This is a genomic window from Comamonas sp. Z1 (assembly GCF_008121555.1).
GTDB classification, from domain to species: domain Bacteria; phylum Pseudomonadota; class Gammaproteobacteria; order Burkholderiales; family Burkholderiaceae_C; genus Comamonas; species Comamonas thiooxydans.
In genome coordinates this window covers 112,690-169,721 of the sequence record NZ_VOQT01000008.1, presented here as the reverse complement: position 1 = coordinate 169,721, position 57,032 = coordinate 112,690, and the positions used below count along the sequence as shown (strand labels likewise).

Below are 57,032 nucleotides of genomic sequence, written 5' to 3'. Positions count from 1 at the left end.
CAGTCTGCCCATGCCTCGGGCCAGCCGGTGTTTGTGGACTTCACGGCCGCCTGGTGCGTGACCTGCCAGGTCAACAAGCGCACCACGCTCAGCAATGCCGAGGTGCTTGCTGCCTTTGCGCAGCACCAGGTGCAACTGCTGCGCGCCGACTGGACACGCCAGGACCCAGCCATCACCCAGGCACTGCAATCGCTGGGGCGCAGCGGCGTCCCCGTCTACGTGCTGTACCTGCCCGGCAAGCAGCCTGTGGTGCTGAGCGAGCTGCTCTCCAAAAGCGAGGTGCTTGACGCACTCAAACAGATCTAGGCCATTACCGCGCGCAAAGCATGACGCAATTCAGGCTGTCGCCACTTCCTCATGCAGGCAGAGGTAGTTACCCTCGGTGTCCTTGAACCAGGCGGCTTTCTCGGACCCCAGCACGCAGACATGGTTGACGGTCTTGAAGTCGGGGAAGTCGTAGTCCTCAAACACCACACCCCGGCTTTTCAGTTCCCGAATGCTGGCAGCGATATCGGGCACCCGAAAGCTGATGGCCGTGTGCTCGGCCTTGGTACCGCCAGGCTTTGGAAACAGGGCCAGCGCACTGCCGCCAACCAGGTAGACAAACTTTCCATCGGGCCGCAGCTCTCCTGGCTGCAGACCCAGGCTTTCTTCGTAGAAAGCACGAGCACGCGCCATATCCATTACCGGCAGCATCGTCGTCACAGCAGAATGGCTCAGCATAAGAACTCCTTTGCCCGGCGCTGCGGGTTCATGGCCCTGAGTCGAGCGGATCAAGCTTAGCCCCAGGGGTTGGCAGATGCCAGCCCCGGCAAGCTCAATGAACCTGGCGCAATCAACTTTACGACTGGGCACATCGACCTCGCCTTGGAGTGGAGCGCGACTTCAAACAGGCGCATAGTGCCTATGGCACAAACCAGGCAAAAGCTCTAGACTGGAACTGCCCACAAGCCAGGCGCAACCGCAGTTTCCAGCCTTTGCCAGCCTTGCACGCGTTGACCACTGCGGACTGCCTGAACTGCACAGGAGGTAAGCCATGCATGCCAACCTTATCCACCAGCCGTCTCACAAACGTCTTTGCTTGTTGCGTGCACTGGCGCTGGCCAGTCTGGCAATCGCCGGTCTGGCCCTGCCTTTTGCCTGGGACGTCCTGGCCAGCATCAACAGCATGCCCAAGATGCACTGGTTGCAACAGGCACTGGCGCAGGCTCCTGCCTTCAGTTGGCTGATGATGTTTGTCTGGGGCGGAGCCATACCGCTGGTCTTGCTCAAGAACATGGACCAGACGCCGTCACACAAGCTTCGCACCACGGTGGTGATGCTGGTCCTGATGTGGATCGCCGTCACCTGGTATGTGCACATGCCGGCCAGCAATCAGTGCAGCGCGCTTTATGGGTCTTGGGATTGGGCCTGCTCAGTCCTGCAATGGGGCTACAGCATGAGTCTGGTGCTGTCCATTGCAGCCTATGCCTTCCTCATGCTGGGCCTGATGGTTACGGCGCTGGGCCTGTTTGCCGAAGGCCTGGAAGATGAGCCCAGCCACGCGGCATGACCCGTCCAGCCATCAAAAAAACCTGTGGCATGACCACAGGTTTTTTGCTTTCTGCCCTCGCCTCAGGCCTTCATGCGCCCGAACAGTCGGCGGTAGCGTGAGGGTAGATCCTGCATGCGCATCATGATGGGCAGATCGGCCGTATTGAAGTCGCTGTCCCAGGCCGGCGCCCCCAGCACCTTGGCACCGGCACGCAGATAGCCCTGGATCAGCGCTGGCGGCTCGACCTTCAACGCATCTGCCGAGACATTGCTGATATGCGCCAACTCCTCGGGCAGGGCTACTCGGGGGCGCACCTGCAACTCGGGCTCGGCCAGATGGCTCTGGCGCAGTTGCTGCCAGATGCGTGCCGGACCTTCGCCATGGGCCAGGCCCGGGTACTGCATGGGAATGCTGGCGCAGCCCACCATGGCCTCGAGCCGGTTGCGCTGCATGAATTCGGCCAACGCCCCCCAGAGCGCCAGAATCACGCCGCCCTGGCGATGCTCCGCATGCACGCAGCTGCGCCCCAGTTCGACCATCTGCGCCCGCCAGGCGTTGATGGGCGAGAGATCGAACTCCTGATCGCTGTACAAACCGCCGGCACGCTGGGCCTGGGCGGGGGTCAGCAGACGGTAGGTGCCGATCACCTTGTTCTGCTCTTCATCGCAGACCATCAGATGCTCGCAGAAATCGTCAAAGACATCGATGTCATGACCTGCCACGGGCGTCTGCAGCACAGCGCCCATTTCTTCGGCAAAGATCTGATAGCGCAGACGCTGGGCCTGGCGAACCTCGTCCAGATGCCGGGCCCAGCGCACCTGCAGGCGCAAAGCGGGCGCGGCAGGATGCACGGGACTGGCGGGGCGATGGGAAAGCGAGGGAGCCGATGATGATGTCGTCGCGATGCTCTGGCCATTCAGCGCATCAAGAATCTCGGGATGCCTCATGTCTGCTTTCCTCCGGTGTTGGACGCAGTTGGCGGCCTGCCTGTGCCACACGGTGTGTCTGCGTGGCGTCATTGTGGAAAACGCAGATGAAGCCCGCGCGACATTTGGATGACGGTTGCATGACAAACCATGGCGGCCGCCATCCCTGCACAGAGAGCTGAATTGCCGCTCGGGATTGTGGTGAATGGGAAAGCCGGAGTGGGCGACAATCGGCATATGAGTTTCGCCCCCCTGACCAATGACACCTTCCTGCGCGCATGCCGTCGCCAGGCTACTGACTACACGCCCCTGTGGCTGATGCGCCAGGCGGGACGCTACCTGCCCGAGTACAAGGCCACCCGCGCCAAGGCCGGCAGCTTCATGGGCCTGGCCACCAATGTGGACTACGCCACCGAGGTGACCCTGCAGCCGCTGGATCGCTTCCCGCTGGACGCTGCCATTCTGTTCAGCGACATCCTGACCGTGCCCGACGCCATGGGCCTGGGCCTGTCGTTCGCCGAAGGCGAAGGTCCGCGCTTTGCCAAGGTGGTGCGCGACGAGGCCGCCGTGGCCGAGCTGGCCGTGCCCGACATGGACAAGCTGCGCTATGTGTTTGACGCCGTCACCAATATCCGCAAGGTGCTCAATGGCCGTGTACCGCTGATCGGCTTCTCGGGCAGCCCCTGGACTCTGGCCTGCTACATGACCGAGGGCAAGGGCAGCGATGACTACCGTACCGTCAAGTCGCTGATGTACTCGCGCCCCGACCTGATGCACCGCATCCTGGAAGTCAACGCCGACAGCGTGGCGGCCTACCTGAACGCCCAGATCGATGCTGGCGCACAGGCCGTGATGATTTTTGACAGCTGGGGCGGCGTGCTGGCCGACGGTGCTTTCCAGGAATTCAGCCTCGCCTATACCAAGCGCGTGCTGGCTCAGCTCAAGCGCACCGGCGTGGACGGCAGCGACGTGCCCCGCATCGTCTTCACCAAGGGCGGTGGCATCTGGCTGCCCGACATGCAGGACATCGACTGCGAAGTGCTGGGTCTGGACTGGACGGCCAATCTGGGCAAGGCGCGCGCCATCGTGGGCGGCGAGATCGGCGGCCCCGGCAAGGCGCTGCAGGGCAATATCGACCCGAATGTGCTGTTTGCCGCACCCGAGCAGGTCGCCGCCCAGGCGCGTGCCGTGCTGGACAGCTTTGGCAAGCCCCATACCGACAAGAGCACCACCGGCCCCACCCACATCTTCAATCTGGGTCACGGCATCAGCCAGTTCACCCCGCCCGAACATGTGGCCGCGCTGGTCGAAGCTGTGCACAGCCACTCGCGCCTGCTGCGCACAAAGGGCTGATTCCCCCTGCAACAACTGCCTTCCCAGGCATTTGTTGCAGAACAACGGGCCCCAATCACCCGATAAGATCAAATGGTTATTGAACGACAATTGCCACCCTGAGATGCAGCAGAGCGGCAGCAAATCATTGATTTCAAATCACTAAATCTCAGACCCTGAAAAATTCGGCGCCAGCAGTGCTTGGCGCTTTTTTATTTTTTCATCCACCTTGGCATCGATTGACGGAAGTTATCCACATATGAATGCTTCAAGATAACTGCATGCCTCATGGCTGCTGGCTCTAGTGCTATTTTTTGAGAAGTTAAGGACTTTGCACAGCGGTTTGGAAGCATTTAGGTTTAGGGAGCTTCTCGGTTGACAGTGACTCGCCGCCTGATTTATGCACAGATATGGCGAGGCAGACTCCCTGCCAACACTCCTCCGAAGCAAGCTCCTCATCGCCTCATGAATACATATAAGTCTTTGTTTTAAATAAATTAATTATTCAACCACTCAGCCATCCTGCCGGCTTACAAACACGAACAGGACTTGCTCAGGCCTTTCGCGCATATTGTTTCTCACAAAGTTATCCACAGAACGCAAAGCCTTTGCAGGCCTCAAAATCTGCTATAGCTCTGAGGAACCGCGGCCTCTGCAGCGCCTTCCCCCGATCCAACTCCATGTCCCATATCGTTTACGTTGCCGTCCAGACCCCTGCCCACAGCGCCGTAGGTGATCTGTTGAGCTACGTTAGCGATGCATGGCTGGAGCCCGGCAGCTTGGCGCGCGTTCCTCTGGGAAAAAGAGAGTTGCTGGGTGTGGTCTGGGATACGCCCGCCGCCCCCGAAGCCATTCCAGACGGGGTGGAACTGCGCAGCATTGCCGGCCTGCTGCAGGGCATAGAACCGCTGAACCAGGCCTGGCGACGCCTGGTGGCTTTTGCCGCGCACTATTACCAGCGCAGCTTGGGCGAGATCGCCGTCACCGCCTTGCCGCCTCAATTGCGCGATATGTCGCCCGAACAACTGGCGCGGCGGCTGACTCCGCCCAAGACAGCCAAGACGCCAGCCGGCAAGCGCAAGAAGACACAAGTCGCTGAAGCAGCACAAGCGAGCACCGAGACAATGGCTCACACGCAGGACGCCAGCAGCGCAACGCCTTTGCTCGCCCTCAGTGCCGAACAATCGGCGGTTTTCGAGCAAATTGAGCAAAACCCCGGCCCGTTCCTGCTCTACGGCAGCACTGGCAGCGGCAAGACCGAGGTTTATCTGCGTGCAGTGCAAGCCGTGCTGGATGCCAACCCGGAGGCTCAAGCCCTGGTGATGGTGCCCGAGATCAACCTCACGCCTCAGCTGGAAGAGCGATTTGTCGCCCGCTTCGTGCCTCAGTACGGCAAGGACGCCGTAGTCAGTATGCACAGCGGCATGACCAACCCGCAGCGTCTCAAAAGCTGGCTGGCCGCTCACACGGGCCGCGCCCGCATCGTGCTGGGTACGCGCATGGCTATTTTTGCCAGCGTGCCGCAACTGGCGCTGATCGTGGTCGACGAGGAGCATGACGCCAGCTACAAGCAGCAGGAAGGGGCACGCTATTCGGCACGCGATCTGGCCATCTGGCGCGGGCGCGATACCGGCGCCAAGGTCATTCTGGGCAGCGCCACACCGTCGCTGGAGAGCTGGCATGCCTCGGAACCCGATGTCGGCCGCTACCTGCGCCTGCATATGCCCAGCCGTATCGGCGCGGCCAGCATTGGCGCGGCCGGCTCAGGCGCGGCCAGCCTTCCCAGGGTGAGAATGGTGGACATGGGCCAGCAACCCAAACGCGCCGTGTTCTCGCCGCCGCTGATCGAGGCCATCACCGAGCGCGTCAAACGCGGCGAGCAAAGCCTGATTCTGCTCAACCGCCGCGGCTTTGCCCCCGTGCTGTTCTGCGCCGACTGCAACTGGAAGAGCGACTGCCCCCATTGCAGCGCTCACCAGGTCTTTCACAAGGGCGACCGCACGCTGCGCTGCCACCACTGCGGCTTTACCCAGCGTGTGCCGTTTGCCTGCCCCAGCTGCGGCAACCCCGACATCCTGCCGCTGGGCAAGGGCACGGAGCAGTTGCAGGAAGAGCTGGAGCGGCTGCTGCGCAATGTGCAGCGTCCCGACGGCAATCCGGCCCGCGTGGCGCGCATCGACGCCGACACCACCAAGGCCAAGGGCAGCCTGGAGCAACAGCTGGCCCAGGTGCATGCCGGCGATGTGGATGTGCTGGTAGGCACCCAGATGGTGGCCAAGGGCCATGACTTTCGGCGCATCACGCTGGTGGCGGCCGTGCAACCCGACAGCGCGCTGTACTCCAGCGACTATCGCGCCCCGGAGCGGCTGTTCTGCCTGCTGATGCAGGCCGCCGGGCGTGCCGGGCGCGATGCGCAATATGTGAAGGCCCAGGGCAGCCATCCGGAAATGTGGATTCAAAGCCACGACCCGCAAAACGCCGTCTACACCGCACTGCGCAAGCATGACTACCCGGCGTTTGCCAGGCAGCAGCTCAAGGAACGGTTTGATGCCGGCATGCCGCCCTATGCCTTTCAGGCCATAGTCCGGGCCGATGCACGCACTCAGGAAGCCGCCCAGGCCTTTCTGAATGCCGCCACCCAGGTCGCCAGAGAGGCCAAGCTGCCTTATCTGGACGAGGTGTTCATCTACCCGCCCATCCCCATGGCGGTGCAGCGCGTTGCCAATGTGGAGCGTGCCCAGATGCTGCTGGAAGCCGGCAACCGCAGCGCCCTGCTGCGCTTTCTGAATGCCTGGCAGCAGTATCTGCACTGGCTGCGCACTCTGCCCGAGCACAGGCCGCTGGTGCGCTGGCTGGTGGATGTGGATCCGCTCAGCATTTAAAGTCGTCTGAAGTTTAAGGTTTTTAGCTCTTTAGCCCTTTACCCATAAGCGCTGACAGCTATCAATTTATATAAACCGCAGGCGCTTGGCAAATCCATCGGGATTTGCGCGAATGGGCAAGCCGGCATGGCTATTGCATGGTGTGAAGCTCGGCTCCACAAGAGGCCGTTTCATTCAATCACGGAGCACTACTTCATGCAAAAACAAGTCTTCCGCCAGTCCTTGCTGGCCGCCACCATTGCCGTTCTGGGCGTTCTGTCCGCCCCCGGCGCAGCCCTGGCGCAGGATGCATCGCCTGCGGCCGCGCAGGCGGCCAAGGCGCAGGCAGCCAAGCCCAATGTGGTGGTGCTGGCCACGGGCGGCACGATTGCGGGTGCCGGTGCCTCGACCGTCAACAGCGCTACCTACACGGCCGCCAAGGTACCTGTGGACAAGCTGCTGGCCGGCCTGCCCGAGCTGGCCCAGATCGCCAATGTGCGCGGCGAGCAGGTGTTCCAGATCGCTTCCGAGAGCTTCACCAACGACAATCTGCTGACCCTGGCCAAGCGCGTCTCGCAACTGGCCAAGCAGTCCGATGTGGACGGCATCGTCATCACCCACGGCACGGACACGCTGGCCGAGACGGCCTACTTCCTGAGCCTGACCGTGCACACCGACAAGCCCATTGCCGTGGTCGGCAGCATGCGTCCGGGCACGGCCCTGTCCGCCGATGGCGCACTGAACCTGGTCAATGCCGTCAGCGTGGCTGGCTCCAAGGACGCCAGGGGCAAGGGCGTCTTCGTCACCATGAATGACGAGATCAACACCGCCCGCGATGTGAACAAGGACATCAATATCCAGACCGGTGCCTTCAAGAGCCAGTGGGGCCCGCTGGGCATGGTGGTCGAGGGCAAGAACTACTGGTTCCGCGCGCCCGTCAAGCGCCACACCATGAACTCCGAGTTCAATATCGACAACATCGACAAGCTGCCTCAGGTGGACATCGTCTATGCCTACGGCAGCGTCCAGCCCACGGCCGTGAATGCCCTGGTCGATGCTGGCGCCAAGGCCATCGTCCATGCCGGCACCGGCAATGGCTCGGTCGCCGACCGCATGGTCAAGCCGCTGCAGGATGCCCGCGGCAAGGGCGTGCTCATCGTGCGTTCGTCACGCGTGCCCTACGGCTTTGTGCTGCGCAATGCCGAGCAGCCCGACGACAAGTACGACTGGGTGGTCGCCCACGATATGCGCCCCGAAAAAGCACGCCTGCTGACCATGCTGGCGCTGACCAAGGGCGCCAACACCAAGGAACTGCAGCGGATGTTCTGGGAGTATTGAGCACTCCCCCCCCCTGAGGCGCTTCGCGCCTTCCCCCTCTCTCTTCGGGAGGGGGACGACACCTTCGGTGCGGGACGTCCCTTCCTCGGTGTCTCTTTGTTGGGGTGTGCTTGATCTACGGCTTTTAGCCAAAACAGCGGTTTGCGCAGGCTGGTCTTGCGCAAATCGCTATTGTTTTTGATCAGGTCATCAGCGCCACGGCAGCGGAGAAGCTGAGAAAGGCCAGGCTGGTCGATACCAGGATGATGCGGGCCACGCGGCCGCTGTGGGCGCCGTAGCGCTCGGTCAACAGCGATACATTGCTGGCGGACGGCAGGGCTGCCAGCAGCACCAGCACCACCAGGGTTTCGTGCTGAAGCCCCAAGCCCATGGAGATTGCGGCCAATCCGACGGCCCAGACCAGCAGCGGGTGGACGACCAGTTTGGCCAGCGCGATCGGTACATAGTCGCGCGCTGCCACGCGCTCGTGGCTGTTCATCTGCGAGCGCGCCAGCACCGCGCCTATGGTGAACAAGGCCACCGGCGAAGCCGCTGCAGCCAGCATGGATACGGTCTTGTCCACCGGGCCGGGCAATACCCAACCCATGGCGGATGCCAGGCCGCCCAGCAGAATCGACCAGGGCATGGGGTTGGACGCCATGCCCTTGAGCGAATTGCGCACTGCCAGCCAGATTCCTTGCCCTCCCGCCAGATCGAGCCGCGACAGCGCAATGCAGGCCGAGGTGGTGAGGACCATGTCGATGGCCATGGTCACGATCACCGGCCCCGCACTCTGCGCGCCCAGCAGCGCCGCCAGCATGGGGACGCCCATGAAGCCGGTGTTCGGAAAAGCAGCGACCAGTGCACCGAATGCGGCATCGTTCCAGCCCAGGCGTGCGTGTGTCAGCAGCACGGTCGCCCCCACCATCAGCACCGCACAGAGCAGATAGACCAGGGTGACGTTGATGTCGAGCAGCTGATGAATCGGTGTCTGCGCGCCAAAGCGGTACAGCATGCAAGGCAGCGCGAAGTACAGCACAAAGGCATTGAGGCCGGGGATGGACGCCTGGGGCAGAATGCCGCGCCATGTGGCGACAAAGCCGCAAGCCACCAGGGCAAAGAAGGGAAAGGTGATGAGTAGAACGGACAACACGCACAAATTGTGACAGCGCCCGGCTCCAGCCCTCTCACGGCCTTCGATGAAAATTTTTCAGTGCAGACCTATCCAAAAACAAAGCCTGCGCAAGGCAGGCTGCTGTGACAGGTACAAGGACAGCGCGTCAGAGCTTGAGTTCCTTTTCCACATCTGCAGTCTTGCGGCGCGCCAGCGCCAGGTTGGCACGAGCCTTGTCCAGCACCAGATAGAAGAACACGCCGTCATTGGCGGCAACGGGACGGATGATGTGATATTGCTTGCCCAGAGTGATCAGTATGTCGTCGATCTGGTCGTTGAGATTGAGCATGCGCATGGTCTTGATCTTGGCACGCACGACCTCGGTATTGCCGGCCGCGGCCAGCTCCATGTCCACGCCGCCGCCTACGCTGCCCATCAGCATGCCGCTGGCGCTGTCCACGAGGGCGCCGCAGACAGCACCGTCTGCGGTCATCAGAGCGTTCAGAGAATCCTGGATAGAGGCCATAAATCCACCTTTTGAAAAAGCAAGACAAGGAACTCGTGCGCCAGATGCGCACCCACTCATACTCAGAACTCCAGTGAACCTGTGATCAAGAGGGCAGGTACCCTGTGGCAACCTCGCCAGCCGCCCAAAGCGCGCGACCCAGCAAGGCGTTCTGATCCACCACCAGGCAGAGAACGGCCGGGAAAGAGCCGTTCACCGCCTGGAAGACCACCGTGCCCGACTCCGTCTCGAAAGTCAGGCGCTTGCAATCCCTGTGTCCGATCTCATTGGCCACGGCCTTGGCCATGGCCATGAGCGAGCCCGCCATGGCCGACAGTCGTTCGGTCGGCAGATCGCTGCGAATGCGCAGCGCTGAAATCTCGAAACCGTCAGGGGTACAGAGCAAGGCGATGTGGACGCCCGCCACCGGGGCGACCACACGCGCCAGGATTTCCTGACCTGCCTCCACGGCATGTGGCGGAATCACGAGGGAGGTATGGGTCTTCATAGAGTCTGACTTTGCAAGGAGAGCAGCGATGCCAGCACGCTCAGGGCATCCAGCATCTGCTGGCGATCACGTGGATCAGCCTCAACAAGCGGGGTGAGGTCATGGCCTTTGGCAACCAGGGCGGAGCTGAATGCCTCCAGCCTTGCTCCGCTGGCGGGACGGCAACTGAGAATGACCATCAAAGGTGCCTGGTCCAGCTCTGCGATCCCCGTCAGCATCTCGCAGGCGTAGTCCACCGCGCCCGCATCGTTGACGTCCACCATCAGCAGCGCTCCCACCGATGCAGAAAGCACCCAGCGGCGCACGAAATCAAAACGATCCTGACCGGGGCTGCCTACCAGCTGCAGTCTCTCGCCAGAGCCCAGATCGATCTCGCCAAACTCCGCACCGACCGTGGTGAACTCCTTGCTGTGCGTCGCCTTGTCCAGGTTGCGCACATCGCTGCCTGCCATGAATTCCCCGCACAGGCTGCGCAGCGCCGTGGTCTTGCCTATGCCCATGGGCCCCAGCAGACTCACCCGCAGCAGACCCTGGCCGGGCTGCATGGGCATGAAAGATGTCATGTACGTCCTCCACGGGTAATCCAGCCCGTCAGCTTGCTGAGCCATTGACGCGTCACGGAGGCGGCTGGCTGCTTCTGGGCAATTGATTTCTGCGCAGCGGAGGGTTCCTCGGAGCCGCGCAGACTACAGCGCAGGACTGCCTGAATCTGAGGCAGGGACAGCAGGGTCGATAGCTGCGACATCTCAATGCCGGCGTGCTCGGCCAGCGATCTGGCATCGATAGGCCCACGCGCGAGCAGCGCCAGCGCACGCATGTTCTGCGCGCTGTTGACGCTGCCAGGCAAAGCAACCCAGGATTTGATTTGAAAGCAATGCGTACAGTCGACTCCCTGCGACTGAAGCTCTTGCAAGGCACGCTGCAGCGGCAGGGGCTCACCGGCCCTGTGCCGGGCTCTCCAGTCCATGAGGAAAACCGCGGCACGGTCGAGCATGTCGATCAGGTCGGACAGCGTGAAGTCCACATCAAGATGTACTGCCCAGCCCTGGGAAGAACGCCCCAGCGGCTGCATGGCCGGCTCGCCGCCGAGATAGACCACACAAGGAGCTCTCGCCTCGGCCCTGACCAGCAGGCTCTCCAGCCCTTCGATCACCAGCACTTCGGCCGCATGGCGTGGAACCTGACGCCAGCCGGAAAGCGACTTGCGCGCGGCCACGGCGAACAGCGCTTCAAAGCGCTGCTGCACGGCAGGCGTCCAAAGTTCTGCGGCCAAGCTCACTTCATCGATGGTTCTCGCCATGCACAACACCCTGAGGGTTGAGGAAAAGACAATGAATCCCTCAACCATCGAAAATTCGCTGGCGCTGTCGGGATCAAGGCCGGACACGATGCAATCTTCACGCTACAAAACTAACACCTTATTACAACAATTATTCAGATAACAGGAGAGTGCACGTGTAGGTGAAACGCTCGCTGAGTCCCTGATTTTTGTCAGTTGTGAACGCTGTCATCAGGGCTCTTCACAGCGAAGCGGTATGCTCCCAGTCCTTGTTTTTGATGATGGGTCACTCTGCTTCATGTCTGCTGGTCTCAACCTCGCTCAGCTCCAGGCCGTGCATTACACCGAAGGTCCATGCCTTGTTCTGGCAGGCGCCGGCTCGGGCAAGACCCGTGTGATTACGCACAAGATAGGCCGTCTGATCGAAACCGGTCTGGCGCCACGCCGCATTGCCGCTATCACTTTTACCAACAAGGCCGCCGCCGAAATGCGCGAACGCGCCGCAGGTCTGATCGGCCGCCAGGCCAAGGAAGTGCTGATCTGCACCTTCCACTCGCTAGGCGTGCGCATGGTGCGCGAGGACGGCCACATCCTCGGTCTCAAGCCCCAGTTCAGCATTCTGGACACCGACGATGTCACCGGCATCCTCAAGGACTGCGCGGGCGGCACCACCGATGTGGCGACGGCCCGCCAGTGGCAGTGGACCATCAGCGGCTGGAAGAATCAGGGCTGGGACAGCCGCAAGGCCCTGGCCATGGCCCAGGACGACAACGAGCGCAGCACCGCTCTCATCATGCAGCGCTATGAAGAGCGCCTGACCGCCTACCAGAGCGTGGACTTCGACGACCTGATCGGCATGCCCATGCGCCTGCTGCGCGGCCACCCCGAGGTGCGCGAAAAATGGCAACGCCTGCTGGGCCATGTGCTGGTGGACGAATATCAGGACACCAATGCCACGCAGTACGAGCTGCTCAAATTCCTGGTGGGCGAGCGCGCCCACTTCACGGCCGTGGGTGACGACGATCAGTCGATCTACGGCTGGCGCGGCGCCACGCTGGACAACCTCAGGAAGCTGCCCGTGGACTTTCCGCAGCTCAAGGTCATCAAGCTGGAGCAGAACTACCGCTCCACCAGCGCCATCCTGCGCGCCGCCAACAATGTGATCGGCCCCAACCCCAAGCTGTTTCCCAAGACACTGTTTTCGGAACTCGGCGAGGGCGAACCCGTGCGCATCGTCGACTGCGACACCGAAGAGCACGAGGCCGAGCGTGCCGTGGCCCGCATTCAGAGCCTGCGCGCCAATATGAACCCGCAGCCCGCGTGGAAGGACTTCGCCATCCTCTACCGCGCCAACCACCAGGCCAAGCCCTTCGAGAAGGCGCTGCGCAAGGCCAACATCCCCTACAAGGTCTCGGGCGGCACCAGCTTTTTCGACCGCGCCGAGATCAAGGACCTGTGCGCCTGGTTCCGCCTCTGGATCAACAACGACGACGACCCGGCTTTTCTGCGCTCCATAGGCACGCCCAAGCGCGGCATCGGTCACACCACGCTGGGCAAGCTCGGGGAGTTCTCCGCTGCGCACAAGCTCAGCATGTTCGGCTCGCTGTTCAATGCCATGCTGGAGGAGGCGCTGCCGCGCAAGGCCTTCGAAAGCCTGCTGGAATTCGGCCGCTATATCAACGACCTGGAATACCGTGCCCGCCACACCCTGGGCTTTGAAGCCTCGCGCAGCTTTCTGATCGACTGGCTCAAGGAAATTGGCTACGAACAGTATCTGTATGACAGCGAGGACAGCGAGTCCGTCGCCGCCGCGCGCTGGAGCAATGTGCTGGAGTTCTGTGACTGGATGGCCCAGCGCGCTGGCGGCCAGATAGAAGATGCTGCAGGCGCCGGCACCCAGACCGAGGTCAAGAGCCTGCTGGAGGTCTCGCAGAACATTGCCCTGCTCTCCACCATCAGCGAGCGCGAAAAGGAGCAGGACATGGTCGTGCTCTCCACCCTCCACGCGTCCAAGGGTCTGGAATGGCCCCATGTCATGCAGGTCGGCGTGACCGAGGGCATGCTGCCATTCAAGCTGGACGATGACGATGGCAAGCAGCAGCAGGTCAGCGATGAAACGGCAGCGCGGCTGCAGGAAGAGCGCCGCCTGATGTATGTGGGCATCACCCGCGCCCAGCGCACGCTGGCCGTGAGCTGGACCAAGCGCCGCAAAAAAGGCCGCGAGATGGTGGCCTGCCAGCCCAGCCGCTTCATCAAGGAAATGGGCCTCGATACGGCCACGGCCAAGGAAGACCCGCGCGAGAAGCTGCGCAAGCTGCGCGAAGAATTTGCCGCGCGCAAGAACCAGGCGGCGCCAGGCGCCGCCAACTGATGACTCCACATGACTTTGAGATCTTTGATTTTCATAGCTGCCAGCGCTTTCTCCATAACAGCTTGCGCGCAGTTTGACTCCAAGCCTGTCAGCACTTGCGCGCGAGACTGGCAGATGAGCGACAAGCAGCTGCAAGGCGTATGGACGGGCTCCGTCGCCGGCAGTGAGGAAACCGCCCGCATGGTGCTGGGCCCGCATCCCGAATGGGAAGGCAATGTCAAAGGCAGCGTCAGCCGCCTGGGCAGCAGCCATCCCATGGTGGGCGATGTGAACGAGGGTACGGTCACTCTTGAAGAAAGCGCAGACGGCTCACGCATCACCGGCACCTGGCTGGGCGAAGTGGTCGAGGGCAGTTGCGGTACAGAAATTCACGGCAGTTACCAGGAGGGAGAAAATGTTCCACCACGTGCGTTCATCATGCGCAAGGCCCAACCCTGAGCAGGGCTGGGTGTTGCCAACCGCAACCGGCCTGTGCATTGATTGACCCATGAGTATTCGCTTCTTTACCCCGCCCCCCCTGACCCTGAGCATCGGCCTGGCACTGGTCGGCGGCCTGAACCCAACCACCGCCAGCAGCGCGGAACTGCCGCCCCCCGAAAGCTGGCAGCAATGTGCTGCCACCACCAGCAACAACGACCGCCTGGCCTGCTTTGATGCCTGGGCACACAAGCAAGGCCCGGCGGTTGCGCCCCCGGCCACCGGTTGGAGTGCACCTGCAGCCAGCGCACAAGCTGCGCCGGCTCTCACTGCCGCTACCGCCTCGGCGAACGATGCCGCGCCCGCCAGTGCGGCTGGGGCGACTGTCGCCAGCGCCGACAGCGGCCTGGGTCTCTCACCCAACAACGGCGGCTGCCGCGATCCGCGCTACACCGAGGTGTCGCGCTACTTCGAGCTGGAGCCCGGCACGGACTGCGGCACTTTCAACTTCCGCGGCTACCGTCCCATGTCGGTCTCCGTGGTCGTGGGCGACGAGGTCAATCAGCAGCCCTATTCGCCCAGCCGCGGCTTTGCGACCGAGCAGCCTTATCAAAAGCATGAGATGCGCCTGCAGCTCTCGGCACGTACCAAGATTGCTTCCGGCCTGCTGACCGGCCCCACCTCGTCGGGCAAGGATTCGCTGTGGTTTGGCTATACCCAGCAGTCCTACTGGCAGCTGTTCAATGGCGATATCTCGCGCCCCTTCCGCACCACCGACCACGAGCCCGAGGTCTTCTACGTCTACCCGACGGACGCCCAGCTGCCGCTAGGCTGGCGCTGGCGCTACTCGGGCATAGGCATAGCGCATCAGTCGAACGGCCAGAGCAACCCGCTGTCGCGCAGCTGGAACCGCTGGTATCTGATGACCGGGGCCGAGCTGGGCAACCGCTTGCAGCTGCATCTGAAAGCCTGGCAGCGCATGAAGGAAAGCGCGCTTGAGGACGATAACCCCCATATCCAGGACTACATCGGTCGCGGCGAAGTCAAGCTGGGCTGGAACGTCAACGAGCAGAACTACCTGGGCCTGACCGCACGTGGCTCGCTGGGCAAGGGCAAGGGCTCCGGTCGCATCGAGTGGCTGCGCACTCTGGGCGAAGGCTGGAACGGCGGCAAGAGCAATCTGCGCCTGCATGTTCAGCTGTTCAGCGGCTATGGCGACAGCCTGGTCGACTACAACAACAAGCGCACGGTACTCAGCGTGGGCCTGAGCCTGCTGGACTTCTGAAGCCGGCTTGGCCCTCAGCCGCCGGGCCGAGCCGTGATTTACGCCAGAAAACCAGAAGCCCGGGCGTGAGCCACCAGCAGTTCGGTAAACCGCGCATAGCCTGCGGCATTGGCATGCACCTGATCGGCGCGCAAGGCGCTATTGCCCAGCACCTCGCTCCAGGCATCGGCCAGCAATGCCACCCGGTTGTCCTTGGCCAAGGTTTGGTAGATGGAGTGATCCTTCATGCGCCCCGTCAACGCTGCACTCAGGCTCAGCTCCGGCACGGCCACCAGCAGCACGGGCGTCGCCCTGGCTTTGCACAGCTGCAGCATGCGCGTGATCTCGCCTTGCACAACTTGCTCGCTCCTGCGCTGCAGCCAGTCGTTGCCACCGGCGCACAGAATCGCCAGCGATGGCCCGTGCTCATCGAGCAGCCCCGGCAGACGGTCCGCAATCTGCTTGCTGGTCTCGCCCGAAATACCTGCATTCACCACCTTCCAACCCGTGCGCTCGGCCAGCAGGCTGGGGTAGCAGGCATCTGCGCTGGCTCCAACACCTTGCGTCAAGGAGTCACCAAGCGCCAGCACGGTAGCCCCGGCAGGAACGGCTGCGGCCTTGGGCGTCTTCTTGCCACAGGCGCTTAGCACCATGGCACCACCTGTCAGCAATGCTGCGGCACGCATGCATTGAAGAACATGGCGTCGGTACGGGTCAAATATCGGCTTCATGGCATCTCGCAAAACAGCGGGTGTGCAACGGCTGGAGGGCAGCGCGAGGATAGCCCAGCCTCCGCCGCCTCCATGCAAGCCACGTTGCACAACGGTAAGACTGCAAAGCAGCAGCCGTAAAAAACCGCTGCGCCCAAGGCCCAGCGGCTATGCGTGCGCAGATTGCCAATCAGTCGGGCACGACTGCAGTCACCTCGATCTCCACCTTGGCCCGGTCCTCGATCAAGGCAGCCACCTGCACGGCCGTCATGGCCACGCTGAATGAACCGATCAGTTCGCGATAGGCCTTGCCGATCTCGGCCTGCTGCGCCAGATACTCCTTCTTGTCGGTGATATACCAGGTCATGCGCACGATATGTTCAGGCTTGGCTCCACCGGCCTGCAGCACCTCGACGATATTGTGCAGAGCCTGTCTGGCCTGCGCCGCGAGGTCGTCAGTATGAAACCGACCTTCGGCGTCCCAGCCTATCATGCCGGCCACATAGATCTGGCGGCCGCTGACGGCCACGCCATTCGCATATCCCTTGGGCCGGGGCCAGCCCGGAGGCAGCAGTACTTGCATGTTCAACTCCTGTTTTCTGTTGGATTGGATGAACTTTGCCAACGCTCGATTGCGTGGCGGATATGTTGCGGCGCAGTGATGGCCTGATGGGTTTGGAGACTGGTGAAGACCAGCACTTTCTGCGCCGTCACGCGCAGCTGTCCCTCAGGGCCTGTGCAATCCACATCGAGCGTCAGCGAACGATTGCCCAGCTTGGCAACCGACAGGCCCAGACTCACGGTTTCACCCATGCGGGTGATGGCACGAAAGTCGCACTCCAGATGCACGATGGGCAGGCCCACCTTGTCCTTGTGCAGCATGTCCGCATAGCTCAGGCCCAGCGCTTGGTTGAACCAGTCTTCGACCAGCCCGTTGAACAGCACCAGATACTGGGGAAAGAAGATAATGCCCGCCGGATCGCAGTGCGCAAAACGAATCGGCACCTGCGTCACAAAGCGTTTTGAAGCCATTGCCACTTCATTCATACCCAAACAATTCCTTCGGCAAAACCTGCCTGCAGCGCTTTTCAATCAGGCGCATGCAGCTTTTAAAAACATAGCAATCAGGTTTGATGCAGGCGAAAGCGCTGCAACTTGCCCGTGGCCGTGCGCGGCAGCTGATCGACGAACTGTACGGCCCGTGGATATTTGTAGGGAGCGACCTGGCTCTTCACAAAATCCTGCAGCTCCATGACCATGGCATCGCTGGCCACATGGCCGGCACGCAGCACCACAAAAGCCTTGACGATCTGGCCTCGCTCGCTGTCGGCCACGCCAATCACCGCGCATTCAGCCACAGAACCGTGCTGCATCAGGGCCTCTTCGACTTCGGGTGCAGCGATGTTGTATCCGGCCGAGATGATCATGTCGTCGGTGCGTGCCTGATAAACGAAATAGCCGTCGACATCCATCAGATAGGCATCGCCCGTCAGATTCCAGCCCCGGCTCACATACTTGGTCTGACGGCTGTCGTTGAGATAGCGGCACCCCGTTGGCCCCTGCACGGCCAGTCTGCCCACGGTGCCGGGCGGTACCTCGAGCCCCGCATCATCCACCACCTTGGCCCGATAGCCGGGCACGGCCTTGCCGGTGGCACCGGGACGGGCCTCCTCTTCGCGGTGCGAGATGAAGATGTGCAGCATCTCGGTAGAACCGATGCCGTCAATGATTTCAATACCGGTCGCCTCCTTCCACAGCGCGCGTGTGGAGGCGGTCAAGGCCTCGCCCGCCGACACGCATTTGCGCAGCCGGGTGCGGCGGATACGTTCGCCCTGCTGGGCCATCACACGATAGGACGTGGGCGCAGTGAACACCACACTGGCACCAAATCGCTCAATGCCATCAACCAATTGGACGGGGCCGGCTTTCTCCAGCAAGGCCATGCTGGCCCCGATGGACATAGGGAACAGCACCTGCCCCCCCAACCCGAAAGTGAATGCCAGCGGAGGACTGCCTATGAACACATCGTCGGCATTGGCACGCAGCGTATGCACGGGCCAGCAGGCGCAGACCGCCATCACATCACGATGAAAATGCATGGTGGCCTTGGGCACGCCCGTGGTGCCCGAGGTGAAGCCCAGCAGACAGGTATCGGTCGCTGCAGTTTCCACGGCCTGGAAGTCATCGCCCGCCCGCTCCATCAGGCGCTCCAGTGCATCGGCTTCCACACTGTTGAAATAGCGCACGGCCTTGAGCGTGCTGGTTTTTTCCTGCGCACCCTGCACCTCGGTGCGCAGTGCCGCATCGCACAGCGCATGGCTGATCTGCGCTATGTCGATGATGGTGGACAGCTCCTTGGCCCGCAGCAGCGGCATGGCGGCCACGGCAATGCCCCCGGCCTTGATGACGCCAAACCAGCAGGCCACCATCATGGGATTGTTGGGTGCGCACAGCAACACACGGTTGCCCGGCTGCAGTCCCAGCTCCTGCGTCAGCACATTGGCGATGCGATTGGCCTTGAGCTGCAGATCCGCATAGCTCCAGCGCAGGCCTTCGGCCTGAATGCACAAGCGGTCGCCGCGCCCCTCGCTCACATGTCTATCCAGCAGCTCCACAGCACAGTTCAGGCGCTCGGGGAACCGCAGCTCGGGCAGCTCGAAAATGAACTCGGGCTGCTGTTCGGGCGGTGGCAGGTTGTCGGCAGCAAAGGTATCGATATGCGCGGTGTACGACATGATTCCGATCTTTCAGGCAAAAACAGGATCAAACGCTTGATACAAAATCGCCATCAGCTATGACTTTTGATAAGGTCACGCCCAATGATGAGCTGCTGCACCTCGGTCGCGCCTTCGTAGATGCGCAGGGCGCGAATCTCCCGGTAAAGGTGCTCCACAGGCTGCTCGCTGACCACACCCAGGCCGCCCCAGATCTGCACGGCGGCATCGATCACCTGCTGGGCGTTTTCCGTCGCCGTCATCTTGGCCATGGCGGCTTCCCTTGTCACGTTCTCGCCCTGGTCACGCAACCAGGCTGCGCGATAGGTCAGCAGCGCCGCACTGTCGATCTGCGTGGCCATCTGCGCCAGCTTGGCCTGGGTGAGCTGAAAATCAGCCAGCACGCCGCCGAACATCTTGCGGCTGGTCGCGCGCTGCAATGCCTCATCCATGGCACGACGCGCAAAGCCCAACGATGCGGCGGCCACCGAGGTGCGGAACACATCGAGCGTGCGCATCGCCACCTTGAAGCCCTCGCCGGCCGCGCCCACGAGCTGGGCGGCAGGCACGCGGCAGTTCGAAAACTTCAAACGCGCCAGCGGGTGTGGCGCGATGACGTTGATACGCTCGGCAATCTCAAAGCCCGGGGTGCCGGCCTCCACGATCAGTGCCGACAGACCACGCGAACCCGCAGCCTCGCCGGTACGCACAAAAACGACATAGAAGTCGGCAATCCCCCCGTTGGAAATCCAGGTCTTCTCGCCGTTGATGACATAGTGATCACCTTCCAGCCTGGCCTCGCAGGCCATGGCCGCCACGTCCGAGCCGGCGTCGGGCTCGGACAGCGCAAAGGCCGAGATCGCATCGCCCCTGGCCACCAGGCTCAGATAGCGTTTTTTCTGCTCCTCGCTGCCCGCCAGAGAAATCGCCCCCGAACCCAGACCCTGCATGGCAAACGCAAAGTCGGCCAGCCCGCTATGACGCGCCAGAGTCTCCCGGATCAGGCAGATGGCTCTTGTATCAATATGCTCTCCCGCACCGCCATAGGCCGTACCCGCAACCGCATGACGCAGCCAGCCGGCCTCGCCCAGGGCCTTGACCAGTTGCCGGCATTCGGCATCCACATCGGCGCCATGGGAATGCGCAATGTTCTGCCTGGCCCAGGCATCTAGCGACTGGGCCAGACGAGCGTGATGGGCTTCAAAAAAAGGCCACTTCAGATAGCTGGTGTCTGCCATATCAGTTTCCTTGAAAGACTGGCTTTTGCTTGGCCACGAACGCGTGATAGGCACGCGAGAAATCCTCGGTCAGCATGCACAGGGCCTGGGCCTGGGCTTCGGCTTCGATGGCCTGCTCTATGGTCATGGCCCATTCCTGGTGCAGCATGGTCTTGGTAATGGCGTTGGCAAAGCTGGGACCGGCAGCCAGATCGGCGGCCAGCTTCTGCGCCTCGGCCAGCACGCTCTCAGGTTCGCTCAGACGGTTGAAGAAGCCCCAGCGTTCACCCTCCTCTCCGCCCAGGCTGCGCCCCGTATAGAGCAACTCACTCGCACGGCCCTGGCCAATGATGCGCGGCAGCATGGCGCAGGCCCCCATGTCGCAGCCCGCCAGCCCCACGCGGTTGAACAGGAATGCGGTCTTGCTGCGCGCAGTGCCCAGGCGCATGTCCGAGGCCATGGCCATGATGGCCCCTGCCCCCGCACATACGCCATCGATTGCCGCAATGATGGGCTGGGGGCAGGCTCGCATGGTCTTGACCAGTTCGCCCGTCATGCGGGTGAACATCAGCAACTCGGGAGCCTTGAGCACGACCAGCGGACCGATGATTTCATGCACATCACCGCCCGAGCAGAAGTTGCCGCCCGCGCCGACCAGCACCACGGCCTTTACATCCTGCGCCCACTTGAGCTGGTGAAACAGGTCACGCAGCTCGGCATAGGAATCAAACGTCAGCGGATTCTTGCGCTCCGGGCGATTGAGGGTGATGGTGGCCACACCATCTGTCACCTGCCACTGGAAATGCGTGGCCTTATAGCCCGCCAGCAGCTTGTGATTGCCAGCTTGCAGCGCTGGATCGATTGCATATTCGCTCATGTCTGTCTCCAAAGATCCGGTTCACATGACTTCGCCACCAGCGACGGCTATGGCTTGCCCGGTAATACTTGATGCGCCTCGCCCACATAGCCACAGCACGGCGTCCGCCACCTCGTGCGGCTGTACCAGGCGGCCTTGAGGGTTGGATTTGACGAACTCGGCCATTGCCTGCTGCGGTGTGCGGCCGGTCTTGGCTACGACGCGGTCAATGCCGGTTTTGACAATCTCGGTTTCGGTATAGCCGGGGCAGACGGCGTTGACGGTGATCCCGGTCTTGGCGTACTCCAGCGCCAGAGCTCGTGTCAGACCCACCACGCCATGCTTGGCCGCCACATAGGCTGCGACATAGGCATAGCCCACCAAACCGGCCGTGCTGGCCACATTGACGATGCGCCCCCAGCCCGAAGCGGACATGGCCGGCAGCACTTGCTGGATGCAGTGCATGGTGCCGCTCAGGTTGACGGCCAGCATCTGCTGCCAATGCGCGGCATCCATCTTCATGAATGGTGCACTGCCGGCCTGACCTGCGTTGTTGATCAGGATACTGATGGCACCTTGCGCAGCCACTGCCTTTTCAAACGCCGTTTTCACCTGTGACTCATCCGCCACATCGGCCAGTACCATCCGGCATTGACCGGGATGTTCTTCCACCAGTTTTTGCAGCGGCTCGGCGCGACGCCCCAGCACCGTGACGCGAGCGCCCTGCGCCAGCAACTGGCGTGCAATCGCCTCGCCAATGCCCTGGCCCGCGCCTGTCACCAGCGCATGTTGATCGTTCAGATCGCCTGTCATTGAGTTCTCCATCGCTCACGAAACTAGCGCGAACCGCCACACGAACACCAAGGAAGAGCCACCCCACGCCATGGGTGCCGCCCCCTCCCATAGCGCGCAGCGTGTGGAGAGAGGGGGGAAGGCGCGCAGCGGCTCAGGGGGTGCTTCATTTCAAGGCCTTTTCGCGCTCGAACAGGGCTTCCATCTGGCGCTTGCCTTGGAAGTATTGTTTGGGCCAGACGATAGGCGTGTAGCCTATCTTGGCGGCCTCGGTCAGCGTCCAGGCCGGATTGGCCAGATGCGGTCTGGCAATCGCACACAGATCGGCACGTCCTGCAGCAATGATGCTGTTGGCATGGTCGGCTTCGCTGATCGCGCCCACTGCCATGGTCGCAATACCGGCCTCTTGTCGAATGCGGTCTGCAAACGGGGTTTGATACATGCGGCCAAACACCGGCTTTTCGAGCTTGCTGACCTGCCCCGATGAGCAGTCGATCAGATCGGCACCTGCGGCCTTGAAGGCCTTGGCAATCTGTACCGCATCTTCGGGCGTGATGCCGCCCGGCACCCAGTCATGGGCAGAGATGCGCACGGACATGGGCTTGTCCTGCGGCCAAACGGCACGCATGGCCTTGAACACTTCCAGCGGGTAGCGCAAGCGGTTTTCCAGGCTGCCGCCATATTCATCACTGCGCTGATTGGTCAGCGGCGAGATAAAGCTCGACAGCAGATAGCCGTGCGCACAATGCAGCTCCAGCCAGTCCACGCCGATGTCGGCCGCCATTTGCGCAGCATGCACAAACTGCTGCAGCACCTCATCCATGTCGGCGCGTGTCATGGCCCTGGAGATCTGGCTCACTCCCTGCAGATATTGCTGCTCCGACGCTGCCATGACGGGCCAGTTGCCCTGCTCCAGCGGCAGATCCGTACCTTCCCAGGCCAGCCGCGTCGAGGCCTTGGCACCCGCATGGCCGATCTGCATGGCGAACTTGGCATCGGTGTTGGTGTGAATCCAGTCGCTGATGCGTTTCCAGGCCTGCTTTTGCTCAGCGCTATAAGTACCTGGGCAGCCAGGCGTGATGCGCCCCTCGGGGCTGACACAGGCCATCTCGGCGAACACCAGACCGGCACCGCCAAGCGCACGCGCACCCAGGTGAACGAGGTGAAACTCACCAGGCACGCCATCAACCGCAGAGTACTGCGCCATGGGAGAGACCACGATACGGTTCTTCAGCGTGATGCCGCGCAGGGTATAGGGCAGGAACATGGGCGGCGGCGCCTTGGCATCGACCGCAACACCGCTTCTTTCGGCCAGCCATTTCTCATAGCCGCCAAGCCACTGCGCATCACGCAGGCGCAGGTTTTCATGGCTGATGCGCTGGCTGCGCGTGAGCATGGAGTACATGAACTGCTCGGGCTCCAGCTGGTCGCAATAGCGCTGGCCGCAGACCTCGAACCACTCCATCGCATTCCAGGCCGCATTCTGAATGCGCAGCGTCTCAACGCGACGCGCTTCCTGATAGGCCGCCAGCACCTCGGGAATATGCGCAGCCGCATCACCCCGCAGCTTGAACTGGCGAGCCAGCTCGATCGCATCCTCAATCGCCAGCTTGGTTCCTGAGCCAATGGCGAAATGTGCCGTATGCACGGCATCGCCCATCAGCACCACATGGCTGCCCTTGCGGTTTTTCAACCACCACTGATCGCAGACCACGCGCTGAAAGTTGATCCAGGCCGAGCCGCGCAGATGGCGGGCATTGGTCATCAGTTTCTCGCCCTGAAGATTGTCCGCGAACAACTTTTCACAGAAGGCAATGGACTGCTCTTGATCGGCGGTGTCAAGACCGCTGGCTTTCCAGCATTCCTCCGTGGTCTCCACTATGAAGGTCGAGGTCTTGTCGTCGAACTTGTAGATATGCGCCTGAAACCAGCCATGCGGCGTGCGCACGAAATCAAAGGTGAATGCCTCGTAGACCTTGTTCGTCCCCAGCCAGATATAGCGATTGGGGCGGGTGACGATATCGGGCTTGAAGATGTCGGCGTACTTGCTGCGAATGCGCGAGTTCACGCCATCGCAGGCAATCACAAGGTCGGCATCCGGATAGTCCTCGTCGCTTTGCACATCGGTCTCGAACACCAGGTTCACACCCAGCTGTTCGCATCGTGCTTGCAGGATATTGAGCAGATGCTTGCGGCCAATCCCCACAAAACCATGTCCTCCGGAGCGAATCTTGCGCCCTTTGAACAGCAACTCGATATCGTCCCAATGGTTGAAAGCCTGCTCGATCTGCGCGGCTGTCACCGGGTCCCAGTCGCGCATATTGTCCATGGTGGCATCGGAGAAAACCACGCCCCAGCCAAAGGTGTCGTAGGGCTTGTTGCGCTCCACCACCGTCACCTCATGCGCAGGGCTCATCTGCTTCATCAGCAAAGCGAAGTACAAGCCGGCGGGGCCACCACCTATGCAGACAATTTTCATGACAGTGATCCGTTCCTGGCTTTTGAAAAATTACTTTATATCTAAATTATTAATGCATGAAATTTTCACTAGAATCCGGCCAAACCCTGAACCCAAAGCACGCTAGTTTGCGCACCATGCCAACCATGGCCCAACACAATCCGGATTTCTCCATCGACATGCCCGAAGCCCCGGGACGCGAGGCTGGCCTGTCCCACTCCGACCATCAGGCCGTGCGCCTGTGGCTGCGCCTTCTGACCTGCAGCACACAGATTGAGCAAGTCATTCGCAGCCAGCTACGCACAGAGTTCGGCACGACCTTGCCTCGTTTTGACTACCTGGCACAACTCAGCCGCTTTCCCAAAGGTCTGCGCATGAAGACCCTGTCGGAATATCTGATGGTGACCGGCGGCAATGTGACCGGACTGACCGATCAACTGGTGGCCGAAGGCTGGGTGGAACGCGTGGCTGACGAGGAAGACCGCCGCTCCATGATCGTGCGCCTGACCCGCTCGGGCAAAAAGCAGTTCAAGGCCATGGCTGCTGCGCATGAGCTATGGCTTGAGCAGTTGCTGACTCCGCTGGGCAGCAAAAACGCCAGCGATCTGTATGAACAACTGGGCAAGCTCAGACAGGTGCTGAGCTCGCCAGAAAGTGCCTGAGTCCGAAAAAACACCGTTTTGTGACAATTTCATGGAGAATGCCCTGCACGCAGTCCTGCGTGACACAGGCTTGGGGGGCATGGTTCATGGATTTACTGCATCTGCGATATCGGCTCAAGTCCGGGTTCTACTATCTCTACGACATGCGTGATGCGCCCAACGCCATCACGGGAGAGCGGCCCTATCGTCTCAAGACCGAGCTGGTCGCCATCGCGTTTGACCGAATCACCGGTCGCGTGCACCAGCATGGTCACCCCACCCGCATTCACTCCTGGGCCATGGGCGCGCAACGCCGTCTGCGCATGGCAGGAGACTGGGAAGGCGCAAACCGGCTGGTCGTGGTCTCCGGCCCGCTGCCCGAAGAAGAAATCAACAAATGCCTGAGCGTGCAAGGCTATTGCCGCTGGATGCTGATGCGCCTGGCCAGCATGCCACATGGCAAATTTGCAGCCCATCGTGCAGGCAGCCGCAGCAGCTGGCAAAGACGTGAATCCGGCCAGCAGCGTCGTGCGGCCTGACCTCCAGTCAAACTTCCTTCCAGCGCTTATTGGTCAAGCGCATAGCGCTATCAAATCAGGAATCAGCATCTTCAGCGGAGTTGTCATCCGCCTCGGCCACTTCGGGCATTTTCACAATCGTCACCGGCAGCCGACTGTGTCTGGCCACCTCGCGTGAGACCGAGCCGATCAGAATGCTGCCCAGGCCGCTCTGGCCCGTGGCACCGATGATGATCTGATCGCATTCATTGCTCTCGGCAATATCGATCAGGGTATTGGCCTCTTCGCCCAGGCTGATCTCCACTTCATAGGAGGCCCCTGCCTCCTTGAGAAGATCCTGTGCAGGCGCCACCAGATCCATGCCGGCTTCGATGCTGGCGTTGGCGATCAGATCTGAATCTGTGGTTGCAAGCTCCAGCAGCGTGGCCTCCTTCTGCACATGAGCTATTACAAAGTGAGCATCCAGTCCGCTCTGCAAAAGCTTGATGCCGTGGCGTACGGCCTCAAGTGCGACATCCGATCCATCCACCGCGATCATGATCTTGAGCATGGCAACCTCCTGTTCGTCTTGCGCACCAGTGTAGGCCCAGGCTGCAAAGACGGGTTGCGAATCTGGGGCAAGCACCGGCTATTGCAGCAGTGCTTGCGGGCATCTGGGAAAATAGCGGGCTATGCTGCAGTTTGACCTTCTCAAGACCGACCCGACCAGCCACGCGCGCCGTGGCACCTTGACGCTTAACCACGGCAAGGTCCAGACCCCCATCTTCATGCCCGTTGGCACCTATGGCACCGTCAAGGGCGTGATGCCGCGCAGCCTCGAAGAAATGGGCGCACAGATCATTCTGGGCAACACCTTCCATCTGTGGATGCGTCCAGGCCTGGACATCATGAAGTCCTTTGGCGGTCTGCACGACTTTGAGAAGTGGGACAAGCCCATACTGACTGACTCGGGGGGCTTCCAGGTCTGGTCGCTGGGTGCGATGCGCAAGATCACCGAAGAAGGCGTGCATTTCCAAAGTCCCGTGAACGGCGACAAGCTGTTCATGTCGCCCGAGGTCAGCATGCAGATCCAGACGATTCTGAATTCGGACATCGTCATGCAGCTCGACGAGTGCACGCCCTACGAAACCAACGGCAAGAAGACCACCGAAGCCGAAGCGCGCAAGTCCATGGAGATGAGCCGTCGCTGGGCCAAGCGCTCCAAGGAGGAATTCCAGCGCCTGGAAAACCCCAATGCCTTGTTCGGCATCGTGCAAGGCGGCATGTACACCAATCTGCGTGAGGAATCGCTGCAGGGTCTGCTGGAAATCGATTTCCCCGGCTATGCCGTGGGTGGCGTCTCCGTGGGTGAACCCAAGGACGAAATGCTGGAGATCATGGCCCACACGCCGCATCTGCTGCCCGCCAACAAGCCGCGCTATCTGATGGGCGTAGGAACACCCGAAGACCTGGTGCAAGGCGTGGCCGATGGCGTCGACATGTTTGACTGCGTGATGCCTACCCGCAATGCGCGCAACGGCACCATCTTCACGCGCTACGGCGATCTGAAGATCCGCAACGCTCGTCACAAGGTGGACCACCAGCCCATAGACACCACCTGCACCTGCCACGCGTGCGCGGGCAAGAGCGGCGTGAGCTGGGACGATGGCGGCCGCGAAGGCTTCAGCCGTGCCTATCTGCACCACCTGGACCGCTGCGGCGAGATGCTGGGCCCCATGCTCACCACCATCCACAATCTGCACTATTACCTGAACCTGATGCAGGAAATCCGCAACGCACTGGACGCAGGCACTTTTGCCGAGTTCCGCGCCCAATTCAAGGCCGACCGCGCACGCGGGGTCTGAGCCACCCATCATCTGCCGCAGCAGAACCTCGAAAAGCCAGAGCGAGTCTCTGGCTTTTTTCATTCGGCGGCTGGCATCCGGTTTGTCTGGAGTCCGTCAAATGAAAAACATCGTCAATTGCGCGCTGCAAAACCGCTTTGGCAATCGTTTTTCTATATGTTTTTGTTAGAACCACAACATCTGACGGCAACAACAGGCATTTTTGGCGATTGATATCGAATTCGCAAAGAGCCACTGAAGAAAATTCCACGAAACGCTCGCGGCCCCTCTCCCATGACCGAAGCCTCCGCACCCAAGCCAACGCCGCTGCCGCAGACCGCTGCCCCCAGGACATGGGCAGCGGCGCTCGGGCTTGGGGGCCTGGTGTTGCTAGCCGCCTTGTTGGGCATACTGGGGCGCCCCATGGGATTTCTCTCGGCGATCTGGCCCGCAAACGCGCTGCTGCTGGGCCTTTTGCTGCACCGCCCTGACTGGCTGCGCCCGAGCTCGGTGCTGGCGGTTTCGGCAGCCTATATCGCAGCCGATCTGCTCACGGGCAGCCGGCTCGATGTGGCGATCCTGCTGAGCATCGCCAATATGGCCGGTGTGGGCGCGGCCTGGGCGCTGATGCACAGGCAGCGCCATGCCACTTTGTTCATGCAACGCCAGTCCTCCGCCCTGCTGCTGTTTGTGGGCAGCGGTCTGGGCGCACTGACGGCCGCGCTGCTGGGAGCTCCGGTGCTGAGCGCCGTTTTCGGGACGCCGCACTGGCAGGCCTTTTCCATGTGGCTGAGCAGCGAATGGCTGAACTACATGATGTTTTTGCCCATTGTTCTGGCCTGGCCGACACGCAAGCAGCCAGTTGGGCATCTGGGCGAGCCCTCCCCCATGCGCCGCGTCCTGCCTTTGCTGTCTGTCATTGCGCTGGAGGCCATCAGCTACTGGATCAAAGGTCCCGGCTCGCTGGCGTTCTCGCTGCCGGCTCTCATATGGTGCGCGCTGAGCTATCGCATCTTCAGTCTGACGCTGATCACGGCAACACTTTGCCTGAGCAGCATCATCTTCATTTCGCTGGGCACGCTTGAATTCACACCCGCTCATTTTCTCGAAACGCTGTCATTTCGCATGGGGCTATGCATGCTGGTGCTGGGCCCGCTGGCGGTGGCCGGATCGCATATGGCGCGCAACGAGCTGATGCAAAAGCTCAGTCATGCCGTCAACCACGATTTTCTGACCGATATGCTGGCACGCGGTGCCTTCATGAAGCAGGGGCAAAGAATACTGGAGCGTTGCCGCCAGGATGGCCAGCCCTTCGCCATTCTGATGCTGGATCTCGACCATTTCAAACAGATCAACGACAGCTTCGGCCATGCGGGAGGCGACCAATTGCTGCGCAGCTTCAGCCAGACCCTGAGCCAGGTGCTGCGCGCTCAGGACATCGTGGGCCGCATGGGAGGCGAGGAATTCGCCGTGGCCCTGCCCAAGGTGGACGCAAGCGCTGCGCAGGAGATCGCCAAGCGCATCAACCGCGCCATCCGGGAGCTGCGCGTGCCCATGAATGACAAGACGATGAGTGCCACGGTCAGCATTGGCCTGGTCCATACCGCAAGCCTGCAAGCGCATCAAAGCCTGGACATGCTGCTGCAGCAGGCAGATCAGGCTTTGTATGAGGCCAAGGCCGCCGGGCGCAATCGCGTCAGTTCACAGCTTTGCTGAGCGCGACACGCCACTGTGCCCCCGACAAGCCGATCGCCCGCCCCAAGGTCATCCGGGCTCGTCGGACCCGGATGCGAGCGGTGCTGCAACCGCCGCATCGGTACGCGGCAGCATCTTGCCGGCCGCAGTGCCGCAGCTATGACAAAAGCGTGAGAACGCGCTCTTGCGGGTATTGCAGCTGCCGCAATGGTCGAACAGACCGATACCGCAGTGAGGGCAGAAGTCGATCTCGGTGTTCTTGAGATCCACCGGGCGCTCGCAGCCCGGGCACACATTCTTGGACAGGCGCTCCAGTGCCACGTCATAGCTCAGTTCTTCACGGCGCTGCTCTTCCGGCAAGGACTCCTGCAGCTTCTGTTTTTCCAGATAGCGGTTGAGCGCAAGAATGGCATAGCGCCCCAGCAATACCGTCACCAAAATGCCGACGATATAGCGCACATAGCCGCCGTAGTCGGGCAGATAAGGTACCAACTCGACAAAGAAGGCGAACAGCGCAAAAAAGATAAAGCCCCAGACAAATGGCCACCAGGTGCTCTTGCGCTTCTTGGCGAACAGCCAGCCCGCCACGCCCAGCAGGGGCAAGGTGATGGCCAGACGGAACAGAAACACGCGCAGCTCGCTGGCGCGCATGGCGGCTTCGTACTGAGGATAGGCCTGCTCGCGCAGACTGCTCATCTCGGCCTCGGCGTTGGAGACTGCCTGATTGGCCTCCAGATTGGTCTGGGCCTCTTTCTCGCGCTCCTGGCGGGCCATGTCTTCGGCCTGCTTGAGTGCATCCAGCGCCTTGCTGCGTGCGACCAACTCGGCGTCCTGCTCGGGGCGCTCCGTGGCCCGGCGGGTCGCCACCCAGTTGTCAAAGGTGTCGCGCGCCGACTGGTAGCGCGCACGCTCGGCGTCGAACTTGAGCTGGGCCCTGTCCAGTGCCTTCTGGGTCACGCCGGCCGTCTTCCGGGCCTGGTCGATTTCGGCCTGCACACGCTGTGCATCAGCCTCAGGAATAAAAGACTCGATCTCCAGCGAGCGATCGGGCTGCGGCAGGTTGCCCACCACCAGCCCACCCAGACCGATCAGGAAGAAGGCAAACACCAACGCGACCAGCCAGAGGCCGCGGCGAAACCATTTCTCGGGCAAACGCAGAGACTTGCTCATCTTCAATTACTCCAAAAACGTAGCACCATGCGCATACTCAGCAAGGCCTTGAAGCCAAAAAGACTCAAACTCACTGCACGGTGCGCACGGCCGATGCCAGTTGCGTGCGCTGCAACCACTGGGTCACGGAGTCCACCGTCACCGTCTCGATGCGGCTGGCAAAGCGCTTTTCATTCGGATGATCGTCAAACGCGATATTGGCAGCCGTCATGCGCCCGCCCAGTCGCGAGAACGCCCGGATGATGAGCGCGCTGGGCTCATAGCCCTTGGACTGCAACCAGGCCTGAGCCTGTGCGCGGTTCTGAATCGCCGCCGGCTCCATGGCGGCTGCCAGCGTCTCGGTCGCCCATTGGTTCGACTGCTGGTATTTGCTGCTCCAGACATAGCTGACCATGCTGTAGGGCTCGTTTTGCAGGCGCAGCACCGTGGGAGCGTTCAGGAACTTGAGCAGGGCCTGCTGCACCGCCGGTGTCGGGATCTGGATGGCGGCTTCATAGCGCCACATATCGTCAAGAAAGAACTCGCCCAGGCCCTGGCGGTAGATATGGCCGGATGCCGTGCCGCACTCGTTGAGCTTGTGGGCCACGCGCCAGGGGCCGGCAGGCGTTCTGTAGGCCCAGCCATAGTGCGAGTACTTGAGATCGTATTTGCTCAAGTCCTGCCCTTGCCGCGCCAGCAACACGACCTGGGTGCCGTTCTTCTGAAATTCGGCGTCCAGCGCCTTGGCGGTGCGCGCGGCCAGATTCAGCCCCTTGGCCATCACATCGGCGGTCAGCGGACGGTCTTCACAGCTGCGGCCGGCCTGGGCCGAGCCCGCCCAGGCAATCAGCGCGGCGCCCAGCGCCAGCGCCACAGGGCCGTGAATGGGCATGCCGGCGCGTCGAGCGGGCGCCATGGCGTGTACAACGCTTGTAGCTTCCTTGATCATGCGAGCCTCCAGCTTCTTGAATTACAGACGCTCGTTGTGCATCAGCGCCTTGCCGATTTCGTTGGGGATGAAGGCCAGCACCTTGCCTGCCGTGGACAAAATCACGCCGGCCGCCGTGGCGCTGGTTTGCACCACCGTGCCCACGCCGACCGACAGCGCGCCTGCGGCCTGGCCGGAGACCTTGACCACGGCCGAGGTGCCGTCGGCCACATTCTTGAGCACATAGGTCACGCCTGTGGCACTGCTTTCCACGGCCTCAACGATCACGGATGCACCTGCCGCCGACAGAAACAGGGGGATTGCCACGACTTCCTCCGAAGCGCCACCCGATGCCGCTGCAACCACCGATGCCACAGGCAGGGCCGACAGCACCAGAGAGGCTTCGCTCTGGGCGTGGACTGCGCTGCCGCCCAGCAAGGCAAAGGCCGCGCCCAGGGCGCACAGGCCGTTGCGAAGAGGACGGATAAAGGTCAGGACGTTGATCACAAATGGCTCCCGGTGGTTGTTGAAATGGGCCGCGATTTGCATGCGGCGACGAACGAATCATCCATGCGCCCGAAACTTTGGCCCTGTGTTTTGTCAAAATCGGCAAGCGGCAGGTCTCGCAGTATCGAGAAGCGATACTTCCCGCCCACGGCCAGTGCTCAAACCAGTTGCAGCTTGCACATCTTGCCCCACTCCCGCGCCCACAACTTTCAAAAATCATCAGGCAATCCATGCGGCTTCACTCTCAGACCTTCGCCCTGCACCAACCTTCACGCTGGCAAAGCCGGCTTGCAGCAGCGCTCGCCACGGCCATGTCCACGCTAGCTGTCTCGGCACTGGCGCAGGGCAGCAGCATTCCTGCTTTTTCGCAGATGCCGCCGGGCCCTCTGGGAGGGCCCTGGCACTTTGCCACCCTGCCCAACAAGAACCCGACGGCCTTCAATGTGGTGGACCAGGATGGCGGGCATGTGCTGCGCGTGAGCACACAGGACGCCTATGGCAATATGGTTCACACGCTGCACCTGACTGCTTCGCCCGATCTGCAACTGCAGTGGCGCTGGCGCGTGGATCAGCTGATCGACAAGGCCGATATCAAAACCAGAGCCGGTGACGATGCGGCGCTCAAGCTCTGCATATCATTCGACTTTGACAAATCGCAGCTGAGCTTTGGTGAACGGGCCAAGCTGCGCCTGGGAAAAATCAGCACTGGAGAGGATATTCCGGCCGAGACGCTGTGCTATGTCTGGGACAACAAGCAACCCACAGGCACGGTCATGCACAACGCGTTCACGCATCGCATGCGCTATATCGTGCTGCAAAGCGGCAGCACGCACAAAGGCCAGTGGGTGGCGGAACAGCGCAACCTGGCGTCCGACTATCTGCACGCCTTTGGCGACGAGTCCCAGGCCATGCCCACCATCATCGGCGTCACCGTCTCGGCAGACTCGGACAACACCCATGGCGAAGGACTGGCCTACATGGGTGATATCCGGCTCCTGCCCTGATCTTTCCGCCTCAACGCCGGAGCAAATCCGCCACGTTCTGCTGCAGCAGGGCCGGCGTGACAGAGGCAGCCGCCACGGGCTCGCCCACTTCCAGCCCCACGCGATTGAACAGGCCGCGGCGCAGCGGTTTGACCATGGCCACATTCCTGCCGCCGCGCAGCTCGATGCGGCTGAAGTAGGAGCCCCAGAGATTGGTCAGCGCCATGGGAATGACGGGAACCTGCAGGCCGTCGTCTCGCGCATGGTCGAGAATCTTCATGATGCCGCCCTTGAAGGGTTGCAGCTCGCCATTGAAGGTGATGCCGCCCTCGGGGAAGATGGCCAGCAGATCGCCCTCGCGCAGCACCTCTGCGGCGCGCGCAAAAGCCGCTTCATAGGTCGCAGGGTCCTCCTTGTGCGGCGCGATCGGAATCGCCTTGGCCAGCTTGAACAGCCAGCCCAGCACCGGCGTCTGAAAGATGCGGTGATCCATCACGAAGTGGATGGGGCGCGGGCTGGCCGCCATGAGCAAGATGGCGTCGACAAAGCTCACATGGTTGCAGACCAGCACGGCCGCACCATCGCGCGGAATATGCTCGTCGCCGCGCACCTTGAAGCGGTAGACAAAGTGGGTGATGACCCAGGCCACAAAGCGCAGCAGATATTCGGGCACCAGCAGGAACACGTAGAGCGCCACGATGGCGTTGGCAATGCCGGTGATCAGAAACACCTGGGGAATGCTGCAACCTGCGGCCAGCAGGGCACCGGCCAGCACGGCCGAGGCGATCATGAACAGCGCGTTCAGGATATTGTTGGCCGCGATGATGCGCGCGCGGTGCGTGGGCTGGCTGCGCATCTGGATCAGCGCATACATGGGCACGCTGTAGATGCCCGCCGACAGCGCAAGCAGGCCCAGATCCAGCATCACGCGCCAGTGTTTGGCCTCTCCAAAAAAGGCGTTCACGCCCATCAACTCGGAGGGCGGCAGCGCGCGCGTGGCAAAGAACAGATCAATCGCAAACACGCTCATGCCAATCGCGCCCAGCGGCACCAGGCCGATCTCCACCTGACGACGGCTGAACACTTCGCACAGCAGCGAGCCGATGCCTATGCCTACCGAGAAGATCACCAGCAGCAGCGATGCCACATGCTCGTCGCCATGCAGCACCTCCTTGGCGAAACTGGGGAACTGCGAGAGAAACACCGCGCCGAAAAACCACATCCAGCTGATGCCCAGCAGCGAGCGAAACACCACGGGCTGCTGGCGTGCCAGCTGGAGGTTGCGCCAGGTTTCGGTGAACGGGTTCCAGTTGATGACCAGGCCCGGATCGGTCGCCGGCGCATGAGGGATGAACTGCGCGCAGATGCGGCCCACGACCGCGACGGCCACGCAGGCCATGGCGACCTGCATATGGCCGACCTCGGGCACGGCGATCAGCAGGCCGCCAGCGACCTGACCGAGCAGGATGGCGACAAAAGTGCCCATCTCCACCATGCCGTTGCCGCCCGTGAGTTCGCGGTCGTTGAGCACCTGGGGCAGATAGGCGAACTTGACGGGGCCGAACAGCGTGGAGTGCAGCCCCATGAGGAACACGCACAGCAGCAGCACCGGCACATTGGCCTGGACAAAGCCCCAGGCCGCGATCAACATGATGGCGATCTCGAGATTCTTGACCAGGCGGAACATGCGGGTCTTGTCCCACTTGTCGGTCAGTTGCCCCGAAGTGGCCGAAAACAGCAAATAAGGCAGGGTGAACAGCGCACCGATCACCAGGCCCGCCATGGAAGGCGGCAGCCACGAGACGCTGAGCTGATAGGTAACCATCACCGTGAAGGCGAACTTGAAGAGATTGTCATTGCCCGCACCGGCAAACTGCGTCCAGAAAAACGGCGCAAAGCGGCGCTGGCCCAGCAGGGCGAACTGGTTGGGGTGGGCATGCTGCTGTGCAGCGGCGGCCGTATGCACGGTCGGCGTGGAATTCATGGATCTCTCCCTGTGGCGCTGCTGGCATTGTGCCAACTTGCCCGGATTTTTTTGTAGGTTTTATGCGGCTGACGCTTGTTGAACATGCGCCCGCCGCTATGAATATTACGACTCGCGCCACTGGAGCAAGGCACGCAGCACAGGCCATGCGGCAGCGGCGGCCATCCAGTGCTTGAGGCTGTGGCCGGAGATTGAGTGCGCGGTCACATCGAAGACATCGCCGTCCGAGAACTCCAGCAGCTTGGCAACGAGGTACAAGCCGAGAACCCAGCCCAGCTCCATGGGCAGCGCATGACGACGCGGTGCCACAAAGGCCAGCCACAGGAGAGTCAGCATGCCGCCGCCTTGCACCAGCACCCAGGGCAGCACATTGCTGGTCTGCGCCCAGACCGCCACGCTGGCAGGTGCGGCCACCAGCAGTACTCCGGCAGTGATGCGGGCGCTGATGTCGTCAATGCGCGTCTGTACCGCCAGGCCCAGCAAGCCGGCGAAAGCCAGGCTCATGCCCAGCCGGTCCCAGACCAGGCTCGAATCCTGCGGTGCCCAGTGATAGTACGCAGACCCTGCCCCCGAGCACAGCAGGCCCGTGAAGAACAGGGCGCACAGGGCACGCGCCGTGCCGTTGAGCTTTTGATAGTCGGCACGCGCCAGTGCGACCCAGCCCGCCAGTCCCGCCAGCACAAACCCCAGATTGCTCAACACATCGGCCGCATGCGGCACGCCCAGCCAGCCGCGCCGGTCGGCAAAGGCGTGGTAGTGCTCGGGCTGAGCCATGCCAGGCATCAGCAGCGCCAGCGTGAACAGCAAGGCCATGCCCCCGAACAAGGCAAAGCGCTGCTCCAGCGTGCCCGAGGTCTCGGGGCTCGTCATTTCCACGGCCGGTATCGATGAGTTGTGCAGTTGCATGGTGCGTCCCTTTGTGTTTGCCGCGCAGTATGGAAACCCGCCGGTTCAACGGCATCGATCTTCTAAACTTGCGCCATATCGCTGCACTGCCAGTACTACCAACCGATACCATGAGCACAACCGCCGATCTCGTCACCGCCATCAAGAAAGAACTCAAGGCCGCGCAGATGACCTATGCCGACCTGGCCCAAGCCATAGGCATGGCCGAATCCAGCGTCAAGCGCATGCTGGCCAAGGGCGACATGCCGCTGTCGCGCATCGACGAGATCTGCCGCGCCCTGCACCTAGACTTTGCCGATCTGGCCCGCAATGTGGCCGACAGTCGACCGCTGCTGCAGCAGATCACGCGCGAGCAGGAGATTGCCGTTGTTGCCGACCGCAAGCTGCTGCTCACGGCCATCTGCGTGCTCAGCCAATGGACGCTGGAGCAGATAGTCGCCACCTACCGCATCAGCGAGCCCGAGGGCATCGGCTATCTGGCACAGCTGGACCGCATCGGCATCATCGAGCTGCGTCCCGGCAACCGCTACAAGCTGCGCCTGGCCAAGACCTTCCGCTGGCAGACCAACGGCCCGGTGATGGACTTCTTCCGCGAGAACGCCGTGCTGGACTACTTCGGCGGCACTTTTGCCGGCGAGGACGAGACCATGCTGCTGGTGCATGGCTCCATCGCCCCCAGCCTGGCGCCCAGCTTCGTGGAACGCATCCAGCGCATCGGTCAGGACTTTTCGCAGCAGCATCTGCAGGATCAGCGCCTGGGGCCCAACAAGATCGAGGGCTACACCCTGGTGCTGGGCATGCGCAAATGGGAGCTGCCCGCCTTTGCGGCCTTGCGCCGGTAGACGGCCACTCCCAAATATGTAGCTAAATGCGCTTGCTGCATCTGCATCAGCCGCCTGTTTTATACATTCTTCACCAAGCAGACACACAAGATTGCAAGACTTCGCACGGCGGCAACCCACGGTTGACGCTGGCCTTCCAACATGGAGCCCAAGGGATGCCTGGACCCACTGGCAACCCGCTACCCATGAAGGAGGCGTATATGCTGACAATCCGCAACACCATCCATACCGTCGCTGCCGCAGGCGCACTCGCCTTGCTGGGCTTTGCCGGCAGCGCACAGGCCCAAAGCGCTTACTGGGCGGGTGCCAGCCAGGGCGCCTATGTGAACGTGCAGTTCAACGCACCGCCCCCGGTCCGCTATGAAGCCGTGCCCGCTCCGCGCCGTGGCTATGTCTGGGCTCCGGGTTACTGGGAGCCGCGCGGCCATCGCCATGTCTGGCGCGCCGGCCACTGGGTGCAGAACCGCCCCGGCTATGTGTACCGCCAGCCCGTCTGGGTGCAGCACGGCAACCGCTGGGACTACCGCGCCAGCCGCTGGGACAGGGATGGCGACGGCGTGCCCAACCGCCATGACCGCAACCCCCACAACCCCTATCGCCGCTAAAAGCCTGTTGACGCTTTAGGCCTTGATCGCTCCCTCCGCTGGCCTTCCGAGTCATCACTTTCCAGCGGATTTCAGCCCATGTCTCGCAAGAGATCTGGGCTTTTTTGCATTAACCCCACAAGCTTAATGCTGCATAAGCATATAGAAGCAAATCATTAAATTACGGACACAATTCACAGCATTCAAGGTTCCTCTGGACAAGTCCCATCATGCGTTTGCTGCCCCGTTTCATCTCCGGTCTTGTTGCCACAACGGCGGCCGCCGCCCTGCTTCCCCTGGCCAGCCAGGCGGCCGACCCCGGCGCCGCCAGCTATCCGCATCAGCCCATCACCATGATCATGGGCTTCAACGCAGGCTCCGGTGTGGACGTGATCGGCCGCGTGGCGCAGGAGCCGCTGGGCAAGATTCTGGGCCAGCCCGTCATCATTGACTACAAGAGCGGCGCCGCCGGCAATATCGGCAGCGAGTTCGTGGCCCGCGCCAAGCCCGATGGCTACACCATCTACTTCGGCACCGCCGCCACCCATGGCAGCAATGCCGCGCTCTACAAAAAGCTGCCCTTCGACGTGGAGGCCGACTTTGTGCCCGTGGCACCGCTGGTGGACGTAGCCAATGTGCTGACCATCAATCCCAATGTGATCAACGTCAAGAACCTCAAGGAGTTCGTTGACGAGGTCAAGGCCCATCCCGGCAAGTACAACTACGCCTCCACCGGCAATGGCGCAGGCACCCATATGGCGTTTGCCGAGTTCAACTCGCGTCTGGGCCTGGACATGGTTCATGTGCCCTACAAGGGCGGCCCCGAAGCCATCACCTCGGTGCTGCGCGGCGAGACCTGCTGCATCATGAACCAGGTGCAGACCGTGCTGAGCCACTACAAGGCCGGCAAGGTGCGCCTGCTGGGCGTGACCACTGCCAAGCCCGTGGAAGCCGTCAAGGAAGTGCCCACCATTGCCGCCAGCGGCCTGCCGGGCACCAAGGGCTTCAACAGCTCCATCTGGTTCGGCATCTTCGCGCCCAAGGGCACGGACCCGGTCATCATCAAGAAGCTCAACCTGGCGGTCAACGACGTGCTCAAGCAGCCCGAGGTGCGCGAGCGCTTTGTCTCCCAGGGCAACACCATCCGCGAAGAGACACCCGAGCAGTTCAAGAAGACCGTGCATGAAGATCGCATCAAATGGGCCAAGGTGGTCAAGGATGCCAAAATCAGTATTGACTAACACCCCCTGAGCGGCCCTGCCGCTTCCCCCTTTCTCTACGCGCTGCGCGCCAAGGGAGAGGAACGACACCCTCGGTGCGGGGCGGCGGGGCCGCCCAGGCCCTTTCTCGGTGTCTCTCGCTTGGTCCTGCTTCGAGTTCAAGCAGTGTTAAGTTATCGGTGTTTGTTTGATGCGTCTGCGGCTCAAGCCTCAGGCGCTTTTGGGTTTTAGCTATGTCAATTTCACCTTCTACGACAGCCACCACATCGGGACTGGCAACGCTGGAAGAACGCCTGCGTGACGACTTCGTCACTCTGGGCTGGCCTGCCAAGGCCTGGATTCCCCCTTCCACGCGCAAGGGACTGCCGGTGCATGACGTGCTCGTCATCGGCGCCGGCCAGGCCGGTCTCGCGCTCAGCATGGCGCTGCAGCAGGTCGGCATCAAGCCCGTGCTGCTGGACAGGTCTGCGCCAGACTTCGAAGGCCCATGGGCCACCACGGCGCGCATGGAAACCCTGCGCTCGCCCAAGGAGCTGACCGGCCCTGCCATGGGGGTTGCAGCCCTGTCCTTTCGCGCCTGGTTCATCGCCCAGTTCGGTCTCGATGCCTGGACAGTGCTGGACAAGATCCCGCGCCTGCAGTGGATGGACTATCTGCGCTGGTACCGCCGCGTGACCAATGCCGACGTGCGCAACGGCCACGAAGTCGTTTCCGTGCGCCCGCAGGCCGATGGCGTGGTGGAAGTCGATGTCAAGGCCAATGGCGTGACCGCCACCTGGCAAACCCGCCGCCTGGTGCTGGCCACGGGCCGCGACGGTCTGGGCGGCGCCACGGTTCCCGCCTTCATGCGGGGCGTGGACAGGAAGTTCTGGGCCCATTCCTCCGATGCCATGGACTACGCCACGCTGGCGGGCAAGCATGTGGGCGTGGTCGGTGCCGGGGCTTCGGCCATGGACAGCGCGGCGACGGCTCTCGAAAACGGCGCGGCCAGCGTGGACATGCTGATCCGCCGCCAGCAGCTGCCGCTGATCAACAAGTCCAAGGGCTCGGGCGTGCCCGGCCTGACCCACGGCCAGTATCTGCTGCCCGATGCCTGGAAATGGCGCATCCGCCACTACATCAACGCCCAGCAGGTGCCGCCGCCGCACGGCAGCACGCTGCGCGTCTCGCGCCATGACAACGCCTTCTTCAACCTGGGTTGCGCCGTGCAGAGTGTGGAAAAAGCGGGCAACAAGCTGCAGGTGCAGACCTCGGCCGGCGTGTTCGTGCTGGACTTTCTCATCGTCTCTACGGGCTTTGCCATCGACTGGAGCCTGCGTCCCGAGTTTGCCGACATCGCGCCGCATGTAAAGCTGTGGAACAGCCGCTTCACGCCCGAGACTGGCGATGAGGATGCCGAGCTGTCGGCATCACCCGATCTGGGGCCGCTGTTCGAGTTCCAGGGCGAGCTACCCGGTCTCGACCGGATCCACTGCTTCTGCTACCCCGCTGCGCTCTCGCACGGCACGGTGTCGGGCGATATTCCCGCCATCAGCGACGGAGCACGCAAGCTCGCGCAAGGTCTGGCCTCGCTGTTCTATCTGAACGATATCGAGCAGCACTTCGACAAGCTCAAGGCCTATGCCGAGCCCGAACTGGACGGCACGGAATGGACCGCCGCCGACAGCGCCGCACGCATCCGCCAGCTGCAACCCTAAATCAAGAGACTTCGCATGACAGACACCATAGACCGACTGGCCGGCCTTGAGCAAGGCAGCCCCACATTCACCACCCGCCACGAGCGCGAAAAAGTCGCTCTGGCCACCCAGGCCTGCGAAGACCTGCTGCTGGGCAATCAACTGGACAGCGCGCTGACCCAGGCCGAGCGCCTGGTGCTGGCTGCCGAACAGGCCCGCGTCAGCGGCGTGACCGTGTTGGAAGCCGAATACCGTGCGCGCGCCGAGGCCCTGGGCGACGCCATCACGCCCGAGCTGCGCTCCATCCTCGATCAGCCCGGCGCCCAGACCGGCAATGCGCGCCTGGACGCCATGCTGCACTTTGTGCGCACGCTGGCCCTGAACCCGGCCCAGAGCGATCAGGCTGCGCTGCTGGCCATTCCAGCCGCCGGACTGTCGCTCAACGACACCGTGCTGCTGGCCCAGCTGATCGGCTTTGTGGCCTATCAGGCCCGCCTACTGGCGGGTGTGAAGGCCATGGGCGAGCTGGGCGGCGTGACCGAAGCGCCTGCCGCCCAGCCTGTCGATGCCGCGCCCTTTGTCCACCCCGCCAACCTGCCGCCGCCCGGCGAGCCGCTGCGCCGCAACGGCTTCACCAGCGAAACGCTGGACTGGAAGGCCTGGCTGCAGGTGCTGGACCCCCGCACCGCCACGCCCGAGCAGCAGCATGTGCTGGAAGTCAGCCACCCCAAGGCTAAGAGCATGGACTTCTATCTGCTGCTGGCCCGCCAGCCCCAGGTGCTGCTGGAGCGCTCCCAGGCCTTCAACGCCATCATGTATGCGCCCGGCGGCCTGTCCCGCGCCGAGCGCGAAGTGGCGGCCACGGCCGTCTCTCGCTCCAACGGCTGCGTGTACTGCGCTTCGGTGCATGCCCAGCGCTTCGAGCAGCTGGCCAAGCGCAACGATGTGATGGCCCAGCTGTTTGACGAGCCCGAAACCGCCGGCACCAATGCCCGCGAGCGCGCCATCATCCAGGCTTCGCTGACACTGACGCGTGCGCCGGGCGGCTTTGGTCCGCAGAATCTGCAGCCGCTGCGTGATGCAGGTCTGTCCGATCTGGAAATCCTGGACATGCTGCACTCAGCCGCACTGTTCGGCTGGGCCAATCGCCTGATGCTGAATCTGGGCGTGGAACTGTATTCCACCCCCTGAGCGGCCCCGCCGCTTCCCCCTCTCTGCTTCGCGGAGGGGGACGATGCCATCGCCGCGACACGGCTCTTGCTCGGCATCGCTGATTTCAGGCCGCGCCAGCTTTTGGGGTGAACATCTTTTTTTGATAGCTGCTTGTGCCGATTAATTCATGACTTCAGAGTCAATTGATTTTGAAAACCATTTGAATCAAACGTTAGCAGCTATCAAATTTCAGGCTATTTACCGGTGAACACCGTCAGCACGCCGGCCAGCTGATGCACATGCGCATCCATCAGCTGTGCCTCGGCCACCAGGCCGATCAGAGGCACCGGCCCCAGCGCATGGCGCAGCAGCTTGAGCTCGGCATCGGCTCCGCCAAACAGCTCGCTGCCTCGGCCCTTGCTGCTCACATAGATCGCACCGCGTATATGCTGGGGCTGGGCCGCCTCGGCCATGGTCTCGGGGCCGGCATCGGCAAAGTCGGGCTGCAGCGCATCCTTGAGGGCCGCGCCCATCTGCATCAGCTCATGACGGGCCGCGCTGCTCTGGCGCTGGCAGAAGATCACCGTATGCTCGGCCTCCACGGGCGACGACAGCGCAACGCCCTGGCGCACCGGATCCAGCCCCACGATATGCAGCACCTGGGCCTCGTCGGTGAGCGCGCCGCGCTCCAGACCCCGGCCCAGCGGGGCAATCGCGGCCTGTGTCTTGCGCAGTTGCGACAGCGCAGCCTGCCAGCCGCCTCCTGCGCTGGGGCTGGCTTCCACATCCAGCATCTGCAGCAGTCGGGGCAAGGCAGGCTCGCCTTCGAGCTCCAGCACCACCGGGCCTCTGGCCTCGGTAATTTCGAGCCCCGCACCCAAAGGCGCGCAGCCCTGGGCCAGTCTTGAGATACAGGCTACATCGGCATCGAAGGCCACGCCGGAAAAGCCGGCATGAAAAATGCCGACGCTGGCCTGCGCCCTCAGCCGGGGCAGGTCTTCGGCACGACAGGCGAACTGCACGCCCTGCTCGCTGCTGAGCGCCCCGAACAGATTTCCAGAGCTGATGCGCTCGGACAGCTCCAGCAGCAACTCAGCGAGATCAGGCTGATCGATGCTGGAGTGCACCAGGGCCGAATGCGCCTCGAATCCGGCTTCGGCACCGCTTTGCGCCAGCGGTGCCACGCCGGAATAGACGCGGTAATGGGCGGCAGGCAGGTCCAGCAGCATGACCGCCAGCGAGGAGCTTTCGGAATACTCGTGCTCCATGGCCAGTACGGCGTGACCGGAGCTGCCCACCCAGTCGGTGACCTGGGGCAACTCGCGCGCCAGCAGCGCCAGCAAGGGCTGCGCATGGGGCACCAGCCCCTGCGCGATATAGACCAGACCCAGCCGGTGCGGCTGCAGTGACTGGCGCAGCAACTGCCCACGCAGCTGCAGCACGACTTGCTCAGTCGCAGCGCGCCAGTCTTCATGGCTGGCATGAGCGACGGGAAACAGTGACATAAGCCCTCCTGTTCTTGCTGGAGCGTGGATGCCTTGCATCCACGATTTTCCACCTTAGCGGGAAGGGATTGCTCAGGGCTTGCGCGAGGTAGCAGAGGTTTTGGCTGCAGTCTTTTTGGCGGCAGGCTGCTTGGCAGCAGTTTTTTTAGCGGCTGCCGTTTTGCTGGCTGCCGTTTTGGGTTGACCGGTCTTGGCCGCCGCCTTGCGTGCAGGCCTGGGCTCGGCTGCCGCGGCGCTCTTTGCCGCACCTGTCGCCGCAGTTTTTGCCGCAGCTGCAGCGCCAAAACCGCCTGCCTGTGCCATCACCTTTTCCATGGTGGACTTGGCAAAACCGCTGGCCATCTCGGTGGCGCGCTGGGCAGCGGCCAGCGTCTCGGGCGGAACGGGCTCTACCATGGCCTTGGCCGCAATCTGCTGGAACTGCTGGGTCAGCGCTCCCCACCATTGCATGGCCTGGTTCAAGGCAGCCTGAGAAGGCGGCTCTGCCTGAGCCTTGGCATGGTTCTGCTCCTCTTGCGCCGCAGCCTGTACTTCAGGCTCGGGCGCAGGGCTTGCCAGCGGCTCTGCAACCGCAGCCTTGGCCGTGGCACTTCCCATGGGCCAGCCGGCATTGCCGGTCGCTGCGGGCTCTGCCGGCGCTGCACCAGGGAAAGGAAAGGACTTGGCCAGCTCGCTCATGCTGACATTCATGTCCTTGAGCGTGGACAGCGTCATGCGCTGCACTTCCAGCGCCTGGATGGTGGCAGCCAGGGCGCGGCTGTTTTGCTCCAGCCAGAACTGCACGGCTTTCAGCTCGGCAATGCGCTTGTCAACCTCTTCCACGCTTACGGTGGGAGCCACCCATTGCGGCACGCGGCCCATGGGATTGGCCGCAGCGCCAGCGCTTTGCGCCAGCCCCTGCAGAAAATCAAAGCCGGGAATGAACTTGCCGAAACCAAATGCCGATGCGTCGCCGCTCATAGTGCTCTCCACTGCAGGGATGGATACCAGAATCCGCATCCGGACAAGACCGGACGCGGAACTAGCTTACTGCACTTGCGATGTTTGCTGCAAACAAGGGAGCAGGTCGCGCGCCTGGCTCAAGTCATCAATGCTGATGAGCGCCATGACCCATATGCTGGTGCCCGGCACCGGCCGCCGCAGGGGCGGCCACGCGCACCGGCAGTTGCAGGCTCAGGCGCGACACTGCGCCCTTGGCATCCTTGAACACCAGGGTCACGGGCACCTGGCTGTCCTTGACCAGCGGGGCCTTGAGCTGCTGCAGCATCAGGTGATAGCCGCCGGGCTTGAGATCCACGGCCACGCCCTGAGGCAGATCCAGGGCCTCGATGGCGCGCATGCGCATCACATCGCCCTCCATCTTCATCTCGTGCACCTCGGCCACGGCGGCGGCCGTGGTTTCCACACCCACGAGCTTGAGCGGCTCCTGGGCCGTCAGGCGCATAAAGGCCCCCGAAGCCTGCTGACCCGCCACGCTGGCGCGGGCCCAGGCGTTCTCGACCTTGACATGGGCCGCATCGGCATGGGCCCAGGCGGCCCCCGAAACCAGCAGCGAAGCGACCAGCGAACCCAGGGCCATCACGGTAAAACGACGCGTATTCATGAAACCATCTCCATTCAAATTCAGTCTGGACTTACGCAAACAAGAGTGCATCAAGATGGTCCCCTTGAAACCAAGCCCTTGCTTGAGCCCGATTTGCATAAGTCGTGTCAATCTCAAATCGATCTGAGACGCTTGACCATCAAGCGCCCTCAGCTATGTTTTTCAGGGTTTCAAAGGGCGGCGCACGTACGGGCGGCAGGGTGGAGACAAAAGCTCTGTGAGCGACATCGGCCCAGGGCCGGGCATCGACAACGGCGCGGTGACTGCCAGGATCTGGCTGCTGCGCTGGCGGCGGCGCCAGCAGCGGCAGGCACAGCGCGCAATCCAGTCCATGTGGGGTGGCGGCATCGTCGCTGGCGGGGCTGGGCACCCAGTGTGTGCTGCCGCTGGCCGTGCACACAGCCTCCCAGCCGGCAGGCGGCGTGGCGCGCGCCCAGGGCGTGAGCATGCTGACCAGCAGCACGCAGAACCACGCACCCAGCACCCTGCGAACCAGAAGGGCTGCCGGTTTGTGCCGAGGAGGGTGTGCGCGCCAATGCATGGAGCGATTGTAGAAGCCGGCCCGCTATCCGGTTGGCGACGCAGGGCTTGCGCCACTTGCCTCTACGATAACTGGCCACGTATACCTATTCACAACCACCGATCAGGAGACAAGCATGCTGACTTTGTGCGGATTTTCGGCCAGCAACTACTACAACAAGGTCAAGCTGGCCTTGATGGAAAAGCAGATTCCCTTCGCCGAGGAGCTGGCCTGGCTGGGCAGCACCAACCCCGAGGAATCTCCGCTGGGCAAGGTGCCGTATCTGCGCACCCAGCATGGCGCCATCAGCGAGTCCGACGCCATCATCGAATATGTGGAAACACTGTCCAACAAGGTGCCGCTGCTGCCCGCAGACCCCTTTGCTGCCGCCAAGGTGCGTGAGCTTTGCGTCTATCTGAACCTGCACCTGGAGCTGGTGGCGCGCAACCTCTATCCCCAGGCCTTCTTCGGCGGCAAGATCAGTGATGGCACACGCGACAAGACGCTGGAGCAGTTGAAAAAGAACATCGCAGCCTTTGCCAAGCTGGCCCGCTTCGATACCCCGTTCATCGCGGGCGACAGCTTCACGCTGGCCGACTGCAGCGCCATCGTGCATCTGCCGCTGGTCAGCAGCGCCAGCAAGATCCTGGGCGGCAGCGATCTGCTGGCCGAGCTGCCGGTGCGCGACTATCTGGCGCGCATGAGCGAGCGTCCCACGGTGCAGAAGGTCAACGCCGACCGCAAGCGAAACACCGAGGAGCTGATGGCACGCATGCAGGCCAAGGCTGCGCGCTGAAGTGTGCCGGGTACGGGCCCGGTGATGCTACGCTTGGGCCCATCATGCAAAGCGCTTTTCATCTTGCCTACCACGTGACCGATCTCGACCAGGCCCGCCGTTTCTACGGCGGCGTGCTCGGCTGTCGCGAGGGTCGCAGCACCGACACCTGGGTCGATTTCGACTTCTTTGGCCACCAGATCTCCCTGCATCTGGGTCAGCCCTTTGCCGTGAGCAACACCGGCAAGGTCGGCAACCATATGGTGCCCATGCCCCATCTGGGCGTGATCCTGCTCAAGCCCGACTGGCTGGCCCTGGCCGAACGCCTCAAAGCCGCCGGCACCACCTTCATTCTGGAGCCGCAGGTGCGCTTTGAAGGCGAGCCCGGAGAGCAGTGGACCATGTTCTTCACCGACCCCTGCGGCAATCCGATCGAGGTCAAGGGATTTGCCAACTGGGACGCGGTTTACGAACACTGATCCCCTCTGAGCCGCTTCGCGTCTTCCCCCAAAGGGGGACGACGACCTTGGCTGCGGGGCGGCCCTAGCTGGCCGTCTCGCGCTTGGACTGCGCCAGTGTCACTGGCTCATCACTTCGAGCAAAGCCGGATGGGAAACCTTTATAGGTTGAGCGAAATCGGCCTCCAGTGTTACCTGGATTGCGGTCACTGCTATCAAAGCAGAGCCTCACCCCTAGGCTACTACGCACGTTCCATGAATCCCAGCAAACCGCTGCTGCGCTGCGTGGGACTGCCCATCGCCGACACCAGCAGGCCGGGCACTTCGGTCCACAGCGAAAACGCCTTGCGCGCCCGCGTGATGCCGGTATAGACCAGCTCGCGGCTGAGCACATTGCCGCCCTGCGCGGCCAGCACCAGCGCCGTGTGCTCGAACTCCGAGCCCTGGCTCTTGTGCACCGTCATGGCAAATGCGGTCTCCACATGGGCCAGGCGCGCCGTGCTGACATGGTGCAGCTGCTCGCCCTGCATGAAGTACACGCGCAGCCGCGCCGGGTCGGCAAAGCTGGGCAGGGCCATGCCGATATCGCCGTTGAACACGCCCAGCTGCGCATCGTTGCGCGTGACCATTACCGGACGACCCATATACCACTCGCCTTCCTTGCGTATGGCGCCCATGGCCTGCAAGGCCTGCTCCACCGCGCGGTTCAGGCCCGCCACGCCCCAGTTGCCGTCGCGCACGGCGCACAGCAGGCGGTAGCGGTCGAAGGCGGCCAGCACCTCCCTCACCCATTGCTGGTGCTCGGCCTCGGTGGCAAAGCCGCGTCCCTTGCCCTGCCCATGTTGTGCCAGCACCTCGGCATAGGCGGCATAGCTGGCCATGCCGCCACGGCCTTGCACGGCGCTGCGCACCACGGCCTCGACCTCACCGCCTTCGCGCGCCCAGAGTTCGGCATGCGGGCCGGCCTGGGTCTGCGTGCGCAGCAGCGCCATGGCAGAAGGTGCATCGCCGGCATTCACGGCCTGTGCCAGCAGACCGATAGGGCCGCCAAAGCGACGGCTCTCGCGCAGCATGACGGTGTGCTGAGCCAGCGGCAAGGCCCTGGCCGGCGCCAGGTACTGTGCAGGCAGGGACTGGCCCGTCACGCGCTCGACATAGGTCGCGGTGTCCGGCGCGTAATTGCCCCGCTGCGCATCGCGGCACAGATCGCCCAACACGGCACCAGCCTCCACCGAGGCGAGCTGATCCTTGTCGCCCAGCAGAATCAGGCGCGCCGTAGGCGGCAGGGCCTGCAGCAGTGCGGCCATCATCTCGAGGTGGATCATGGAGGCCTCATCGACAATGAGCACATCCACATCCAGCGGATTGCCTGCATGGTGGGCAAAGCGCCGCGTGTCAGGCCTGGCCCCCAGCAGCGAATGCAGGGTGCGTGCCGCCCCCATGCGTTTGACCAGCGCTTCCAGATCCAGCTCGCGGCCCACGGCCTCCTTGAGCTCCAGCAGCGAGCTATCGATGGACTGCTTGAGCCGCGCCGCCGCCTTGCCGGTTGGCGCAGCCAGCGCGACGCGCAGCTGCGCGGCATCCGGCGCCGTAGCAAACAGCAGCGCCAGTAGGCGGGCCGCGGTATAGGTCTTGCCCGTGCCCGGCCCGCCGGTGATGACGGACATATGCCCCCGCAGCGCCAGCGCGCAAGCCAGCTTTTGCCAGTCCACCGCATTTGCGGCAGCGGCAGCGGCAGCGGCAGCGGCAGACGAGCTGAAAAGCCGCCCCAGCCATTCGCGCACCCTGGGCTCGTCAAGCACCACCGCATCGGCCGCCGTACGCTGCGCCATATGGGTGGCCACGCTGCGCTCATAGTCCCAGTAGCGGCGCAGATACAGCAAGGGCGCAGCGCCGTCCAGCAGCACCAGCGGCTGACCTCGGTCTGCCACTACCGTTCCCGGCTGCACGACACGCACCACGGGGCTGCGGCGCAGGGCCTGCAGCCAGTCAGCCAACCGGCCGGGCAATTGCTCCCATAGCGATTGCTGCAAGCGCTCTGCCTCTTTGGGCCAGGCAAGAATCTGATTGGGATCGCCAGCCAGCGCCTTCAAGGGCAGGCAGCTGTGACCGCGCCCCTCCATCTGCGCCAGCACGGCGGTGGCCACCAGCAGTTCAGGTCCGGCCTCTGCGTCCTGCGCGGCGACAAAGGCCGCCAGGGCGCTGTCCAGGCGGCGCAGCAGGCCCGCGTCGGCCAGTCGCTCCAGCGCGGCCAGCCAGTCCGTCGTGCCTAATGCAATCGTGTCGCCATCCGCGGGGGCTGCAAACAGGTCCAGCGTCTGCAGATCGGCTTTGCGGCGGCCCTTCATGGCTGCTCCTCCCTCAATTCTTTCTCGTTATCTCCAAGAAGCGCCTCCAGCCCGTCCAGCAGCGCCAGCGGCGGCTTCAGCACATGCATGCCGGCGGCCTCGCCATCAAGACCGCGCAGGAAGAAATAGAGCGCGCCGCCCAGTTGTTCCCGGGGGTCGTAAGCCGCGCCCAGCCGGCTTTGCAGCAGGCGGTGCAGAGCCAGCAGATACAGCGCAGCCTGCACGTCATAACGGTGCTCAAGCATGGCCTGCTCCAGCGCCTGAGGGGCGTAGGCCGCGCCGTCCTGGCCCAGGTGGTTGGTCTTGTAATCCAGCACCCAGTAACGGCCGCCATGGTGAAACACCAGATCGGCAAAGCCCATCAGCATGCCGTGCAGCTCGCGCTCGGGCAGCACCGGGCGCGGCTGGCCGGCAAGGATGTGCCGGCGGCACAGCGCGTCGATACGAGGTGCCGACAGGCGCCGCGCCGGCAGCCAGAACTCCATCTCGGGCAATAGCGCATCACCTTCGCCCAATTGCGCCAGCGAGACGCCGAGCGGCGCCAGCGGCTGGTGCACCACGGCGCGCAGCCACTGCAGCACATCGGCGGCCTGCTCCTTGCGGCCCGCGCGCTCGCAGCGGCGCAGCAGTCGGGCCGCCAGGGGTTCACTGTTGCCAGGATCATCCTCGGGCAGCAGCGCAAAGTCCTCTGCGGCCAGCCATTCCAGCTGGTCGTGCAGGAAATTGCCCACCACCGGGCCGCGCATGAAGCGGTGCCACACCGCAGCATCGCTGCGCGCACCGGCGGCGAATCTGGTCAAGTTGGGCAGGGCAGTCATGACGTCGTTGATGACGCCCAGGTCCAGCGCAGCTTCACCCGCTTCCTGGGCCTGCAGCGCACGCTCGTCCTCGGCGGGACTTTGTGCGGCCACCGGCAGGACTGGCAGGCTGGGTGCGGCCATGGCGCGGGTCAGCGACGAAAAGCTGCCAATGCCCCAGCGGCGGTCGAACTGCGCCTCGTACACGGGCGCGGCGGCCAGGGCGGGCAAGGCCTGCGCGGCCACATAGCGCGAGGCCAGGGGCAGTTCGGCCGGCAGATCCACGACGGCGATCTCCATGCAACGCTCGCTCAGGGCCTGTATGCTGGCGCGCCAGCTGGCTGCGGCCTGAGAAACATCTCCGGCCAGCAGATAGCCTGCCGCACCCTGTTCGTTCACACAGTTTTTGCTGTTGCCGCGTTTCATGGGGGCCAACCCCATCCACAGTGCATGGCGCGGGCGGGTCAGCGCCACATAGAGAAGGCGCAGATCCTCGCGCAGGCGTTCCTTGTCGGCCTGCGCCAGCTGTGCATCGTCGTAGTCCAGCACCAGCTCGCGCGCGGGTGCGCCATCGATCTGCACGGGCAGCGAAAGATAGGCCGCCTTGCCGTCCACAGGCCGGAAGCTGCCGCCGAACGGCAGGCAGACCAGTGGGTACTCCAGCCCCTTGCTCTTGTGCACGGTGACGACCTTGACCAGATCAGCATCCGATTCCAGCCGCACGATCTGTGCATCGCCGGCCGCGCCCGGGCTCTCGATCTGGGTGGCCAGCCAGCGGATCAGCGCCTGCTCGCCCTCCAGCTGGGCACTCGCGCCTTGCAGCAGCTCGGCCAGGTGCAGATAGTTGGTCAGACGGCGCTCGCCGCCCATGTCCTTCAGCCAGCGCGCCGGCAATTCAAAGCGGTACAGCGTCTGGCGCAGCATGGCCAGCACGCCCAGGCGCTGCCAGAGACTGTGCAGTTCCTTGAGCAGCTCGCTGCGCGCATCGAAGGCCTCGTCATCGCTGGCCAGCCAGGCCAGCTCGTCAAACGACAGACCCATCATGGGCGTGGCCAGACCGGCACGCACGGCCAGTCCGTCCAGAGGCGCGGCCACGGCACGCAGCCACAGCAGAAGATCCTGCGCCTCGCCGCTGGCGAAGACCGAGTCCTGATCGGAGAGATAGACCGAGGCCACATTGCGCCGCGCCAGTGCGCGGCGCACGGCTGAGGCCTCCTTGCCAGTGCGCACCAGCACCGCGATATCGGCCGGACGCAGGCGCTGCAGCGGCTGGCCGGCTTCGGCAAAGCCCGTGGCACCGTCCATCAGCCACTGCACGATCTGGCTGGCGCAGAACTCCGCCCCACGGCGGCGGATGTCGTCATTGCTCAGCGGCTCATCGCTGCTGCCATCCCAGGCAATGGTCAGTGCGGCCATGCGCTGGCTGCGCTGCATCAGCAGCTCCTTGCGGCCATTGGCCTTGACGCTCTCGAACGGCAGCGGATTGCTTTGCCCGGCGCGGAACATGAACGCCCCCTCACCTTCGCGCCCTTCAGCCTGCACAAACCATTGGTTGACCGCATCGACCAGCGCCTCGGTGGAGCGGAAGTTGGTGTCCAGCACATAGTGGCGGCCCTCGGTCGCCTGCCTGGCCTGCAGATAGCTGTAGATGTCCGCACCACGAAAGCCGTAGATGGACTGCTTGGGGTCGCCGATCAGCAGCAGTGCGCTGCCCGCGCTGTTGTCTGCCGTGCGGTAGATCTGGTCGAACAGCCGGTATTGCAGCGGCGAGGTGTCCTGGAACTCGTCAATCAGCGCCACCGGGTACTGGGCCAGGATGCCGGCTTGCAGCGCGGGGCCGTTGTCGCCAGCCAGAGCCGCATCCAGGCGCTGCTGCATATCGGCAAAACCGAAAGTGCCGGCCTGGCGCTTGAGCCACAGCAGGCGCTGCTGCACGTGGACTGCCGCATGCAGGCGCAGCGCCACATGCAGGGAAGGCAGCTGGGCCAGGGCCTGAAGCAGTTGCTCCAGCTCGGCAGATGCGGGAGGCAGCTCCACCTGCGCATCACCCTTGCGCGCTTCATCCAGCCCGGCAGGCACCAAACGGGTGGCACCCGTCTTCATCGCCGCCGCCAGCCCATCGTGCGGCGCGGCAGCCCACTCCCGCAAAGCTTTCAGCCAGTTCTTGTAGTTGGCAGGCTTGAGCTTCAAACCATTCCAAGCACTTTTGTTGGTGGCCAACTGGCCGTCCAGCCAGTCTTCCAATTGCTGCGCTTTTTGCTCCCAGCCATCGCCAAGCATTCGCAGTTGCTGAGCACGCTCAGCCTGGGTCTGCGCAATGCATTCACCCAAGGTTCCGGCGCCCGCCGTGGCGGCTATGTTTTCACGCAGCAGCGACTGCATATCCTTGACCAGGGCCTGCACATCGGGCCAGACCTGCAGCGCCGCCTCCAGCACCTCGCCCGAAAGCGGATAACACTGCTGGCGCCAGTAATCCTGTGCAGCCTCGGTCTGACGCTGGCTTTCATCGGCCTCCAGCGTTTCATCAAACAGATTGCCGCTGTCAAACGCATGCTCGCGCAGCATGCGCTGGCACCAGGCGTCTATGGTGTGGATGGCGGCATCGTCCATGCACTGCGCAGCCATGTCCAGCCGCCAGGCAGCTGTGTCGCGCAGCTCGCCTTCGGCATAGGCATCGCGCAGGTCGCGCAAGAAGCTGTCGTGCGCCGCCGGTTCGGCCTCGCCGCGAAAGCATTGCACGGCCTCGATCAAGCGGGCACGGATGCGGTCCGACAGCTCGCGCGTGGCGGCCCGCGTGAAGGTCATGACCAGAATATCGGGCGGCATCAAGGCCCGGGCAAAGCCGTTCTCTGCGCCATGGCCCAATACCAGCCGCAGATAGAGTGCGGCAATGGTCCAGGTCTTGCCTGTGCCCGCACTGGCTTCGATCAGGCGCGAACCCCAGAGCGGGAAATGCAGGGGCTGCAGCGCCTGGCTGCCGGGCTTCATGGGGTTGGCGGGCGTGCTCATGCCGGCTCTCCTGGTTGTTCGTCCTGGTCTGCGCGATGCAACAAGGGCAGATCCTCGGTCTGCACCTGCGCAGCCAGCCAGTCATGCAGCGGGCCATAGACCTGCTTGGCCAGGACGTGGAAGCGCAGATCGGCCGTCAGTGCCTCCCAGTCGGGGTAGCAGCGCGCCCAGCTGGGGTCTTCGCATTCGCCGCCCAGCATGTAGCCGCCCTCGTAGGCCTGTGCGGCGACGCTCAAATCGTCCAGGCCGGCTGCGATGGCGGCTTTGAGAGGCAGCGGCAAGGGCTCGTTCTGGCCCGCCAGCCACAGCTGCATCAAGGCTTGCAAACGCTGCGTGGCCGCCTCCGGCTCCAGCGGCTGCACCCAGACCAGGGTGTCGCGTGCGATCACGCACATCAGCGTGTCGCTGCCCGTGCTTGAAAGCGCCAGACTGCGCACATAAACGGGCAGCAGCTTGTAGGCCTGAAGTTCGCGCTTTTTGTTCAGCAGCGTGCGCGGCTCCAGCGCGAACCAGCAGCGGCTGTGGCCCGCATCCGAAGACGGCTCTTCGCGCTCCTGCAAGCCATCCATCCAGTCGTCCAGCGTGACCGCACCGGAGTGCAGCAACAGCCGCTCGCGCGGCGCCGCATGGGGCCATAGCCGCATCTGCTGCTGCCAGGCCAGCAACGACGGCGTGGCCTGGGCCTGCAAGACATCGGCCTCGCGCCTGCCAAGACCTGCCAGCGGCAACACGCCGGCACGCCCCAGGCGCTGCACCTGGCGTTGCACCTGCAGGCCCACGTCCAGCGCCGCATCATGCGCCAGCTGCGTGCGCACGCCTTGCTGCAGCTGCTGAATCAGGCCGTAGGCGGTCAGGCCATCGACGCTGAAAAGCTCATCGTCCTCCAGCAGCTCCTCGTCCTGTTCAAAGCGCACCTGCAAGCGATTGCGCAGAAAGCTGCGTGCGGGATGGCGCAGAAATTCCGTCAGGCGCGCCAGCGTCAGCGGCACTTCGGGATCGGGCTCGAAGGCAGCCACGACCGGCAGCACCTGCGCTGCCCGCTCTTCATGCGCGCCATACCATTCGCGCGCGAAGGTCGACAGCTCTGAAGCCTGTTCGAAATAGCGGCGGCTAAAGGGCTGCAAAGGATGCTGGCGGGTACGCTGGGCCAGCAGCAGATCTCCGCGCTCGCTGGCGGAAAGGCCTGAGCTGCCTTCACCCTGCCAGCCCTGGCTCAGATAGTCGCGCAGCTGCGAGACCAGCACCGAGGGGGGCTGCTCGCTGTTGTCGCGCACATGGCGACCGGCCCAGCTGATATAGAGCTTGCTGCGGGCCGACAGCAAGGCATCCAGCATCAGCTGGCGGTCATCGTCGCGGCGCGCGCGATCACCGGGGCGCTGCTGGCCGGGCAAGGCCATCAGATCGAAGTCCACGCGCGTGGCGCGGCGCGGGTAGTCGCCATCGTTCATGCCCAGCAGACACACCACTTCGAAGGGGATGGCGCGCATCGGCATCAGCGTGCAGAAAGTCACGCCGCCGGCGCGAAAACGCTGGTTGAGCGCGGGCTCGGACAGGGCCTGCAACCAGGCCTCCTGTGCCACTTCCAGCGGAATGAGGGCCTCAAAACCCGCTTGCTCGCAGGCAGCCTGCCAGCCGACCAGGGCCGTGTCGAGTGCGGCGCACAAGGCCTGGTCTTCATCGCCCTGCGCGACAAAGAAGTCGTCCATCAGACTTCGAAAACGCTGGGCCCAGACCTCGGGAGCCGCAGCCGTAGCAGCCGTTTGCCACCACTGCAGCATGCGCCCCAGCAAGCTGGCCAGCGATCCGGCCAGCTCGGCTGTCAGGCCGCCCACTTCGTCATAGGGCTCCATGCCGGCAAACACCTGTGCCTCGTCGAAGGCGGCCTCCAGCGCCGGCCCGCTGGCATAGCCCAGCAGCATGCGGCGCAGGCCGAACCAGGCGCTGTTGGGATCACCACAGGCCGCCAGGCCCAACTGTGCTCGCTGCGCATGGTTGAGCCCCCAGCGAATGCCCGCACCGGCCATCCAGTGCGTGAGCTGGGGCAGATCGTCGGCCGCCAGACCCACGCGCGCCGCCACGGCGGGGACATCGAGCAGGTCGCACAACTCGCTCAGACGGCAACGCTGCTGCGGCAGCTTGAGCAGCCATTGCAGCGCCGTCACCAGCGGACTGCTGGCACGCGCGCCCACGTCGGCGATATCAAACGGAATATGGCGCGCATCGTGGCGACCGTACTGGCCGAACACGGCGCGGATGGCGGGCGCAGCCTCTTCGATCGACGGCAGCATGACCACCACCTCGCGCGGCGCCAGCACAGCGCGGCCCGCAGCGGCAGGCTCGGCCAGCCATTGCAGCAGCTGGTCGTGCAGCACTTCGAGCTCGCGCACCAGGCCATGGGCCTTGTGAAAGACGATGGACTGGTCGGCCGCCGCGATCTCGACCGCAGGGTGCTCCGACATGGGCACCAGATCGCGAATGCGCTGCTGCACCTGGGCCAGCAGCGGTGCGTCGATCAGCTCGCTCGCGTCGGCCTCGTCATACACATCCACACGCGGCCAGCCCCATTGCACGGCCGTGTCGCCCGTGGTGTCGAAGGCATCGAGCTGGCGCACATAGTCGCGGCTCTGCCGCCCCCATGCCGCCAGCAGCGGATGGGCATGGGCATGCATGGCCGCCAGCGGAATCTGCGCCAGATCCTTGCCGCCCTTGTCGGCATGGCGGCGGCGCTGCTGGCGCAGCAGCTCGCGCCCGTCGATGGCATCGGCCCAGTGAAAGCGGCAAGGGTTGGGCACGGCAATCAGCACCTGGCTGTGCTGGGCAATGCCGCTCAAAAACTGCATCAAAGACAGCGGCATCTGGCTCATGCCGAACACCACCACGCGGCGCGCCAGCGGCGTGACGGGCGGCTGACCGCTTTGCAGCGTGTCCAGAATCCGCGCCAGCAGGGCCGGGCGGGTGGCGGCACGCTCCTGCTCATCGAGTTCGGCCAGCACCTTGCGCCACAGCTGGGGCTGCCAGAGCTGCCCTTCGGGCACTGGCTCGTCGGGGCGGCCCGCTGTACGCAGCACATCCTCGCCCTGCTCCCAGGCGGCCAGCCAGTCGGCGCGGTAGATCTGGTACTGATCGAACAGGTCGGCCAGCTTTTCGGCCAGCTGCAGCAGACGCTGCGGCTCGCCAGGGCGCAGAAAGTTGGCAATCGGTGCGAACGCAGGCTCGCCCAGGCATTGCGGCAGCAGACGCATCAGGCGCCAGATCATGGGCGTCTTGTCCAGCGGCGATTCACGCGGCACCTCATGCCTGCCCAGAATCTGCCGGTAGCTGCGCCAGACAAAGCGCGCCGGCAGTTCGACCTGTGCAGCGGCGCACACGCCCTGCTGCTCGGCCATGCGCATCTTGAACCACTCGGCCATGCCGTTGCTTTGCACCAGCACGATCTCGGGCTCCAGCGCCTGCAAGGGATGCGCCGCCAGCCAGGCCAGCACGGTATCGGCCAGCGCCTCGGTCTGGTTGCCGTGAATGGCGATCAGGCCCGGCTGCCAGTTAGCTGCCGGTTGCGACGCCCTTGATTGCTGCTCTGCTGTCACACGCGCTCCTGTGCCTGTCTGTGCACGATGAAAGCTGCAAGCTTAACGGCAGCATGCAGGCGCTATCAAATGAAAAGCTGGTTGCGCTTATCCATAAAGCAAACTAGAGCTGAAACGCCTTGAAATCAAGCAAAGAAAAGCGCAAGCCGCTCTACTTTTATTACCAACAGCCCATCGCGGACATTCCGAGGCTGCAATGAGAAAAGCCCCGGATCATTGCTGATCCGGGGCTTTAAATTTGGTGGCCTGGGACGGAATCGAACCGCCGACACAAGGATTTTCAATCCTCTGCTCTACCGACTGAGCTACCGGGCCTGTGCTGTCCAGCAACTTGAATTTGCTGAAGCGGCGATTATAGGCATATTTTTCTGCATCCTGCCCCGCCTGGGCATTCCAGCCCCAAGCATTCGCCGGCCTGCTATGCCACCGAAAAAGCAGGTCCGGATGCAGAAAAGCCCTGAATCATTGCTGATCCAGGGCTTTGAATCTGGTGGCCTGGGACGGAATCGAACCGCCGACACAAGGATTTTCAATCCTCTGCTCTACCGACTGAGCTACCGGGCCTTTTCTTCGGCACCCTTGAGTGCTGAAGCCACGATTATAGGCACACTTTTGGAGCCCAAATCGAAAACTGCGAATTTTTTGGAAATTATCCGCGGCGATTGCGTCCAAGGTCCACGCCCAGTTGGCGCAGCTTGCGATACAGGTGAGTACGCTCAAGGCCGGTCTTCTCGGCCACGCGCGTCATGGAGCCGCCTTCGCGTGCCAGGTGGAATTCGAAATAGGCTTTTTCAAAGCCGTCGCGCGCCTCGCGCAAAGGGCGGTCGAGATCGAAGCCTTGGTGCGAATTGGGCAGATTGTCTTCCGCCGCCTGGGCCGTGATGCTGACCACGGCCGATGGCACCGTGCCGTTGCTGGCATGCGCTGCAGTTTCCGAGCCCTGGCTGGCCGTGCTTCGCGCCAGCCCCTGCTCCACCGCCTTGAGCAGCTTCTGCATGGTGATGGGCTTTTCGAGGAATGACAGCGCACCGATACGCGTTGCCTCAACGGCCGTTTCGATGGTCGCATGACCGCTCATCATGATGACGGGCATGGTGAGCTGACCGGCCGTGGCCCATTCCTTGAGCAGGGTGACGCCGTCGGTGTCCGGCATCCAGATGTCCAGCAGCACCAGATCGTAGTTGTGGGTTGCCCTGGATACGCGTGCCTGCGTGGCGTTCTCCGCCACGTCCACACTATGACCTTCGTCGTTGAGGATTTCCGACAACAAATCCCGGATCCCCAGTTCGTCGTCGACCACTAGTATGTTTGCCATGTGTCTAAAGCCTGTTGCTATGCCTTGTGCGAAGCGGGATCAAGCCGCCCCCGCACGGTCGTTAGGTACAAATGATAGCGACACTCGCGCGCCTTGCACTACCCCGTCTTCCTCTCGATTACCCAGGTCCACTCTTGCGCCATGCTCGTCGGCGATTTTTTTGACCACGGCCAAACCCAGGCCTGTGCCGCGAGACTTGGTGGTCACATAGGGCTCGAAGGCTCTTTGAAGAATATTGGGAGCAAAACCTGTGCCACTGTCGCTGATGCTCAGGCGCACACGCTGGGCCGTGTCCATCCAGCGGGTTTCGATGGTGACGGATACTGGAGTCTGCC

General features: G+C 63.0%; 50 protein-coding genes and 2 tRNA genes (2 of these 52 only partly in view). 20 read left to right on the top strand and 32 right to left on the bottom strand.

Going from position 1 to position 57,032, the window contains the following annotated elements; all coding sequences use genetic code 11:
- Nucleotides 1-306, top strand: partial view of a protein-disulfide reductase DsbD gene (locus FSY45_RS15995; protein ID WP_046461438.1) — the 3' end only. It extends 1,983 nt beyond the left edge of the window; the window shows 306 of its 2,289 coding nt (coding positions 1,984-2,289); the start codon falls outside the window, past its left edge; it ends in the stop codon at nt 304-306.
- A gap of 30 nt (nt 307-336) precedes the next feature.
- Here FSY45_RS15995 and FSY45_RS15990 read toward each other — a convergent pair whose 3' ends face one another.
- Nucleotides 337-723 carry a VOC family protein gene (locus FSY45_RS15990; RefSeq protein WP_039050727.1) on the bottom strand — a complete coding sequence of 129 codons (387 nt, stop codon included), beginning with the start codon at nt 721-723 and terminating at the stop codon, nt 337-339.
- 313 nt (nt 724-1,036) lie between these two features.
- On the opposite strand from FSY45_RS15990, the gene FSY45_RS15985 reads away from it, so the two are divergent.
- The gene (locus FSY45_RS15985) at nt 1,037-1,552 is read left to right on the top strand and encodes a hypothetical protein (protein ID WP_003065569.1); all 516 of its coding nucleotides are present in this window, start codon (nt 1,037-1,039) and stop codon (nt 1,550-1,552) included.
- Nucleotides 1,553-1,614: 62 nt separating this feature from the next.
- On the opposite strand, the gene FSY45_RS15980 is transcribed toward FSY45_RS15985, so the two are convergent.
- Nucleotides 1,615-2,481 (bottom strand): GNAT family N-acetyltransferase, encoded by an 867-nt coding sequence (locus FSY45_RS15980; protein WP_003065570.1) that lies wholly within the window; start codon nt 2,479-2,481, stop codon nt 1,615-1,617.
- A 216-nt stretch (nt 2,482-2,697) separates the two neighbouring features.
- Between FSY45_RS15980 and hemE the strand changes: the two genes are divergently transcribed.
- The 3 genes from hemE (at nt 2,698) to FSY45_RS15965 (ending at nt 7,991) form a co-directional block, all read left to right on the top strand.
- A complete protein-coding gene (gene hemE / locus FSY45_RS15975) occupies nt 2,698-3,813 on the top strand; it encodes a uroporphyrinogen decarboxylase (protein WP_046461467.1) in 1,116 nt (371 codons plus the stop codon).
- 659 nt (nt 3,814-4,472) lie between these two features.
- Nucleotides 4,473-6,674, top strand: a complete 2,202-nt coding sequence (gene priA / locus FSY45_RS15970) for a primosomal protein N' (RefSeq protein ID WP_003065574.1) — start codon at nt 4,473-4,475, stop codon at nt 6,672-6,674.
- Nucleotides 6,675-6,869: 195 nt separating this feature from the next.
- Nucleotides 6,870-7,991, top strand: a complete 1,122-nt coding sequence (locus FSY45_RS15965) for an asparaginase (protein WP_003065578.1) — start codon at nt 6,870-6,872, stop codon at nt 7,989-7,991.
- A 181-nt stretch (nt 7,992-8,172) separates the two neighbouring features.
- On the opposite strand, the gene FSY45_RS15960 is transcribed toward FSY45_RS15965, so the two are convergent.
- From FSY45_RS15960 to FSY45_RS15940, 5 genes are all read right to left on the bottom strand, one after another.
- Nucleotides 8,173-9,123, bottom strand: a complete 951-nt coding sequence (locus tag FSY45_RS15960) for an AEC family transporter (RefSeq protein ID WP_012836828.1) — start codon at nt 9,121-9,123, stop codon at nt 8,173-8,175.
- Between the two features lie 127 nt (nt 9,124-9,250).
- Entirely contained in the window at nt 9,251-9,610 is a 360-nt protein-coding gene (locus FSY45_RS15955) for a hypothetical protein (RefSeq protein ID WP_003065585.1), read from the bottom strand.
- Nucleotides 9,611-9,695: 85 nt separating this feature from the next.
- The gene (locus tag FSY45_RS15950; protein ID WP_003065588.1) at nt 9,696-10,097 is read right to left on the bottom strand and encodes a roadblock/LC7 domain-containing protein; all 402 of its coding nucleotides are present in this window, start codon (nt 10,095-10,097) and stop codon (nt 9,696-9,698) included.
- Nucleotides 10,094-10,660: an ATP/GTP-binding protein gene (locus FSY45_RS15945; RefSeq protein WP_003065591.1), complete on the bottom strand. Its 567-nt coding sequence runs from the start codon at nt 10,658-10,660 to the stop codon at nt 10,094-10,096. Before FSY45_RS15945 ends, FSY45_RS15950 begins: the two co-directional genes overlap by 4 nt.
- Complete coding sequence (locus FSY45_RS15940; RefSeq protein ID WP_179627405.1) at nt 10,657-11,445, bottom strand: hypothetical protein; 789 nt, start codon at nt 11,443-11,445, stop codon at nt 10,657-10,659. Before FSY45_RS15940 ends, FSY45_RS15945 begins: the two co-directional genes overlap by 4 nt.
- Before the next feature lie 229 nt (nt 11,446-11,674).
- Here FSY45_RS15940 and FSY45_RS15935 point away from each other — a divergent pair, with 229 nt between their 5' ends.
- The 3 genes from FSY45_RS15935 to FSY45_RS15925 all read left to right on the top strand — a co-directional run bounded on the left by FSY45_RS15935 (nt 11,675) and on the right by FSY45_RS15925 (nt 15,449).
- Nucleotides 11,675-13,747, top strand: a complete 2,073-nt coding sequence (locus tag FSY45_RS15935; RefSeq protein ID WP_046461440.1) for an ATP-dependent helicase — start codon at nt 11,675-11,677, stop codon at nt 13,745-13,747.
- 114 nt (nt 13,748-13,861) lie between these two features.
- Nucleotides 13,862-14,185 carry a hypothetical protein gene (locus tag FSY45_RS15930; RefSeq protein WP_003065599.1) on the top strand — a complete coding sequence of 108 codons (324 nt, stop codon included), beginning with the start codon at nt 13,862-13,864 and terminating at the stop codon, nt 14,183-14,185.
- Between the two features lie 49 nt (nt 14,186-14,234).
- Nucleotides 14,235-15,449, top strand: a complete 1,215-nt coding sequence (locus tag FSY45_RS15925) for a phospholipase A (RefSeq protein ID WP_046461441.1) — start codon at nt 14,235-14,237, stop codon at nt 15,447-15,449.
- A gap of 38 nt (nt 15,450-15,487) precedes the next feature.
- On the opposite strand, the gene FSY45_RS15920 is transcribed toward FSY45_RS15925, so the two are convergent.
- The 8 genes from FSY45_RS15920 to FSY45_RS15885 all read right to left on the bottom strand — a co-directional run bounded on the left by FSY45_RS15920 (nt 15,488) and on the right by FSY45_RS15885 (nt 24,196).
- A complete protein-coding gene (locus FSY45_RS15920) occupies nt 15,488-16,159 on the bottom strand; it encodes a GDSL-type esterase/lipase family protein (RefSeq protein ID WP_080944454.1) in 672 nt (223 codons plus the stop codon).
- A 169-nt stretch (nt 16,160-16,328) separates the two neighbouring features.
- The gene (locus FSY45_RS15915; RefSeq protein ID WP_003065607.1) at nt 16,329-16,721 is read right to left on the bottom strand and encodes a RidA family protein; all 393 of its coding nucleotides are present in this window, start codon (nt 16,719-16,721) and stop codon (nt 16,329-16,331) included.
- A 2-nt stretch (nt 16,722-16,723) separates the two neighbouring features.
- The gene (locus FSY45_RS15910; protein WP_003065610.1) at nt 16,724-17,185 is read right to left on the bottom strand and encodes a thioesterase family protein; all 462 of its coding nucleotides are present in this window, start codon (nt 17,183-17,185) and stop codon (nt 16,724-16,726) included.
- A gap of 77 nt (nt 17,186-17,262) precedes the next feature.
- Nucleotides 17,263-18,873, bottom strand: coding sequence for a benzoate-CoA ligase family protein (locus tag FSY45_RS15905; RefSeq protein ID WP_003065612.1), 1,611 nt, complete (start codon nt 18,871-18,873; stop codon nt 17,263-17,265).
- 53 nt (nt 18,874-18,926) lie between these two features.
- A complete protein-coding gene (locus FSY45_RS15900) occupies nt 18,927-20,090 on the bottom strand; it encodes an acyl-CoA dehydrogenase family protein (protein ID WP_046461443.1) in 1,164 nt (387 codons plus the stop codon).
- A gap of 1 nt (nt 20,091) precedes the next feature.
- Nucleotides 20,092-20,946: an enoyl-CoA hydratase family protein gene (locus FSY45_RS15895; RefSeq protein WP_046461444.1), complete on the bottom strand. Its 855-nt coding sequence runs from the start codon at nt 20,944-20,946 to the stop codon at nt 20,092-20,094.
- A 21-nt stretch (nt 20,947-20,967) separates the two neighbouring features.
- A complete protein-coding gene (locus FSY45_RS15890) occupies nt 20,968-21,738 on the bottom strand; it encodes an SDR family NAD(P)-dependent oxidoreductase (RefSeq protein ID WP_046461445.1) in 771 nt (256 codons plus the stop codon).
- 145 nt (nt 21,739-21,883) lie between these two features.
- Entirely contained in the window at nt 21,884-24,196 is a 2,313-nt protein-coding gene (locus FSY45_RS15885) for a bifunctional salicylyl-CoA 5-hydroxylase/oxidoreductase (RefSeq protein ID WP_046461446.1), read from the bottom strand.
- Nucleotides 24,197-24,312: 116 nt separating this feature from the next.
- Between FSY45_RS15885 and FSY45_RS15880 the strand changes: the two genes are divergently transcribed.
- Nucleotides 24,313-24,837 (top strand): MarR family winged helix-turn-helix transcriptional regulator, encoded by a 525-nt coding sequence (locus FSY45_RS15880; RefSeq protein WP_012836814.1) that lies wholly within the window; start codon nt 24,313-24,315, stop codon nt 24,835-24,837.
- Nucleotides 24,838-24,875: 38 nt separating this feature from the next.
- A complete protein-coding gene (locus tag FSY45_RS15875; protein WP_050788965.1) occupies nt 24,876-25,355 on the top strand; it encodes a hypothetical protein in 480 nt (159 codons plus the stop codon).
- 55 nt (nt 25,356-25,410) lie between these two features.
- Here FSY45_RS15875 and FSY45_RS15870 read toward each other — a convergent pair whose 3' ends face one another.
- Nucleotides 25,411-25,884, bottom strand: a complete 474-nt coding sequence (locus FSY45_RS15870) for a universal stress protein (RefSeq protein WP_012836812.1) — start codon at nt 25,882-25,884, stop codon at nt 25,411-25,413.
- Between the two features lie 121 nt (nt 25,885-26,005).
- On the opposite strand from FSY45_RS15870, the gene tgt reads away from it, so the two are divergent.
- Together tgt and FSY45_RS15860 are read left to right on the top strand one after the other, a co-directional pair.
- Nucleotides 26,006-27,178, top strand: coding sequence for a tRNA guanosine(34) transglycosylase Tgt (gene tgt, locus FSY45_RS15865; protein WP_003065625.1), 1,173 nt, complete (start codon nt 26,006-26,008; stop codon nt 27,176-27,178).
- Nucleotides 27,179-27,451: 273 nt separating this feature from the next.
- Nucleotides 27,452-28,873, top strand: coding sequence for a GGDEF domain-containing protein (locus FSY45_RS15860; protein WP_046461447.1), 1,422 nt, complete (start codon nt 27,452-27,454; stop codon nt 28,871-28,873).
- Nucleotides 28,874-28,921: 48 nt separating this feature from the next.
- On the opposite strand, the gene FSY45_RS15855 is transcribed toward FSY45_RS15860, so the two are convergent.
- From FSY45_RS15855 to FSY45_RS15845, 3 genes are all read right to left on the bottom strand, one after another.
- Complete coding sequence (locus tag FSY45_RS15855; protein ID WP_046461448.1) at nt 28,922-30,022, bottom strand: serine endopeptidase; 1,101 nt, start codon at nt 30,020-30,022, stop codon at nt 28,922-28,924.
- Nucleotides 30,023-30,092: 70 nt separating this feature from the next.
- A complete protein-coding gene (locus FSY45_RS15850) occupies nt 30,093-30,950 on the bottom strand; it encodes a DUF2145 domain-containing protein (RefSeq protein WP_003065630.1) in 858 nt (285 codons plus the stop codon).
- Nucleotides 30,951-30,971: 21 nt separating this feature from the next.
- Nucleotides 30,972-31,478, bottom strand: coding sequence for a hypothetical protein (locus tag FSY45_RS15845; protein ID WP_003065632.1), 507 nt, complete (start codon nt 31,476-31,478; stop codon nt 30,972-30,974).
- Nucleotides 31,479-31,747: 269 nt separating this feature from the next.
- On the opposite strand from FSY45_RS15845, the gene FSY45_RS15840 reads away from it, so the two are divergent.
- Nucleotides 31,748-32,440, top strand: coding sequence for a DUF3047 domain-containing protein (locus tag FSY45_RS15840; RefSeq protein ID WP_012836807.1), 693 nt, complete (start codon nt 31,748-31,750; stop codon nt 32,438-32,440).
- 10 nt (nt 32,441-32,450) lie between these two features.
- On the opposite strand, the gene FSY45_RS15835 is transcribed toward FSY45_RS15840, so the two are convergent.
- Together FSY45_RS15835 and FSY45_RS15830 are read right to left on the bottom strand one after the other, a co-directional pair.
- The gene (locus FSY45_RS15835) at nt 32,451-34,403 is read right to left on the bottom strand and encodes an MFS transporter (protein ID WP_003065635.1); all 1,953 of its coding nucleotides are present in this window, start codon (nt 34,401-34,403) and stop codon (nt 32,451-32,453) included.
- 105 nt (nt 34,404-34,508) lie between these two features.
- A complete protein-coding gene (locus FSY45_RS15830; protein ID WP_046461450.1) occupies nt 34,509-35,309 on the bottom strand; it encodes a hypothetical protein in 801 nt (266 codons plus the stop codon).
- A 110-nt stretch (nt 35,310-35,419) separates the two neighbouring features.
- On the opposite strand from FSY45_RS15830, the gene FSY45_RS15825 reads away from it, so the two are divergent.
- The 5 genes from FSY45_RS15825 (at nt 35,420) to FSY45_RS15805 (ending at nt 40,822) form a co-directional block, all read left to right on the top strand.
- Nucleotides 35,420-36,151 (top strand): helix-turn-helix transcriptional regulator, encoded by a 732-nt coding sequence (locus FSY45_RS15825; protein WP_003065639.1) that lies wholly within the window; start codon nt 35,420-35,422, stop codon nt 36,149-36,151.
- Nucleotides 36,152-36,351: 200 nt separating this feature from the next.
- On the top strand, nt 36,352-36,756 hold the full coding sequence (locus FSY45_RS15820) for a YXWGXW repeat-containing protein (RefSeq protein WP_003059306.1): 405 nt from the start codon (nt 36,352-36,354) through the stop codon (nt 36,754-36,756).
- A gap of 209 nt (nt 36,757-36,965) precedes the next feature.
- A complete protein-coding gene (locus FSY45_RS15815; RefSeq protein ID WP_046461451.1) occupies nt 36,966-37,976 on the top strand; it encodes a tripartite tricarboxylate transporter substrate binding protein in 1,011 nt (336 codons plus the stop codon).
- A gap of 212 nt (nt 37,977-38,188) precedes the next feature.
- Nucleotides 38,189-39,652 (top strand): NAD(P)-binding domain-containing protein, encoded by a 1,464-nt coding sequence (locus FSY45_RS15810; RefSeq protein WP_046461452.1) that lies wholly within the window; start codon nt 38,189-38,191, stop codon nt 39,650-39,652.
- 15 nt (nt 39,653-39,667) lie between these two features.
- Complete coding sequence (locus FSY45_RS15805) at nt 39,668-40,822, top strand: peroxidase-related enzyme (protein WP_003065652.1); 1,155 nt, start codon at nt 39,668-39,670, stop codon at nt 40,820-40,822.
- Nucleotides 40,823-41,037: 215 nt separating this feature from the next.
- Here the strand turns inward: FSY45_RS15805 and FSY45_RS15800 are convergent, their stop codons facing one another.
- From FSY45_RS15800 to FSY45_RS15785, 4 genes are all read right to left on the bottom strand, one after another.
- Nucleotides 41,038-42,288, bottom strand: a complete 1,251-nt coding sequence (locus FSY45_RS15800) for an FIST N-terminal domain-containing protein (RefSeq protein WP_003065653.1) — start codon at nt 42,286-42,288, stop codon at nt 41,038-41,040.
- 72 nt (nt 42,289-42,360) lie between these two features.
- Nucleotides 42,361-43,248, bottom strand: a complete 888-nt coding sequence (locus FSY45_RS15795) for a PhaM family polyhydroxyalkanoate granule multifunctional regulatory protein (RefSeq protein ID WP_046461453.1) — start codon at nt 43,246-43,248, stop codon at nt 42,361-42,363.
- 127 nt (nt 43,249-43,375) lie between these two features.
- The gene (locus FSY45_RS15790) at nt 43,376-43,891 is read right to left on the bottom strand and encodes a copper chaperone PCu(A)C (protein ID WP_003065656.1); all 516 of its coding nucleotides are present in this window, start codon (nt 43,889-43,891) and stop codon (nt 43,376-43,378) included.
- Nucleotides 43,892-44,030: 139 nt separating this feature from the next.
- Nucleotides 44,031-44,432 carry a hypothetical protein gene (locus FSY45_RS15785; RefSeq protein ID WP_046461454.1) on the bottom strand — a complete coding sequence of 134 codons (402 nt, stop codon included), beginning with the start codon at nt 44,430-44,432 and terminating at the stop codon, nt 44,031-44,033.
- A gap of 115 nt (nt 44,433-44,547) precedes the next feature.
- Here FSY45_RS15785 and FSY45_RS15780 point away from each other — a divergent pair, with 115 nt between their 5' ends.
- Nucleotides 44,548-45,207: a glutathione S-transferase gene (locus FSY45_RS15780; RefSeq protein WP_046461455.1), complete on the top strand. Its 660-nt coding sequence runs from the start codon at nt 44,548-44,550 to the stop codon at nt 45,205-45,207.
- A 44-nt stretch (nt 45,208-45,251) separates the two neighbouring features.
- On the top strand, nt 45,252-45,665 hold the full coding sequence (locus tag FSY45_RS15775) for a VOC family protein (protein WP_003065663.1): 414 nt from the start codon (nt 45,252-45,254) through the stop codon (nt 45,663-45,665).
- A gap of 221 nt (nt 45,666-45,886) precedes the next feature.
- Here the strand turns inward: FSY45_RS15775 and recD are convergent, their stop codons facing one another.
- From recD to FSY45_RS15740, 7 genes are all read right to left on the bottom strand, one after another.
- The gene (gene recD, locus FSY45_RS15770; RefSeq protein ID WP_148748115.1) at nt 45,887-47,992 is read right to left on the bottom strand and encodes an exodeoxyribonuclease V subunit alpha; all 2,106 of its coding nucleotides are present in this window, start codon (nt 47,990-47,992) and stop codon (nt 45,887-45,889) included.
- Nucleotides 47,989-51,798: an exodeoxyribonuclease V subunit beta gene (gene recB / locus FSY45_RS15765; protein WP_046461457.1), complete on the bottom strand. Its 3,810-nt coding sequence runs from the start codon at nt 51,796-51,798 to the stop codon at nt 47,989-47,991. The genes recD and recB overlap by 4 nt, the downstream gene beginning before the upstream one ends.
- Complete coding sequence (gene recC / locus FSY45_RS15760) at nt 51,795-55,382, bottom strand: exodeoxyribonuclease V subunit gamma (RefSeq protein ID WP_046461458.1); 3,588 nt, start codon at nt 55,380-55,382, stop codon at nt 51,795-51,797. The genes recB and recC overlap by 4 nt, the downstream gene beginning before the upstream one ends.
- 239 nt (nt 55,383-55,621) lie before the next feature.
- Nucleotides 55,622-55,697, bottom strand: a tRNA-Phe gene (locus FSY45_RS15755).
- Between the two features lie 173 nt (nt 55,698-55,870).
- A tRNA-Phe gene (locus FSY45_RS15750) sits at nt 55,871-55,946 on the bottom strand.
- 85 nt (nt 55,947-56,031) lie between these two features.
- Complete coding sequence (locus FSY45_RS15745) at nt 56,032-56,697, bottom strand: response regulator (RefSeq protein WP_046461459.1); 666 nt, start codon at nt 56,695-56,697, stop codon at nt 56,032-56,034.
- 39 nt (nt 56,698-56,736) lie between these two features.
- Nucleotides 56,737-57,032, bottom strand: partial view of an ATP-binding protein gene (locus tag FSY45_RS15740; RefSeq protein WP_148748114.1) — the end only. Its footprint extends 2,026 nt past the window's final position; the window shows 296 of its 2,322 coding nt (coding positions 2,027-2,322); its start codon lies beyond the right edge, outside the window; its stop codon occupies nt 56,737-56,739.

Coding starts and splice junctions, on each gene's coding strand:
- FSY45_RS15990 (WP_039050727.1), bottom strand. CDS start 723: ATGCTGAGCCATTCTGCTGTGACGACGATGCTGCCGGTAATGGATATG.
- FSY45_RS15985 (WP_003065569.1), top strand. CDS start 1,037: ATGCATGCCAACCTTATCCACCAGCCGTCTCACAAACGTCTTTGCTTG.
- FSY45_RS15980 (WP_003065570.1), bottom strand. CDS start 2,481: ATGAGGCATCCCGAGATTCTTGATGCGCTGAATGGCCAGAGCATCGCG.
- hemE (WP_046461467.1), top strand. CDS start 2,698: ATGAGTTTCGCCCCCCTGACCAATGACACCTTCCTGCGCGCATGCCGT.
- priA (WP_003065574.1), top strand. CDS start 4,473: ATGTCCCATATCGTTTACGTTGCCGTCCAGACCCCTGCCCACAGCGCC.
- FSY45_RS15965 (WP_003065578.1), top strand. CDS start 6,870: ATGCAAAAACAAGTCTTCCGCCAGTCCTTGCTGGCCGCCACCATTGCC.
- FSY45_RS15955 (WP_003065585.1), bottom strand. CDS start 9,610: ATGGCCTCTATCCAGGATTCTCTGAACGCTCTGATGACCGCAGACGGT.
- FSY45_RS15950 (WP_003065588.1), bottom strand. CDS start 10,097: ATGAAGACCCATACCTCCCTCGTGATTCCGCCACATGCCGTGGAGGCA.
- FSY45_RS15945 (WP_003065591.1), bottom strand. CDS start 10,660: ATGACATCTTTCATGCCCATGCAGCCCGGCCAGGGTCTGCTGCGGGTG.
- FSY45_RS15940 (WP_179627405.1), bottom strand. CDS start 11,445: ATGGTTGAGGGATTCATTGTCTTTTCCTCAACCCTCAGGGTGTTGTGC.
- FSY45_RS15935 (WP_046461440.1), top strand. CDS start 11,675: ATGTCTGCTGGTCTCAACCTCGCTCAGCTCCAGGCCGTGCATTACACC.
- FSY45_RS15930 (WP_003065599.1), top strand. CDS start 13,862: ATGAGCGACAAGCAGCTGCAAGGCGTATGGACGGGCTCCGTCGCCGGC.
- FSY45_RS15925 (WP_046461441.1), top strand. CDS start 14,235: ATGAGTATTCGCTTCTTTACCCCGCCCCCCCTGACCCTGAGCATCGGC.
- FSY45_RS15920 (WP_080944454.1), bottom strand. CDS start 16,159: ATGAAGCCGATATTTGACCCGTACCGACGCCATGTTCTTCAATGCATG.
- FSY45_RS15915 (WP_003065607.1), bottom strand. CDS start 16,721: ATGCAAGTACTGCTGCCTCCGGGCTGGCCCCGGCCCAAGGGATATGCG.
- FSY45_RS15910 (WP_003065610.1), bottom strand. CDS start 17,185: ATGAATGAAGTGGCAATGGCTTCAAAACGCTTTGTGACGCAGGTGCCG.
- FSY45_RS15905 (WP_003065612.1), bottom strand. CDS start 18,873: ATGTCGTACACCGCGCATATCGATACCTTTGCTGCCGACAACCTGCCA.
- FSY45_RS15900 (WP_046461443.1), bottom strand. CDS start 20,090: ATGGCAGACACCAGCTATCTGAAGTGGCCTTTTTTTGAAGCCCATCAC.
- FSY45_RS15895 (WP_046461444.1), bottom strand. CDS start 20,946: ATGAGCGAATATGCAATCGATCCAGCGCTGCAAGCTGGCAATCACAAG.
- FSY45_RS15890 (WP_046461445.1), bottom strand. CDS start 21,738: ATGACAGGCGATCTGAACGATCAACATGCGCTGGTGACAGGCGCGGGC.
- FSY45_RS15885 (WP_046461446.1), bottom strand. CDS start 24,196: ATGAAAATTGTCTGCATAGGTGGTGGCCCCGCCGGCTTGTACTTCGCT.
- FSY45_RS15880 (WP_012836814.1), top strand. CDS start 24,313: ATGCCAACCATGGCCCAACACAATCCGGATTTCTCCATCGACATGCCC.
- FSY45_RS15875 (WP_050788965.1), top strand. CDS start 24,876: ATGCCCTGCACGCAGTCCTGCGTGACACAGGCTTGGGGGGCATGGTTC.
- FSY45_RS15870 (WP_012836812.1), bottom strand. CDS start 25,884: ATGCTCAAGATCATGATCGCGGTGGATGGATCGGATGTCGCACTTGAG.
- tgt (WP_003065625.1), top strand. CDS start 26,006: ATGCTGCAGTTTGACCTTCTCAAGACCGACCCGACCAGCCACGCGCGC.
- FSY45_RS15860 (WP_046461447.1), top strand. CDS start 27,452: ATGACCGAAGCCTCCGCACCCAAGCCAACGCCGCTGCCGCAGACCGCT.
- FSY45_RS15855 (WP_046461448.1), bottom strand. CDS start 30,022: ATGAGCAAGTCTCTGCGTTTGCCCGAGAAATGGTTTCGCCGCGGCCTC.
- FSY45_RS15850 (WP_003065630.1), bottom strand. CDS start 30,950: ATGATCAAGGAAGCTACAAGCGTTGTACACGCCATGGCGCCCGCTCGA.
- FSY45_RS15845 (WP_003065632.1), bottom strand. CDS start 31,478: ATGCAAATCGCGGCCCATTTCAACAACCACCGGGAGCCATTTGTGATC.
- FSY45_RS15840 (WP_012836807.1), top strand. CDS start 31,748: ATGTCCACGCTAGCTGTCTCGGCACTGGCGCAGGGCAGCAGCATTCCT.
- FSY45_RS15835 (WP_003065635.1), bottom strand. CDS start 34,403: ATGAATTCCACGCCGACCGTGCATACGGCCGCCGCTGCACAGCAGCAT.
- FSY45_RS15830 (WP_046461450.1), bottom strand. CDS start 35,309: ATGCAACTGCACAACTCATCGATACCGGCCGTGGAAATGACGAGCCCC.
- FSY45_RS15825 (WP_003065639.1), top strand. CDS start 35,420: ATGAGCACAACCGCCGATCTCGTCACCGCCATCAAGAAAGAACTCAAG.
- FSY45_RS15820 (WP_003059306.1), top strand. CDS start 36,352: ATGCTGACAATCCGCAACACCATCCATACCGTCGCTGCCGCAGGCGCA.
- FSY45_RS15815 (WP_046461451.1), top strand. CDS start 36,966: ATGCGTTTGCTGCCCCGTTTCATCTCCGGTCTTGTTGCCACAACGGCG.
- FSY45_RS15810 (WP_046461452.1), top strand. CDS start 38,189: ATGTCAATTTCACCTTCTACGACAGCCACCACATCGGGACTGGCAACG.
- FSY45_RS15805 (WP_003065652.1), top strand. CDS start 39,668: ATGACAGACACCATAGACCGACTGGCCGGCCTTGAGCAAGGCAGCCCC.
- FSY45_RS15800 (WP_003065653.1), bottom strand. CDS start 42,288: ATGTCACTGTTTCCCGTCGCTCATGCCAGCCATGAAGACTGGCGCGCT.
- FSY45_RS15795 (WP_046461453.1), bottom strand. CDS start 43,248: ATGAGCGGCGACGCATCGGCATTTGGTTTCGGCAAGTTCATTCCCGGC.
- FSY45_RS15790 (WP_003065656.1), bottom strand. CDS start 43,891: ATGAATACGCGTCGTTTTACCGTGATGGCCCTGGGTTCGCTGGTCGCT.
- FSY45_RS15785 (WP_046461454.1), bottom strand. CDS start 44,432: ATGCATTGGCGCGCACACCCTCCTCGGCACAAACCGGCAGCCCTTCTG.
- FSY45_RS15780 (WP_046461455.1), top strand. CDS start 44,548: ATGCTGACTTTGTGCGGATTTTCGGCCAGCAACTACTACAACAAGGTC.
- FSY45_RS15775 (WP_003065663.1), top strand. CDS start 45,252: ATGCAAAGCGCTTTTCATCTTGCCTACCACGTGACCGATCTCGACCAG.
- recD (WP_148748115.1), bottom strand. CDS start 47,992: ATGAAGGGCCGCCGCAAAGCCGATCTGCAGACGCTGGACCTGTTTGCA.
- recB (WP_046461457.1), bottom strand. CDS start 51,798: ATGAGCACGCCCGCCAACCCCATGAAGCCCGGCAGCCAGGCGCTGCAG.
- FSY45_RS15745 (WP_046461459.1), bottom strand. CDS start 56,697: ATGGCAAACATACTAGTGGTCGACGACGAACTGGGGATCCGGGATTTG.